Below are 57671 nucleotides of genomic sequence, written 5' to 3'. Positions count from 1 at the left end.
TCCCATCTTGAAATCCCGCTGCCGGGCGTGCATTCCAATATCGGCGGTGGCTACCCATTGCGCTATCGTGAGCGCGTACTGCTAACCCGGCCCGCCTGGGTGCCTGCTTTATCTGCACGAACCTCTGCCGTTTGGCAGCAGCTTGAGCGTCATCGGGACGAGCTAGTGCGTTCAGGGTTGCCGGGCAATGGTCGTTTTATTATTGATCAGAGCTCCCCGGATAGCTCCGGACGTCTGTGTCAGCTAGCGCTTGGTTTGGAGCGAGTGGTCAAAGGTGAGCTCTCACGAGTGGCGCTGAGGGTGATGATTGCCCAGGCTGAGCAACATGGTTTGCCATTGCAGGAAAGCAGGTTGCGAGATGAGCGTTTATTTATCCCGCATGAACTAAGGCCTATTTCGGACAGGATTATTGCGGCGGCGTCGCAGGGGCGGGAAACCAGCCTAAGCGACGATGAATGGCGTTTTCTTACTGCGCACTATATACATCAATCGGCGCATTGGAACACCTCGCCGGGCATCGTTCCTCACAAGCCAAGAGAGGGCGGGCGCGCCATCTATCCTGATTTTCCTCAATCGGGGTATCCCGAATGATAAAACATATAATCTTATTGGTTGCTCTGGTGTTGCTCAGCGGCTGCAACCGAGACCCTCTGAACCCACCGCCGCCTAAATTTCCGTTTTCCACCGCCACATGGCATATCGGTCTTGCTGCACCGAATTATATGGAGGCCTGGATTGAGTCAGTGGATGTGGTAGACCGGCGTGGTTTGGCCTATGTGCGCGTGAATGGAGGCGTGCCGTCAGTGACTAGTCCGCCCAACAATGAGGGGAACCCTCGCGGTTGGCCGGAAGAGCCAGGCTCGGGCAAAACCAAGCCGATGACCAATATCGATCTGCCCGAAATTATTTTTGTGCGCTGGCAATCGCTGGTAGAGCCGCGAACCTACGATGTGCGCATCGATATTCCCCCATGGGTACGGGATGAAATGCTCACGCCGCACCGTGCTTGGTGTCATTGGGACGGGGCTTATATCACCGATTACCGAAATGTCATCAGCGTTTGGGTGGCGCCTGGCGGCGTTGCGCGCGCCTGGCTCATGGGGCCTTGCCTTGATGCTATGGATATCGGTCGCTTTGTCGGAGAGATTCATGAAGAAGGGCCCAACGGTGGACGAACTGGTGGACAGTACGATCCACCCTCGCCCAATGCGCAAGCCTGGCTTGAAGAACATGAAATTCCCTACGACAGCTGGTAGCAATCATCGCTAATTGCCCTTCACCCCTGCGCGTTCAATCACATAGCCCAGGCTGGCAAAATCGATATTGGCACCGGAGTTGATGGCTACCAGCACCTGGTCGCGGCAGCCTTCGCGTTTTACGTACTGCTTCAGGCCGGCTACGGCAAGGGCGCCGGAGGGTTCGGTGATGGAGCGGGTGTCGTCGTAGATGTCGCGCACGGCGGCGCAGATGGCATCGTTGCTGACGGTGATCACTTCATCGACGTAGTGCCGGCAAAACTCGAAGTTGTGCAGGCCAACCTGAGCCACCGCAACGCCGTCGGCGAAGCGCCCGACCTTCGACAGTGTGACGCGTTCACCAGCAGCCAGGGCAGCCTGCAGGCAGGCGGAGTGTTCAGACTCGACGCCAATCACGCGGATGTCCGGGCGCAGGTATTTCACATAGGCGGAGATGCCGGCAATCAGACTGCCGCCGCCCACCGGTACGAAGATGGCATCCAATTGACCGCTCTGCTGCCGCAGAATCTCGACAGCGACGGTGCCCTGCCCGGCAATCACGTCGGGGTCGTCAAAGGGCGGTACAAAGGTATAGCCGTGCTCATCGGCCAGTTGCAGCGCATGAACCAGCGCCTCGGGAAAGGCCTCGCCGTGCAGCAACGCCGTGGCACCTTTGGAGCGAACGCCCTCGACCTTCAACGCGGGCGTGGTAGTAGGCATGACGATCAGCGCCTGAATGCCCAGCTGCTGCGCTGCCAGGGCGACGCCCTGCGCGTGATTGCCAGCGGACGCGGTGATCACGCCCCTGGCGCGCGCGGTCTCGCTGAGGCGAGCGATCTTGGTATAGGCCCCGCGAATCTTGAAGGAGAATACCGGCTGCAGGTCTTCACGCTTGAGTAGAACCTGATTACTCAAGCGGGCCGACAGGGCTGGGGCCCACTGTAGCGGCGTTTCGATTGCCAGATCGTATACCGGGGCCGAGAGAATGCGGGTGACCTGCTGTTTCAGCTGCGCCTGCCGCAGGGTTTCTGCGCCAGCTTCATCAAGCCGCGGCTGCGCAGTGCTGGCTGGCGCCAGGGCGGTACTGATTGGGTCGGATAATGCCAGTGCTGCGGTGTTCATTGTGTCTCCTGGTAAGCGCTTGGCCTCGGAGACGGATACAAAAAACCCGCCTCAGAGGCGGGTTGGGTGCGCACGCAAGCTAGCCCGCCGTTATCGGAATGGCGGTCATAATCATGCTGGCGTGGAAAGAGTGTGTGCGAGTCATGGCATTGAATCTAGCGCTTGGGCAGCCGCCGGTCAAGCGCGTCGAGGCAAAGAGCGGCCACTCGCCTGCTCCCTTTACTCCCGGGGCGCTTGCGGGTCCAGCAGGTCGCCGGCGCCGCGATGGGTCTTGTCCTGGGCAATCTGCGAATCCAGATCGGTTTGCGCGCGCATATCCACCACGGTATCGCTGCGCTGCAAGAGTTCGGGTTTGCTCGGCGCTGGCTGTGGCGCCGCGCTCTTGCGATCACTGAGCTGAACCCGGTAGATAGGTTCGGGCATATCCATTTCTGCGGCCTCAAGCGTCAATTTGACCTGGCGTATGGCCTCGCTTTTGACGCTGATGAAGTCGTGGCTGCGCTGGTCTACCCAGGCGTGGTAGCGCACCTGCACGTTGGAGTCGCCGAGGGAGACGATATAGGCGCGGGGCGGTGGCGTATCCATCACGCCGTCCAACTCCAGCAATTGATCGATACCCAGGCGTTGCGCCCGTACCAGATCTTCATTTACGCCGATGCCCACATCGAAGGAGAAGCGGCGGCTGGGGTTGCGGGTGAAATTGAGCATCACACTGCTGAACACCAGGGCATTGGGTATGCGCAGGTGGTTACCGTCCAGGGTCATGAGTATGGTGGCGCGGGAGGTGAGCGCAACCACTACCCCTTCGTTGCCATCGATGACCACGTGATCCTTGGGCGCAAACGGCTGTCGCAAGCTCATCAGAATGCCGGCCAGGTAGTTTTCCATCGTGCTTTTGAAGGCGAAGCCCAGAGCCACCCCCAGTACGCCTGCGGTACCCAGCACGGCGCCAACCAGCGCGGTGGCGTTCATGATCTCCAGGGCAATCAGAATACCTATCAGGGTAACGCTCCAGCGCACCGTGGTACGGGTCAGATCGCGCATGAAAGGGTTGCGCGAGGCCACCCGCGCGAGCAGAGCACGGCGTGACAACCAGCCGCCAATGGCCCAGCACAGGGCCACTGTCAGCAGCGCCAGAAGCAGCAGTGGCAAGGCCGCGAGCAGGCTGTAGGCTTCTTCCAGCAGGCGTTGAATGACCGGGTCCAGATTGAAGTGCAGTTGCTCTGCGTCCACTTTTTTCTCCTTGTGGTTCAGGGTGCGCCAGGGCCGGTGGCACGGCCGCCTCAGTCTTCGGGCGGGGTGAAAATCGCTTCGATGGGCAGGGCAAACACCCGCGCCAACTTGAATGCCAGAGGCAGGCTGGGATCATATTTTCCCTGCTCGATGGCATTGATGGTCTGCCGAGACACCCCGATGCGGCTGGCCAGTTCGGCCTGCGACCAGCCCTGGATGCTGCGCAGCTCGCGCAGGCGGCTTTTCAACGGTAGCGCCTTACGCCGAGGACGCAGCCCAGCGCCCAGAGGCTACCCATCAACGGCCAGACGTAGAACATGGACAGCCGCGGATAGCCTTGAGTTTCCAGAAACCCGTAGCTGAAGGTAATCAGCGCGCTGGCAACGAAGGCCAGGCCAAGCGCCTCAAGCTGTATGCGTTGGGCCAGTTCATCGAGACGGCGCAGTTGCCGGACTACGGCAAGCGCCATCAGGCAAAGGAATACCACCGGTATCAGCGCAATGGCGATACTGCTGGCCCGGTTATAAGAAGGATCCAGTAACACACTGCTCGCAATCACGCTGAGCACATAGCCCAGTGTGGCGAGGCCCAATTCATAACACCCACGGTGCTTACCCATGACTTCCTCCAGAATTGAATGTAAAGCAAGCTTTACATTGTAGAGGCGCGGTGTCAAGTTGTCTTTACATTCTGCGGGCGCGCTCAGTCGTCGCGCGTAAGCACTTCCAGCAAGTCAATCTCGAAGCGCAGATTGGAATGGGCCTTGATCGGCCCCATGCTCCGTTCGCCATAGGCCAGATGAGCGGGCACGTAGAGTTCGCGCTTGCCGCCGACGCGCATACCCATCAGACCCTTATCCCAGCCCTTGATCACCCGGCCGGTGCCGATCACACACTGAAAGGGTTTGCCGCGCTGGTGCGAAGAGTCGAATACGCTGCCGTCATCCAGGCTGCCAGTGTAGTGCACGGTAATGAGCGCGCCCTTGACGCACTCCTTGCCGTCACCGGTTTGAATATCGGTTATTTCCAGTTCCTGATTCATGCTTAGCATCCGCCATGGTGGGAAGAAAAGGGGTTGGGAAATTCATCCTGCGCAGAGTATAAACATCGCAGCACAACTGCAGCATTGCCCAAGGAGCCCGACCCGTGATCGTCAATGAAGCCGCCCCGCTCGCCCGTTGCCAATGGGGCTCGGGTGACCCCCTCTACCAGCAATACCATGACGAAGAATGGGGTGTGCCCTGCCGCGATGCGAATGCGCTGTTCGAAATGCTCATGCTCGAAGGTTTTCAAGCAGGTCTGTCTTGGATCACGGTATTACGCAAGCGCGAGCACTATCGCCATCTGTACCGGAATTTCGACCCGCAGTTCATGGCCAACCAGAGCGATGAGCAATTGCAGGAGCTGTTGCAGGATGCAGGTATCATTCGCAACCGCCTCAAGGTCTACGGCGCCCGGCGCAATGCCCAGGCCTGGCTGGCCTTGAGCGAGCAACAGGATCCGGTTGCCTGGTTGTGGCAGTTTGTCGAAGGCCGACCGCAGGTCAATGATTTTGCCGGTCTCGGCGACATTCCGGCACAGACACCCGCCGCGCAGCGCATGAGCAAGGCGCTGAAAAAGGCCGGTTTCACCTTCGTAGGCCCCACCATCTGCTACGCCTTCATGCAGGCCACCGGCATGGTAATGGACCACACGCGCGACTGTCATCGCTTTGCCGCCTTGGCCGCTGCAGCCTAGTGCGGCTCGCCCAATGCGCCATCGCCCCTTACAATGGGTTTTTGTTCTGATGCCGGGGTATCTGTAGTGGAGCGGTTGAAAGGCGCGTTCATCATTGGTTTTCTCAAGCTGTTTGCCCTGCTGCCGTTTTCTGCGGCGCAGGGTCTGGGCGCCATGGTTGGCTGGCTGATGTGGAAAGTGCCCAACCGCTCGCGGGATGTCACCTACATCAATTTGCGCCACTGCATGCCGGAATTGAGTGCGGCGGAGCTGGATGATCTGGTGCGGCGCACGCTGCTGGATACCGGTCGCAGCATGGCCGAAAGTGCCTGTGCCTGGATGTGGTCACCGGCCAAGACCGTGGGCCTGATCAAGGAGGTTGAAGGCGAGCATCTGCTGGTGGAAGCGCTTGCTGCCGGCAAGGGCGTCGTGGGTATCACCAGCCACCTGGGCAACTGGGAAGTGCTCAACCACTGGTATTGCTCACGGGCCAAGCCGATCATTTTCTATCGTCCGCCCAAGCAGAAGGCGGTGGATGAACTCTTGCAACGCCAGCGTACTCAACTGGGCAACAAGGTGGCGGCCTCCACCCGCGAGGGCATCATCAGCGTCATGCGCGAGGTGCGCCGCGGCGGCGCCGTGGGTATTCCGGCCGACCCCGAGCCGGCGCTCAAGAGCGGTCTGTTCGTGCCTTTTTTTGCTACCCAGGCTCTGACCAGCAAGTTTGTACCCAATCTGCTGCGCGGTAATGATGCCAAGGCATTGTTCTTTCATTGTTTGCGGCTACCCGACAACAGCGGCTTCAAGGTCATCCTGGAGGAGGCTCCAGAGGCGCTCTACAGCGAGGACGAACATACCGCCGTTGCCTGCATGAGCGCGGTGATCGAGGGCTATGTAAGCCGCTGGCCAAGCCAGTACATGTGGAGCATGAAGCGTTTCAAAAAGCGCCCCGAGGGCGAAAAAAGATGGTACTGAGGCGCTAGCCTTGCAGTGATGCAACAGGCAGTATGCTAAAAGAGTGCGACGGGCCCACCTTTAGAAGGTCCGCGCCTGAATCCCGGGGGACATGGAGTGAGTAACCAGCGACAACACCCGCGCACACCCATGCGCGCGCAGATCAAGATCTGGCACAGCAGCTTTGGCGAACTGACCGCTCACACCAAGGACCTGTCTGATGGTGGGGTCTTTGTCGAGCATCCGGATATGGCCAGACTGCAACCAGGCGATGAGGTAACTGGCCAGGTCCAGGGCATGCCCTTCGAGGCGCCGGTGTTACGCATGGTGGTACAACGCATAGTGGGGAGTGAAGGCGCTGGAATGCAGTTTCTCGACGAAAACTGAACCGGCGCCTTTCTCCGGCTTGCTCAGCGGCGCCAGAACATGGGCGTCAGCAGTACCAGCAGGGTAAATACCTCAAGGCGGCCCAGCAGCATGGCGAAGGTCAGTATCCATTTGACCGAGGCCTCCAGGTTGCCGTAGTGCACCGCCACCTCGCCCAGGCCCGGGCCCAGATTGTTGATGCAGGCGGTAAGCGCTGAGAATGCGGTGACAAAGTCCAGGCCGGTGCCCAGCAGTAGCAGAAACAGCATCGCAAAGGTAAAGACGTAAACCGCGCAGAACCCCCACACCGCTTCGACTACCCGGTCCGGCACCGGTTTGTGGCCCAGTTTGACCGGAAACACCCCGTGCGGATGCAGCAAACGCTTGGTCTCGCGGGTCCCCTGCTTATACAGCAAGAGCACCCGGATCACCTTCATACCGCCGCCGGTTGAGCCGGCGCAGGCGCCAATGAAGCTGGCGTACAGCAGCAGGTAGGGCAGCAGCGTCGGCCAGGTGGAAAAGTCGGTAATGCCGAAGCCGGTGGTGGTGGCGACAGAGACGGTCTGGAAGGCGGCGTAGCGAATCGAGGTCCAGACATCATGATGCTGGAAGTGAATCAGTACCGCGCTGCAGATCAGAAAGAGCACGCAAAGAATCAGTACGTAGGCGCGGCATTCCGGGTCCTGCCAGTAGTTCTTCAACGAGCGAAAGCGCCAGGCCAGAAAATGCAGGGCGAAATTGATGCCGGAAATCAGCATGAACACAATGCAGATGGCTTCAATCAGCGGGCTGTTGTAGTAGCCGATACTGGCATCGTGGGTCGAGAAGCCGCCGATGGCGACGGTGGAAAAACTGTGGCCGATGGCATTGAACAGGTCCATGCCGGCGGCCCAGTAGGCGAGCGCGCACGCCAGGGTCAGGCCGGCGTAAATGTACCAGAGCACCTTGGCTGTTTCGGCAATACGTGGGGTCAGCTTGTTTTCCTTCAGCGGTCCGGGCATTTCTGCGCGGTACAGCTGCATGCCACCCACGCCCAGCATCGGCAGAATCGCCACCGCCAATACGATGATCCCCATGCCGCCGAACCACTGCAACTGCTGGCGGTAGTAGAGCAAGGCGCGTGGCAGGGTATCCAGTCCGGTAATCACGGTGGCGCCTGTAGTGGTCAGCCCCGAGAAGGATTCAAACACGGCATCGGCTACACTCAGGTCGGGCATGTCCAGCATCCACAGCGGCACCGCGCCGAACAATCCCAGTACCAGCCAGAACAGTACCGTGATCAGATATCCGTCACGGGTGCGCAGTTCGTTACGTTGGCCGCGGACCGGTAGCCAGATGAGCGCGCCGGCCACCATGGTGATAGCGAAGCCGCTGAGAAAGGCATTCATGGCCGGCTCGTGGTAGAACAGACCAACGCCCGCCGCCGGCAGCATGCTGGTAGAAAACAGCATCAGAAGAATGCCGATGATGCGTTGTATCTGGGGATACTGCATGCAGCTATTTGCCTCAGAAGAAAGTCAGACCGACCTGGAACAGGCGCTCGACGTCGCGAATGTGTTTTTTGTCGATCACGAAGAGGATGACATGGTCATCCGATTCGATCACCGTGGAGTCGTGGGCGATCAATACTTCTTCGTCGCGCACTATCGCGCCTATGGTGGTACCTGGCGGCAGGTCGATCTGCCCTATCGCCTTGCCCACCACCTTGGATGAGCGCGCGTCGCCGTGGGCTACCGCCTCGATGGCTTCGGCCGCGCCGCGGCGTAGTGAGTAGACATTGACGATGTCGCCCCGGCGCACGTGGGTCAGCAGCGTGCCTATGGTGGTCTGCGAGGGGGAGATGGCAATATCGATCTCGCCGCCCTGCACCAGATCGACGTAGGCCGGGTTGTTGATCAGCGTCAGCACCTTGCGCGCGCCCAGACGCTTGGCCAGCATCGACGACATGATGTTGGCTTCGTCGTCGTTGGTCACGGCGCAGAAAATGTCGACTTCCTCGATATTCTCTTCGATCAGCAGCTCGCGGTCCGACGCGCTGCCATGCAGTACCACGGCGCGGTCGAGGTTCTGCGACAGGTAGTCGGCGCGCACCTTGCTGGCCTCGATGATCTTCACCTGATACCGGCTTTCGATGGCTTCGGCCAGGCGCTCACCGATGTTGCCGCCGCCGGCAATAATCACCCGCTTGTGGGTTTTTTCCACGCGGCGCAACTCGCTCATGACCGCGCGAATGTCGCGGGTCGCGGCGATGAAGAACACCTCGTCATCGGCCTCGATGATGGTGTCGCCCTTGGGAATAATCGGCCGGTCCTTGCGGAAGATCGCCGCCACCCGGGTATCCACGCCCGGCATGTGCTGGCGCAGAAAGCGCAGTTCCTGACCGACCAATGGGCCGCCATAGTAGGCGCGCACCGCGACCAGCTGCACCTTGCCCTCGGCAAAGTCGAGCACCTGCAGCGCGCCGGGGTGTTCGATCAGGCGCTTGATATAGTTGGTGACCACCTGCTCGGGGCTGATGAGCACATCAATTGGAACGGCTTCATTGTGGAACAGGCCGCCGCGCGTGAGATAGGCCGATTCGCGCACCCGGGCGATCTTGGTCGGTGTGCGGAACAGCGTGTAGGCCACCTGGCAGGCGATCATGTTGGTCTCATCGCTGCTGGTCACCGCGATCAGCATGTCGGCGTCGTCGGCACCGGCCTGGCGCAGCACGGTCGGAAAGGAACCCTTGCCTTGCACCGTTCGAATATCCAGGCGGTCGCCGAGTTCGCGCAGGCGCACGGTATCGGTATCGATCACGGTAATGTCGTTGGCTTCACTGGCCAGCTGCGCGGCCAGACTGCCGCCTACCTGGCCGGCGCCGAGAATGATGATCTTCATTGTGCAGACTCCTGTTCGCGCGAAACCGGCGTGGCGGACAGTTTGACCAGCTTGGCCAGATAAAATCCGTCGTGCCCGCCGTCCTGCGGCAGTAACTGCCGACCACAGGGCTGCGCGATACCGTACTCGGCGGCAAAGTCCAGCGCGCGCGCGCCGGACTGGCGTGCGAGAAAAGCCTCTATCACCTTGGTGTTCTCCTCGGGTAACACAGAGCAGGTGGCATAAACCAGAATCCCGCCCACAGCCAATGTCTGCCACAGTTGGTCTAGCATTTCGCCCTGCAGCGCGGCCAACGCGGCAATATCGGCCGCCTTGCGGGTCAGCTTGATATCCGGATGGCGCCGAATGACGCCGGTGGCGGAACAGGGCGCGTCCAGCAGGATACGCTGGAATGGTTTCCCATCCCACCAGAGGGCCAGTTCACGCGCATCCGCTGCCTTCAGCGTAGCCTGTAATTGCAGACGCTCGAGATTCTCGGCTACGCGTTTGAGGCGTTGCGGCTCCAGATCCAGAGCTATCAGCTCGGCCAGACCCGGCTGTTGTTCGAGTATCTGGCAGGTCTTGCCACCGGGTGCACAGCAGGCATCCAGCACCCGCTGACCGGGCTGCAGCTCAAGCAGCGGCGCGGCCAACTGGGCTGCCTCATCCTGCACGCTGACCAGCCCGGCAGCGAAGCCCGGCAGCTGTTGTACATCGCACGCCTGGTCGAGCTGAATACCCACCGAGCTGTACTGACAGGCACTCGCGGCTATGCCGGCGGCCTGCAACTGCTGCAGATAGTCGGCGCGGCTGAGCTGGCGCGGATTGACGCGCAGCGTCATCGGCGGGTGCAGGTTGTTGGCCTGAGTAATATTTTCGAGTTGATCGGGCCAGGCGCGTTGCAGGCGCTTGAACAGCCAGCCGGGATGCGAAACCCGCTGCGATGGAGACTGATCGACGCTGGTCAGCAGCGCATCACCCTCGCGTTGAACACGGCGCAGCACGGCATTGAGCATGCCTTTGGCCCAGGCCTTGTTCATTTCGCTGGCCACCTCCACGGTAGCCGCGATGGCGGCGTGGGTCGGTATGCGCAGATACAGCAATTGATATAGCCCCACCAGCAACAGCGCCTGCAAATCGAGATCGGCCGCTTTCATCGGCTTGTTGAGCAGGTCGCGGGTGAGTGCACCCAGGCGGGTGTGCCAGCGGGCCGTGCCAAAGGCGAGCTCCTGCACCAGGGCATGATCGCGCGGAGCGACTTCCTGCAGCTGTCTGGGCAGGCTGCTGCCCAGTGAAGCCTTGCCGGCCATGACCGCGGCCAGGGCGCGCGCGGCCGCCAGGCGTGGGCTCACAGGCCGTTACCCAGCAACAGGCCGGGCGCAAACTGCTCCCGGCGGGCATTGTACAGATCGCTAAAGGCCAGGGGCTTGCCGCCGGGCAGCTGCAGCCGGGTGAGCAACAGCGCGCCCTGACCGCAGGCCACCAGCAGCCCTTCTTTGGTGCAGTTCAGCACCTGTCCTGGATTACCGCTGCCGCTGGCCGGTTGCGCCGCCCAGACCTTCAGCGGCTGACCATCGAGGCTGGCGTGCGCCAGTGGCCAGGGATTGAATGCACGTATCAGACAGTCCAGCTCGCTGGCCGGTCGCTGCCAGTCGATGGCGGCAGCCTGCTTGTTCAGCTTGTGCGCGTAAGTCGCCAGCGCATCGTCCTGCAGCTCGCCCTGCAGGGTGCCGGCAGCCAGCCCGGCAATTGCCTGCAATACCGCCGGCGGCCCCAGGTCGGCCAGGCGGTCGTGCAGGCTGCCGCCCGTGTCTGTGTTGCTGATGGGGGTGGCAACCTTGAGCAGCATGGGGCCGGTATCCAGCCCTGCTTCCATCTGCATCACGGTTACCCCGGACTCGCTGTCTCCGGCCTCGATGGCGCGCTGGATGGGCGCTGCGCCACGCCAGCGTGGCAGCAAAGAGGCGTGACTATTGATACAGCCCAGGCGCGGTATGTCGAGCACCGCCTGCGGCAATATCAACCCGTAGGCGACCACCACCATCAGATCCGGCTGCAGCGCCGCCAATGCTGCCTGGGCTTCTGCGCTGCGCAGTTTCTCCGGCTGGTAGACCGGTAACTGGTGCTGCAACGCCAGTTTTTTTACCGCGCTCATGGCCAGCTTCTGACCGCGCCCGGCTGGGCGATCCGGCTGGGTGTAAACGCCCACGAGATTGTGTCCGGCATCAATCAGCGCCTGCAGATGAGCGGCGGCGAATTCGGGAGTGCCAGCGAAGAGAATGCGCAGATCGGTCGACTTCATGAGCTTCCGTAAAGAAAAGGCTTGCCGAAGCAAGCCTTGATGATCAGGTCCGGTTCAGGCGCTGGCCTGACTGCGGTGAATTTTTTCCAGCTTCTTGCGAATCCGGTCGCGTTTGAGGTTGGACAGGTAATCGACAAACAGCTTGCCGTTGAGATGATCGCATTCGTGCTGAATGCACACTGCCAACAAACCCTCGTAGATTTCATCGAAGGGCTTGCCATCCCGGTCCAGCGCCTTGACGCGCACGCGCTCGGGGCGGGTCACGTTCTCATAGAAGCCCGGCACCGACAAACAACCTTCCTGCATTTCTTCCAGGTCTTCGGTCAGCGGTTCCAGTTCCGGATTGATGAACACCCGCGGCTCGCTGCGATCTTCGGACAGATCAATCACCACCACGCGTTCATGCACGTTCACCTGCGTGGCGGCCAGACCTATGCCGGGCGCCTCGTACATGGTTTCGAACATGTCGTCGACCAGTTGCTGGATGCGGGCATCCACGCTGGCCACCGGTTTGGCGATGGTACGCAGCCGCGGGTCGGGAAATTCAAGGATGTTCAGTATGGCCATATCGGTTTGTGATGCTTTATGTGGAACAAATCTAATTTGTGCTGCTAAGATGATGAGCAGCTTGGAATAAAGCGGGTCTAGCGTGTGGGAGCACGTGCCAGGCCTAAGTGCTGGCCTCTATAATAAAGGGATTCGTGTCATGAGGAAAACATTACTCGGCCTCCTGTTGCTCGCAGCGAGCGTTTGGGTACAGGCTCAGGAGCCTGTTTTTAAGGAAAATCACCCAGATACATACACGGTGGTTAGGGGAGACACACTATGGGACATCTCGGGACGGTTCCTCAGTTTGCCATGGAAGTGGCCGGAAATCTGGCACGCCAATCCGCAAATCGATAACCCGCATCTGATCTATCCCGGCGACATCATTTCACTGGTTTACATCGACGGTCAGCCCAGACTGATGGTCAACCGTGGCAATGGCGGCAAGATCAAACTGTCACCGCAGGCGCGAGTGCGCCCGATCGCCGAGGCGATCCCGACCATTCCGCTGGATGCCATCAACTCCTTCCTGCGTGCCGGCCGAGTGATCAATGATCCCTCCGAGATCGAGAATGCCCCCTATGTAGTGGGCGGTGCGGCAGAAAGCGTGGTATCAGGTGCCGGTAGCAAGGTCTACGCCCGTGGCGATTTCTCCGCCAACGTGCCGGCCTATGAAATTTACCGTCGCGGCAAGGCTTACACCAATCCGGAAACCGGCGAACTGCTGGGGATCCATCTGCAGGAAGTGGGCAATGGCAACGTCGCGGCCATCAATGATGATATCGCCACGCTGAACATTACCCGCAGCCGTCAGGAGATTCTGGTCGATGACCGTCTGCTGGAGTCGGAAGAGCGCTCGGTCGCTTCTACCTTCTTCCCCAGCGAGCCGAGCCAGCAGATCAACGGCCTGATCATGGACGTGCCTAACGGCGTAACCCAGATTGGTCAGTATGATGTCGTGCTGCTCGACAAGGGCGCCCGCGAAGGTCTGATCGAAGGTAACGTGCTGGCCATCTACAAGACTGGCGAAGTGGTACGTGACCGGGTACAGAACGAGCGCATCCAGTTGCCAGCCGAACGCGCCGGTCTGCTGATGGTGTTCCGTGTGTACGACAAGATGAGCTATGGCATCGTGCTTAACGCGACCCGCCAGATGGCGATTCTCGACCAGGTACGCAACCCCTGAGTTGAACGCTGTTCAAGGCCGCCGCAAGGCGGCCTTGTTGTTTCTGTAGATCAAGGATGATGTATGTTTCCCGACCTGTCCGATTCACGGCAGGCCTGGTTGGCGCTGACGCTGCTCGACGGCGTAGGCCCCCGTTTTATCCAGCGTCTGTTGCAGGAATTTACCGCACCGCAACACTTCCTCAATGCCGATCCCGCCCATCTGCGCGCGCTGGGAGTGGCTCCGCGCATACTCGACAGTCTTGCCGCATTGCATCGGCGTGATTCCGCGCTGCTGTCGCAGTTCGAGTTGCTGCTGGACTGGCAGGCGCAGCCCGGCCAGCAGATTGTCTACCTCGACGAAAACGACTACCCCGCCCAGCTGCGGCAGATTGCCGACCCGCCGGCGCTGTTGTTCCTGCGCGGCGATCCGGCTGTGCTGTACGACCCGCAGATCGCCATGGTCGGCACCCGGCATCCCAGCCCGCTGGGCGCCGAAACCGCACACGCCTTCGCCCGCGAGTTCAGCCGCTGTGGTATGAATGTCACCAGCGGTATGGCCCTGGGGATTGATGGCGCCTGCCACCGGGGCGCGCTTGCCGCGGGCGGCCAGACCATAGCGGTGTGGGGTACCGGGCTGGATCGCTGTTACCCGGCGCGGCATCGCAAGCTGGCCGAGCAGATTGTTGAGCAGGGCGGCGCGCTGGTGTCGGAAATGCGGCCCGATATGGGGCCTCAGCCGGGGCAGTTTCCGCGCCGCAACCGCATTATCAGCGGCCTCTCGCTGGGCACTCTGGTTGTGGAGGCCAGCCTCAACAGCGGCTCGCTGATTACCGCGCGCCTGGCGTTGGAGCAGAATCGCGAGGTGTTTGCCATGCCGGGCTCCATTCACAACGTGCAGGCTCGCGGCTGCCACCGGTTGCTGCGCGAAGGTGCCTGCCTGGTGGAAAGCGTGCAGGACGTACTGGACGTGCTCAAGTTGCCGTTGCAGGCGGTCTTGCAGCAGGACGCGAGGACTGACCCCGGGCCGGATTCACCGCTGTGGCGCTGGCTTGGCTTTGATCCGGTGAGTCCGGACTGGCTGGCGCAGCGCAGTGGCTTGGCGATACCGGAGGTGATGCAGGCGCTGCTGGATCTTGAACTTGAGGGCCTGGTGTTGAACAGTACGCAGGGATTTTGCCGCGCGCGGCCTTGAGCCGCAGCTCGGGCTCCGCTACTGTCGCAGGCATCGACCTTCCGAGGAGCTTTCATGCTGGCACACTGGCGCACTACCCGTCTCAACTCGCTACTGCAGGCCGGCGGCGTGATTGCCTACCCCACCGAGGCTGTCTGGGGGCTGGGTTGCAACCCCTGGGTGGGCTCTGCGGTAGAGCGGCTGTTGCTGATCAAGCAGCGTCCAGTTGCCAAGGGCCTGATTCTGGTGGCTGGGGATATAGAGCAATTCGATTTTCTGCTCTGGGACCTGCCGGATGCGCAACTGGCCAAATTGCGTTTGTCCTGGCCGGGCGCCAATACCTGGCTGGTCCCGCATCATGGCCGCCTGCCAGCCTGGATCACCGGTCAGCATGACACTGTGGCGCTGCGGGTCAGCACTCATCCGGTGATCCGCCAACTCTGTGCGCTGGCCGGTCCGCTGGTATCCACCTCGGCCAATCCGGCCGGCCATGAGCCGGCGCGCAGTCGGTTGCGTGTGGCGCAGTATTTTCACGGCGAGCTGGACGCTGTGGTGCCCGGCGCCTTGGGTGGTCAGCGCAATCCCAGTATCATTCGTGACCTGCGTACGGAAAAAGTCATACGCGCGTCCTGAAGCGCCGCCAGCCTGCCAGCCAGAAAGAGAGAATTTGTGTGAAACACGATCTTCCCACCGCCGCCGATGTGGCCGCAGTCAAAGACTATCTGATGGACCTGCAGGATCGTATCTGCGCCGCGCTGGAAGCAGCGGATGGCCAGGCACGCTTTGCCGAGGACAGCTGGCAGCGGCCGGGTGGCGGTGGCGGGCGTTCGCGCATCATCGAGAACGGCGGGCTGCTGGAAAAGGGCGGCGTGGGTTTTTCGCACGTATTTGGCGAGGGCATGCCGCCCTCTGCCACTGCGCATCGACCTGAACTGGCCGGCCGGCATTTTCAGGCCATGGGGGTGTCGCTGGTGATGCACCCGGAGAATCCCTTTGTGCCGACCTCGCACGCCAACGTGCGCTTCTTCATTGCCGAGAAAGACGATGCTGATCCGGTCTGGTGGTTTGGCGGCGGTTTTGATCTGACCCCCTATTACGCCAATGAGGCAGATTGTGTGCATTGGCACCGGGTCGCGCGCGATGCCTGTGCGCCCTTTGGCGAGGATGTCTACCCGCGCTACAAAAAGTGGTGTGACGAGTATTTCCATATCAAGCACCGCAACGAGGCGCGGGGTATTGGCGGTCTGTTCTTCGATGACCTTAACGATTGGGGTTTCGAGCGCAGTTTCGCCTTTCAGCGCGCCATTGGTGACGCCTATCTCGAGGCGTATCTGCCGATCATCGAGCGGCGCCGTGGGCAGGCTTACAATGCCCAACAGAAGGCGTTTCAGGAGTACCGGCGCGGGCGCTACGTGGAGTTCAATCTGGTCTATGACCGCGGCACGCTGTTCGGTCTGCAGACGGGCGGCCGCACCGAGTCCATCCTCATGTCGCTGCCGCCGACGGTGCGCTGGGGTTACAACTGGCAAGCTGAACCGGGCACGCCTGAAGCCGAGCTGGCCGAACGCTTCCTCGTCCCGCGGGATTGGCTGGCAGGAGAAAGCTGATGGATCACTACGCAGTGGTCGGCAATCCGATCGAACACAGCAAATCGCCGTTGATTCACGCCATGTTTGCCGAGCAGACCGGTCAGCAGCTGGAATACGGCAAGCTGCTGGCGCCGTTGGATGGCTTTGCCGCGACCGTGCAGGACTTCCTGCGGCGCGGTCGCGGCGTCAACGTGACCCTGCCCTTCAAGGAACAGGCCTGGGCCTTGGTCGATGCGCACTCCGCTGCAGCCGAACGCGCCGGGGCGGTCAACACCATAATGCGTCGCGACGACGGCAGCCTGCTGGGCGACAACACCGACGGCAAGGGCCTGGTGCGCGATATTGAAGTAAACGCCGGACTTTCCCTGGCCGGTCTGAATGTGCTGCTGGTAGGGGCTGGCGGCGCAGCACGGGGCGTCATTCAGCCGTTGCTGGCGGCGGGCCCGGCGCATCTGTGCGTGATCAACCGCACGGTGAGCAAGGCCGAAGAGCTGGCAGCGCTGTTTGTCGATCAGGGGCCGATTGCCGCCGCCGGACTGCAATGGCTGGTAGAACCTGTGGATCTGATCATCAACGCCACCTCCGCCAGTCTGGCCGGTGACCTGCCGGCGATACCCGAGAGTCTGATCCGCCCGGGCCACACCTGGTGCTACGACATGATGTATGCCAGCGGCGAGACCGTCTTCAACCAATGGGCGTGTGAACAGGGCGCGGCCCGCTGCATCGACGGCTTGGGCATGCTGGTTGAGCAGGCGGCCGAAGCCTTTGCGCTGTGGCGCGGCGTACGGCCCGAAACCGCCCCGGTGCTGGCATGGCTACGCCAGGCTTGATTCAGACGCGCCAGGGCAGTGCTGGCGCCGGCAGGGGCTGGCCGGAATAGCCGGGCACCGTACCGAAGCGCGCATCGCCGGCCTGCCAGTCGCGCCAGGCCTGGGCAATATGCGCTTTGCTGTAGCCGACGAAATTCCAGAACATCAGAATCTCCGCATCCAGCGGTTCGCCGCCCAGCAGTATGGCGCGGCAACCGGGTGCCAGCTGTAGTTTCAGCTGGTCGTGACCACAGCCGAGATAGCCCAGCTCGTTCTCACTGAAGACTTCGGTGCCGATGCTCAGTTCGCCCTCCAGCAGCAGAATGCCGTGCTCGAACTGCGGGTTCAGATTCAGTTGCAGGGTGCCGCCTTGCTGCGTCGCCAGATCAACTGCCATCAGCGGTGAATGCACCTGCACCGGTGAGGTGTGCCCGGCGTACTCACCTACCAGCAGGCTGTGCTCTACCCCTTCGACTGTCCAGCGCGGCAGCTCCGGGTAGTGGGCAAAGGCCGGTGCGCAATCGGCCAGGGTTTGCGGCAACGCTATCCACAGCTGGGCGGCATGCAGTTGCTGGCTATCCGGCATGGAGTCTTCGGTATGCGCAATCCCACGCCCGGCAGTCATCAGGTTGACCTCGCCGGGGCGAATAACCTGCTGATTGCCCAGGCTGTCGCGGTGCATTACCTCCCCCGCAATCATCCAGGTAAAGGTCTGCAGGCAAGTGTGCGGGTGGGCTCCTACGTGCATGCCCTCGCCAGCAGCAAAGCGCGCCGGCCCGGCGTGGTCAAGAAAGCACCAGGCGCCTATGAGGCGGCGCTGGCGCGTAGGCAATACCCGATTGACCGGCAGCGTGCCGCCGATCTCGGCACTGCGCGCGGCCACGCGCTGGATGCTGGGGACGGTGTCGCTGCAGTCTGTGGATGACGAAAGCTGACTGCTCGTTTCCTGGTTGCTCATGGCGCGCATCCCTGATGGCTGAGGACAGTGACGGATAGCCAAGTATTACCCTGTGCCCTGCTCATCCGCAAAGCAATAATGTACCTGTGCCCTGCCCCCTGGCTGTCATCCCGGGCGGGCACCGCAGTCGGCTGTTCAAGCCGCGCCCTCGCGAGGCGGGTCAATGCGATACACCATGCTGTACAGCAGCGGCAGTATCACCAGTGTCAGCAGGGTAGCGAAGCCCAGGCCGAACATGATCACCACCGCCATGCTCTGGAAGAAGGCATCGGTTAGTAGTGGCGCCATACCGAGTATGGTGGTCAGCGCGGCCATGGCGACCGGACGTACGCGGCTGATGGCAGCGGTGACCAGCGCGCTGTAGGCATCCTTGCCACTGTCGCTCTGCAGCCCTATCTCGTCCACCAGGACGATGCCGTTCTTCACCAGCATGCCGCTCAGACTCAGAAAACCCAGCAGCGCCATGAAGCCGAAGGGAATGCCGGTGAGCAGAAAGCCACAGGTTACGCCAATGACCGCCAGCGGCACTGTGGCCCAGATAATGGCCGCGCGCTTGATCGAATCGAACAACAGCACCGTGATCAGGAACATCGCCAGATAGCCCAGCGGCAGGCTGCCAAATACCGCCTTCTGCGCGTCTCTGGAGCTTTCAAATTCGCCGCCCCACTCCAGGTGATAGCCGCGAGGCAGTTCAATCGCCTCGATCTTCGGGCGCAGGCGGCTGAACAGCTCGGTGGCGGTCTGCTCGCTGGTGATGCTGGGGTCGGCCTGTACCGTGAGCGTACGCTTGCGGTCCTCGCGCATGATCAGCGGATCTTCCCACTCGGTAATGAAGCCGCTGACCACCTGCTCCACTGGAATATAGGTGCTGCGGGCACTGCTCCAGACCAGCAGATCGTTTAGCGTACCTGCGTCCAGGCGCTCGTCGTCCGGCGTGCGCGCTACTATTGGCAGCATGCGCGTGCCGTCGCGGTACAGGCCCACGTTCAGGCCACTGAAGTTCATTTTCAGTAAGGTATCCAGGTCGCGTTTGTCGACCCCCAGCTCGCGCGCCTGGGCCTCGACGAACTGCGGCCGGACCAGCTTGGTGCGTTCGCGCCAGTCGTGCATTACAGCGTCGCTCACCGGGTCGGCGCGCATGATGGCGATGGCCTCTGCACCCAGGCGGCGCAGTACCGCTGGGTCTGGCCCGGTAAAGCGCGCTTCGATCTTGCTGTCGCTGCCCGGCCCCAGCATCAGTTGCTTGAGCTTGACCCGGGCGGTGGGGTGCTGGCGTTTGAAGTAGGTATCCAGTTCGGCGATCAACGGCTCTATTTGTTCGCGCTCTTCGGTACGCACCAGCAGTTGCGCGTAGTTGGCGTGCAAGCGCTGGGGGAAATAGGTGAGGATGAAGCGCAGCGCGCCCTGGCCGATGGTGGAGGTCACCGCGGTAACCCCGGGCTGCTCGAGCACGTATTGATCTGCCTCGGCCGTCACCCGTTCGGTATAGCGCACATCGCTGCCCTTGGGCAGCCAGATGTCGACAAAGAACATGGGCGTATTGGACGGCGGAAAGAAGCTCTGGCGTACCAGGCTGAAGCCATATACCGAGGCGCCCAGCAGGGCTACCAGCACCACCAGCGTCAGTCCCCGGTGGCGCAGCGCGCTGCCCAGCAGCCGGCGATACAGGGTGAAGATCAGCCCCTTGTAGGGATCTTGTTCGCTGGCCGTATCGTCGCCCTGGGGCAGGTCGCGAAAAAACAGGCTGGCAAAAAACGGCGTCAGGGTGATGGCGGTGATCCAGCTCAGCAGCAGCGAAATCAGCAACACCTGAAACAGCGAAAGGCAATACTCGCCGGTGGCATCGTCGGACAGGCCTATGGGCGCAAAGGCAATGATGGCGATGGCGGTGGCGCCCAGCAGCGGCAGTTTGGTCTGTTGCACTATGTCGCGGGCCGATTGCAGGGTGCTCTGGCCACGCTGCCGGCCCACCAGGATACCTTCGACGATGACAATGGCGTTGTCGACCAGCATCCCCAGGGCAATGACCAGGGCGCCGAGTGAAATACGCTGCAGTTCGATCCCCAGCAGCTGCATGAAGATGAAGGTACCCAGCACGGTCAGCGCCAGGACCAGGCCGATGAGCAAACCGCTGCGCAAGCCCATGAAAATCAGCAGCACACCAATCACGATAGCCACTGAGATAACGAAATTGAGCACAAAGCCGCTGACCGAGGCTTCTACCTCATGGGCCTGATTGTAGAAGGTATCGACCCGCATGCCGGCCGGGCGATCATTGTCCAGTTCCGCCAGCCGTGCGGTCACGGCGTTGCCCACGTCCACGACGTTGACGTGGTTGGCAAAGGACACCCCCAGACCCAGAGCGGGATGCCCCTGGGATCGGTACAGATTGCTTGGCTCTTCGGCAAAGCCGCGGCTGACGGTGGCAATATCGCCCAGATAAACCCGGCGTGAGCTGCCGGGCTCGCTGATGATCAGGCGCTCCAGTTCGCGCACATCCTGAAACTCGCCGGTGGGATGCAGGCGTATGGACTCGCTGCCGACCAGCATCTTGCCGGCATCGGAGACCACGTTCTGACGGCTGAGCAGGTCATACAGGCGTTGCGGGGCAATGCTCAGTGCGGTCATTTGCGCACGCGATATCTCCACATGCACCTGTTCCTGGGGTACGCCGGCCAAGGTCACCTTGCCTACGCCTTGCACCAGTACCAGCTCGCGGCGCAGGTAATCGGCGAAGTCACGCAGCTCGCGGTAGCGGTAGCCTTCGCCGCTGACCATCAGGAAGATGCCATAGACGTCGCCAAAATCGTCCCTGACCTGGGGCTCTTCCACACCCGGCGGCAAGTTGGGGCGCAGGTCGTTGATGCGCCGCCGCAGCTCGTCCCAGATCTGTGGCAGCTGATCGGGGCCGTACTGGCTCTGCACCTCGACAGTAATCTGCGATAGCCCGGCGCTGCTGATGGAGGTGATCTTGTCGATATAGGCCAGTTGCTGAATGGCATTTTCCAGCGGGTAGGTCAGCTCTTCTTCCACCTGCTCGGGCGAGGCGCCCGGATAAGGGGTGACGACCATGGCCATCTTCAGGGTAAAGGCCGGGTCTTCAAGGCGTCCCAGTTCGACAAAGGCGATGGCGCCGCCAATACCCATGATCAGGGCCACCAGCCAGCTGGTGACCTTGTGCTTGATAAAGTAGCCGGCAATATCCATTACAGGCCCCGCTCACGCACCCAGGGCCGCACGCGCTGACCGGCCTGCAGCTCGGCGCCACCGGCGGCGACGATCTGCTCGCCGGGCTTGAGGCCCGCGGTAACTTCGATGCCATCGTGCGTCAGGCGGCCTACTTCTACCTCGCGCGCCACCACCTGGAGCTCACCTTCGATCTCTTCGGTTACCCACACCTGCTGTTGGTCGCGCGCCTCGGAATCGGGGCTGAATACCGCCTCGACCGGCACCACCAGCGGCAGCTCGCCCTGTCGGCTGAGCAGCGCAAAGTCGATCACCACTGTGGCGCTCATGCCGGGCAGCAGCACCGCGCCCTCGGGCATCGGCATGCTCAGGGTGACGTCATAGGTGAGGGTTTTCGGGTCTGGCTGACTGGCGTGCTCCTTGTAAATGGCCTCGACCAGCTCGCTGTCGTTGTGGTCCAGTCTCACGCGGGGGTGAATGTCGGCGGGAACCAGGTCACGGCGTAGCCGCGACAGCAGGCTCTCCGGCACCTGAAAAACCACGTCCATCCGGTCACGGGCATAAAGCGTGGCGATCGGCTGATTGGGTTGCACTACCTGGTATTGCTCCACGTGGGTGCGCGCAATGATGCCGTCGAACGGGGCGTGTAGCTGGGTATAGGCCAGCTCCTGCCGGGCCAGATTCAGCGCCGCTTCGGCCGAATTGAACTGAGCCTTGCGCTGATCATATTCAGCGCGTGACACCATCTGTTTCTCCAGCAACTGTTGCATGCGCGCGAACTGGCTCTGGGTGAGGTCATAGTTGGCCTGGCGATCGCTGAGCTTGAGCTTGTAGTCGGTGTCGTCCAGTTGGGCAATCAACTCGCCCTTCTTCACTTCCTGGCCTTCCAGCACTGTCAGCGCTTGCAGCTCACCGCCCAGACGAAACGACAGCTCGGCCTGTTCCGGCGCCTTCAGCCGGGCGGGAAACTCGCGCACGCGCTGACTGCTGGGGTCGGCTACGGTAAACAGCTTGACGGGCCGGGCCTGGATCGCGGCGGTCTCGGGTTCATCCGAGCAGCCACCGAGCAAAGTCATGGCGAGGGCAGCGAGAAGGGTAAGAGAAGCAAGCTGAGCGGCACGAACCATATGAGACCTGTGTGTTGTTGGGCTGGGGCGGCAGCCAAGAGTATAGGGAAAATGATGACAAATGGCAGGATCGCGTTCGCGAACTGACTGCGTAATGCCGCTGTCCCCGCGTTGCCGCAACGCTTGCCAGCATTGTGTTAACAATATACATTTATATATATTATCTATTTGTGATTCATTGTTCATTGGCCCTTGGAGATCTCCCATGATTTTTCGCCAATTGTTTGATGCTGCGTCTTCTACCTATACCTACCTGTTGGCAGATGCGAACAGTATGGAGGCCCTGCTGATCGACCCGGTTTTCGAGCAGACTCAGCGGGATCTGTCGCTCATCCGCGAACTTGGCCTGCAGCTCAAGCTGGTGGTGGATACGCATGCCCACGCCGACCACATTACCGCAGCCTGGTTGCTCAAGCAGAAAACCGGTTGCCGGATTGCCAGCGCCGCGGTGCTCAATGCCGAGCATCTTGACCTGCCATTGCATCACGGTGACCTCTTCGGCGTGGCGGGAGTCAGCCTGGAGGCGCGGGCCACGCCGGGACACACTGCGGGTTGCATGAGTTATGTGTTGGCTGACCATTCCAGGGTATTCACCGGTGACGCCTTGCTTATCCGCGGTTGTGGGCGCAGTGACTTTCAGCAAGGCAGTCCGTCGACACTCTTTCATTCCATCACCGAGCAGTTGTTCAGCCTGCCGGATGAATGTGAGGTTTATCCGGCGCACGACTACCACGGTCGTACCCGTAGCAGTATCGGCGAAGAACGACGCTACAACGCACGGGTGGGCGGAAGCGCCAATGAGACCGACTTTGTCGGTTACATGCAGGCCATGAATCTGCCCCACCCGAAGAAGATGGACGAAGCCGTGCCAGCGAATCTTCGCAGCGGCTGCCCTGCCGATGGACGTCTGCCGCCGGAACCGGACTGGGCGGAGGATCTGCTGATCACTTACGCCGGCGTCCCCGAGATTGGCGCCGATTGGCTGTTGCAACATGCGAACGAGGTCACGCTGCTGGACGTGCGCCATGAGGGCGAAGTGATCCCCGGCGAATTGCCGGCGCCGCTCGGTGCAGCCTGTCGCATTCCGCTGGATCAACTGCGCCAACGCCTGGATGAAATCCCTGCGGGCGCGCCGGTGATAACTCTGTGTCGCTCCGGGCGACGCTCGGCGCTGGCCGCTACCATCCTTCGCGAACAGGGTGTTGAGCGCGTGGCCAGTCTGCGCGGCGGGCTGTTGCCGCTGGCCCATGGCTGACCGTAGCAGTGCATGTCCGCCTGGTGCGCACTAGAATGGTGCTTGGCGGCAGCGCGCTTGCTGGTTGGATGATAAGCCAGGCTGCCAGCGGCCGGCTCTTCGACAGGGCTCAGCGCGCACCGCCTCGCCGGTATCAGGGCAGGATGGACTTTTTTGTCATTTCCTGAACAAATGGCCAGCTTTTTGCTGCAAGCTTGCATCCGCCGCGCTCATCGCAAGCGTGGCGGTCGCCGATAACTAGATCCCAGGAGAAGTACCCATGAGTTTGAAACGCACTCTCGCTCTGGCCGCCGCACTGGTGCTGCCGCTGCAGGTAACGGCAGCGGAAGACCCCTTGAAGGTCGGTTTTGTCTATGTTGGTCCCATTGGGGACCATGGCTGGAGCTATCAGCACGATCAGGGCCGCAAGGAGCTGGAAGCCCACTTCGGTGACAAGGTGCAGACCACCTACGTCGAGAACGTGAATGAGGGTGCTGACGCCGAACGTACCATCCGCCGTCTGGCCCAGGCCGGCAACGACGTTATCTTCACCACCTCATTCGGCTTCATGAACGCCACCGCGCGCGTAGCTGCCGATTATCCCGACAAGACCTTCATGCACGCTACCGGTTACAAGCGGGCTGATAATCTGGGCACCTATCTGTCGGTGACCTATGAAGGCCGTTACGTTACCGGTACCGCCGCCGGCATGGTAACCAAGAGCAACACCATTGGCTATATCGCCTCCTTCCCCATTCCCGAAGTGATCCGCGACATCAACGCCACCTTCCTGGGTGCCCGCGCCGTCAACCCGGATGTGGAAATGAAAGTCGTGTGGGTCAACACCTGGTTTGATCCGGCCAAGGAAGCCGATGCCGCCAACACCCTTATGGATCAGGGCGTGGACGTGATCGTTCAGCACACCGACAGCCCGGCGCCGCTGCTGGCAGCGCAGAAGCGCGGGGTGTGGGGCGTAGGTCAGGCCTCCGACATGAGCCACTTTGCGCCGGATGCGCACCTGCTGTCGGTGGTCAACGACTGGGGCCCTTATTACATCAAGAGTGTGCAGGCCGTTATGGATGGTGACTGGGAGTCAGCCGACTACTGGGGCGGCATCAGCGATGACGTGATCAAGATCGCTGCCATCAGCGACAAGCTGAGCGCCGAGCAGCGCAGCAAGATCGACAGCGTGATTGCCTCGATCCGCAGCGGCGAATTCCATCCCTTTACCGGCCCGATCAAGGATCAGAGCGGCAAGGTTCGCGTGGCCGAGGGTGTGGAAATGACCCACGAAGAGCTGGCTGGCATGAACTGGTATGTGGAAGGCATGACGGCCACTATTCCGCAATAATTCAGCGGCAAGCCGCAAGCCAGAAGCGGAAAAACAAAACCCCGGGCATCTTGATGTCCGGGGTTTTGCTTTATGGCAGGCGAGGGTTATGGCTGCTCGGCAACGTCTACCGTGAGCACGTAATTGCCGGTGCTGGCGCCGTCGTAGTCCTTGCTGGTCAGTTGGTAGCTGCCGGTATCCAGATAACGGCCGATGCGCGCATTGGTGCCGCCAGCGCTATCGTCATCTTCCAGCTCCAGCCCGCCCCCTTCGATGCGCAACAGGGCGTCGAAGTCGGCGGAGATCAGGTCGATCTGATAGAAGCCGGGCTCGTTGATGATCAGCGTGGTCTGGCTACCCTGCTCCGAGCTCAGGCGGCCGGCAATAACCTCTCCCGGGCGGATACGGTTACCGTCGCCGCTCACCGGTTGCAGTGAGCTGTTGAGGGTGAAGAGGCCGGCGCTACCGTCTGCGGTGGAGGCGGACAGTCGGTAGCTGCCGGGCTGCACCAGGGTCGTTATCTGCGCATTCAGATCGCCGCCGCTGTCATCGTCCTGGGTGTCCACACCCGGGCCCTGCAGGCTCAGATAGCTGTCGACCTCGGTTGAACTCATGCGCACGCGCAGCAAGGCGCGCTCGCTGATGGTCAGTTGGTACTCCTTGGCCACGCTGTCAGCCAGGCCGGTGATGCTTTCCCCGATACGCAGTTCGCCTTCGTTGGCCAGTTCGACGCCCTCGGGCATGGCACGGCGACTCAGCAGCAGGTCATAGGTACCTTCGGCCGGTTGATCGAGCGCGGTGGCGCTGACCTGGTAAGTACCAGGCTGCAACTGGGCTACCAGTTGGGAGTCGGTGCTTTGGCCAAAATCATCGTTTTCCAGCTCCAGCCCGCCGCCAGTCAGCTTGAGCACGGTATCGAGCTCCTCGGAGCTCAGGGTGATTGCGTACAGGCCCGTTTCGCTGACGTCCAGCTGGTAGCTATTGGCGCTCTGGCTGCGGCTCAGCACACCATAGATCGCCTGATCCAGCGCCAGCGCACCGCTGTTTTGCGGCGTGATCTTCTCCAGCTCAAGGGCAAAGGGGCCGTAGCCGTTTTCGGCACTGCCGCTGACCGCCAGTCGGTAGGTCCCGCTGGCTTGCGGTGCCAGGTGCAGAGCGCTCTGGCGCGGACCGCCGACCAGCAGATCGCGCTCATCCAGCAGGGTCAGGGTTGCATCCTGCAGCGCACCGCTTTGGCGCACGCGGATCAGATCGCCCTGCTTGAGCTGCAGGTTGAACAGCTGGTAGTGCGAGCCGTCATTCACGTTGATCGGGCTGGCGCTGGTGATTTCGCCCTGCAGGCGGGCTGTTTCGCCGACGCTGAGGTCGGTGGCGGTTTGCAGGCCGGTGCAGCCGGCCAGGGCCAGAGTGAGCCCCAGCGCCAGGGCGGAACGGGAAAAGGGGGAAGCAATGGCAATAGAAGACTGCATGCAAAATCCTTATGGAAGTTGAAACATCCTGAGCCGTGGCCGGCTGGTTTTGGGTCGCTTGTGAGGCTGGCGGGATTATGCCCCAGCGCCAGTCAACCGCTCCAGTATTGACTATGAAGATGTGCACTACTGCGCGATTTTGCATCGCAGCAGCGGCAATGAAAAACGCGCCGGGCCATTACTGGCCGGGCGCGTCGTAATTGCTGCGGGTTTACCTCGCTGGATTATTGCTCCGCTACGGCTGGCTCGGGGAAGGCGGTTTCCAGTCCGACCTGCATTTCCGGCTCCTCGGTAATACGCAGATAGCTGTCATTCTGCGAGGTATAGGCGTCCCAGGTCACCGCTTCGATCGAAGGATTGCCGGTCCGGGCAAAATTGGCCCACATGTCGCGCATGCTATCGGTTACCTGCACATCGTTCTCGCCCCAGCCGGGATGATTGGCGATAAAACCGGCCGGGGTCAGCGGCGCGTCGATGCCGGTCAGGCCCAGCAGATAATGCGACAGGAAGCTGCCGGGATAGTCGAAGACATACACCAGCTCTGAGCCGTGATAGGCCAGCGAGCCCTTTTCGGTCCAGTTGTCAGGCAGATGATCGAACACATAGGCGTAAACCGGCGCATCGTTGTAGTCCGCCATCCAGGGCATATACCACTTGAAGCCGTCGATCAGACCGGGGGTGTCGCCCTGGTTGGCGCCGGCCATGACGGGCACGTCGTTGTGGGCGCCGGCTTCGAAGCTGCCGCGGATGCCGTCCGTCATGTAGTAGCCGTCCACGTTGGGCGAGAATACCCGCTCAGTGGCATTGGCGGCCGTGACCAGATCCACCCAGGGAATGGCCCGCAACGCCGCCGCCGCGCCGTCTCCGGACTGGATGCCCAATTCTTCGGCCACGGCCAGGCCGTCCAGCTCTTCGTCTGCCAGCGGGTTCTCCACGGGCATTAGCTGATCTGCGGGGCCGGCCATGCCACTCTGTACTATCGCCTTGTGGAACAACCCTTTGGCCAGGGGTGAGTTGATCAGCGAAAGCACCTTACCGCCGCCGCCGGACTCGCCAAAGATGGTGACATTGTCCGGATCGCCGCCAAAGGCACCGATGTTGCTTTGCACCCACTTCAGCGCGGCAATCAGGTCGAGCTGGCCGTAGTTGCCGGAACTGGCGTTGGCAGATTCAGCCGTCAGCGCCGGATGCGCCATATAGCCGAACGGCCCGAGCCGGTGATTGACCGTCACCACGATCACACCTTCCTTCGGCAACGAAGTGTTATTGAAGGCCTTGGTGTTGCCGGTCAGGATGGCGAAGCCGCCACCGTGGAACCAGACCATGACCGGTAGCGCTTCGCCTTCGTAGCCGTCGGGTACGGTCACATTCAGATAAAGGCTGTCTTCGCTCATGCCGCCTTCTCCAAAGGACTGGTACGCCGGGTTTTGCGCCGACTGGTTGGCCCAGGCGGTAGCGTAGCGCATACCTTCCCAGGCTTCCGGCTCGACCGGTGGTTTCCAGCGCAGTTCGCCCAGCGGCGGCTTGGCATACGGAATGCCGTACCAGGCCCAGGTGCCATCGGCATGCTGGAAACCGGACAGTTGGCCATACTCGGTTTCTATTACCTTGCTTGGCCCGGTGGAGCGGGTCAGATGTTCACGCGCGGCAGTGGCACTGACGGCACTGCGCGGGCGTGGATCGGTATCGGTAAACAGCGGTGGTTCTGCTGCATTCAGCTCGGTCAGCAGTGCGGCGAGCGTGGCGGGAAAGGTGGCCGAGGATTGCTCCAGGTCCAGAATGTCGGCATAGGTCGAGACAATGGCGGCAACCTCTTCGGTGATCATGATGCCGTTATTCAGATCGCCATCTTCGTCCAGCGTTTGCAGCAGTATGGCCAGATTGTTGACCTTGTTGTCAGAGGCGTTTTCCGCCCCTTCGACCAGATCGATCGGCGTTACCCTGTCGGCGCCGGGGGCAGAGCCGAGTTCGAGGTCACCGATGCTGAAAGTGATGTTCTCGCCCGGTTGGTAGCGGAACTCGCCGGCCGCGTCGGTAATACCTTCCTCGCTGGCTGAGGTGTAGCCCAGGCCGCCAACTGGACTATCCAGAAAAACGCCGGTGGAGGCACTGGCGCCGGTGTCGTCATCGTCGTCGCTATCGCTGTTGCACGCTGTGAGAGATAGCGCCAGCGCGAGCGCGGTGAGCGGAAACAGCGCCTTGGGTATCGAGGGCAAGCCCGGCAGTTTGGAGTCAGTCATGATGGTCTCTCTTTATTATCTTTGTTGAGAAAGATGCAGAGCGAGTCTGCAAGGACCAAGACTAGTGACTGGTGCAAGCGGGTCAAATCGATAAAAAAGTCTCAGAAATGAGACCTTTCAAGCAAAAGCCTAAGCTACAGATCAGCGTTGGCTCGGAAGCCCTTGATTAGCAAATCGAGTGTGGCTGTCAGCAGGGTGTGCCGCGTTGCAAGAGTGAGACAAAAGCGGCGTACCCATGGCCCAAGGCAGGATCAACCATTCATTTTGGTGATCTGATGGCATTTTGCACAGGACTGCTGCTCGGCCCTGCAAGCAAGGCCTGAGCGTGGAGTTCTTAATACGTATTGTCGTCTGCGCAGGTGCCGAGGCTGGGTGGGTTTACCCTGCCACCGGTTGCTGCTGGGTAATGCAGTGAATATTGCCACCGCCCAACAGAATCTCGCGACCCGGGACCGTGACTACCCGGCGCTCGGGGAACAGCTGCTGCAGTATCTCCAGCGCGGCAGCATCCTGCGGGTCGTCAAAGGTAGGCGCTACCACGCCATCGTTGACGATCAGGAAGTTGACGTAGGAGCCGGCCAGTTGAATGGCGGGGTCGCGCGGCTGGCTGCCGGGCATGGTCAGCACCCCGGCGCATTCGTCACGGGTGGCAAACAGCGGCCCTGGGATAGGAATGCGGTGGACCACCAGCTCGCGCCCCTGGGCATCGCGGGCGCTTTCCAGCACCTGCGCCGCCGCCTGGCAGCGCGCAAAATTGGGGCTGGCCTCATCATCGGTCCAGGCCAGCAGCACTTCTCCCGGGCGGACGAAACAGCAGAAGTTGTCGACGTGACCGTCGGTTTCATCGTTGTACAGACCGTGCGGCAACCAGATCACCTTGCTGATGCCCAGGTGATCGGCCAGCATCAGCTCGATCTCCTCGCGCTGCAGATGCGGGTTGCGATTGGCGTTGAGCAGACACTCTTCGGTGGTCAGCAGCGTGCCTTCGCCATCCACGTGAAAGGAGCCGCCCTCCAGCACAAAGCCCTCGGTGCGGTAGCGCGGGCAGTGCTCCATGGCGAGAATCTTGTCCGCGACCTGATCGTCCAGCGCCCAATCGGCGTAGAGTCCGCCGTTATGGCCGCCCCAGGCGTTGAAGGTCCAGTCGACCCCACGCAGCCCGCCCTGGCCATTGACCACAAAACTGGGGCCGGTATCGCGCACCCAGGCGTCGTTGCTGCTCATCTCCACCACACGGATGCCCGGATGATCGAGCATGGCCGCCGCGTTGGCATACTGTGCCGCGCTGGCGCAGACGGTCACCGGCTCGAAGCCGGCAATCGCCTTGGCCACCTCGGCAAAGGCCTGCTGCGCCGGGGCGGCTTGGTCACGCCAATTGTCCGGCCGCTCGGGCCAGACCATCCAGGTCTGGCGGTGTGGCGCCCATTCGGCGGGCATGAAGTAGCCATCCTGGCGCGGCGTGCTGTGCAGGGTATACATGGGTCTCAGGACTCCTGTGAACCGTCCAGTGTTTTGATCGGGCCGTACAGATTGGGCCGACGATCACGGAACACACCCCAGGCGCTGCGAATGTGCTCCAGCGCATCCAGATCGAATTCCTGCACCAGCACGCCGGTTTCAGTCTCGTTCAGTTCCTGCACCTTCTCGCCAAACTGGTTGGCGATGAACGAAGAGCCGTAAAAGGTGATGTCGTAATCGCCCTGCTCTTCCCTGCCGATGCGGTTGCTGGCAATCAGCGGCATCAGGTTGGCGCCGGCATGGCCCTGCTGCACGCGCTGCCAGTGGTCGCGCGAGCTGATGGTCGAATCGTGCGGCTCGCTGCCGATGGCGGTGGGATAGAACAGGATCTCGGCGCCCATCAAGGCCATGCTGCGTGCGCATTCGGGGAACCACTGGTCCCAGCAGATGCCCACACCAATCTTGGCGTAGCGGGTTTGCCAGACCTTGAAACCGGTATCGCCGGGGTTGAAGTAGTACTTCTCGTGATAGCCGGGGCCGTCGGGAATGTGGCTCTTGCGGTACACACCCAGATTGCGGCCATCGGCATCGATAATGGCGATGCTGTTGTAGCGCGCGCGCCCGGCCAGCTCGAAGAAGCTGATCGGCAACACCACGTTCAGCTCCTTGGCCAGAGCCTGAAAGTGCAGGATCGCTGGATTCTCGTCGACGCGGGTGGCCAGCTGCAAATAGTCGGCGTTCGGCTTCTGACAGAAGTAGGGCGTCTCGAACAGCTCCTGAATCAGAATGATCTGCGCGCCCTGCGCGGCAGCCTCGCGCACCAGTTTTTCGGCCTGCGCAATATTGGCTTCACGGTCCCAGGAAGAGCTCATCTGGGTTGCAGCTACGGTGACGGTACGGGTCATGACGCACTCCTGGCAAGTATGTGGCTTTGGACTTTATATTCGATAAATATCGGCAAATCAATAATCAATGGCTTACCGTCAGCATATAAAGCAGATTTTGTTCGAAATTAATCGGCTTGCGCCGGTTGGCTAGCCTAGGTCGGTAAAACCACCAGCTTAGCCTACCTGCAGGGTGTATTCAGCCAGCGGCGGCCAGCGGATCTTGCCGATAAAAATCGGCCAGGTGTCGGTAGACCTTCGGCCAGGTGTGTTGCAGCACCGCCGGACGTTCAAAGAAGGTTTCCGACAGTACCGCAAAGAACTCCGCCGGTGCCTCCAGCGCATAGGCATCAATCGGTAGCGGTTGCCCGGCAGTGGCGCGCTGGCCCAGGTCGTCCCAGGCGGCGGTCATGTCCGCTTTCCACGCCGCCGGGCTCATGCCGTGATGCAGCGGCGGCGCACCGTTGGCGCCGTCGTGCAGCATGTCGAGGGTGTGCGCCAATTCGTGGATGACCACGTTGTAGCCATCGCGCTGGCCGGAGAGCCGCACGTCCGCCAGCGACAGCACCACCGGGCCACGCAACCAGGCTTCGCCGCTGAGTTCACGACTGCCTTCGTGCACCACGCCGGCCTCGTCCTGCCAGCTGTGTTCGGCGTGAAAGGGGCCGTCGTAGAGAATCAGCGTGCGCCAGCATTCGTACCAATCCAGGCCCAGCTCCAGTACGGGCACCACTGCCATGCCCGCAATGCGCAGGCAGAGCTCATCGCTGGCTTCGGCATCGCCCGCGGCGTGCAAATTCTTGCGCAGCAGCAGTCGCAGCGCCATGTCCTGCAGCTTGTTGCGGCGAGCCTCGCTCAACTGCTGATACACCGGCCAGTCTCCCAGCGCCTGCTGCCATTGCGCAGGACTGATATCCAGTTCCGCCAGTTGACGATCCTCACGCCACTCGGCGAAACGCTTGAACAGACTCATGTTGGCTCCTGATCAATGGCCACCAGTACAGGCGGCAGGTACAGGCCCAGGTAGGCAGTCAGCATGCGCGTGGCTTCGCGGCACAGAGCCGGGGTCAGTTCGCCATGCTGTTGATAGTCCACCGCCAGTAGCTTGTCGGCGGCTTGCATGGCGAGGGTGAACACATCCACATCGGTGGGCATGGGTGGCAGATGGAAGCTGCGCGCGAGGCAGGCCCGAAAGTGCAGGCCCAGTTGGCGATCATGCAGTTGATCCGCCAGGCGCACGGCGCTGAGTTCGTGCGCTCCCAGCAGCAACTCGCGGGCGGCCGCGTTGTGCCGGTAATAATCCTGAAAGCGCTGCTCCAGCTCGCCGGCCAGCGCCATCCAGTTGGCGGGGGTGGTTGCTATCGGCTGTTGCAGGACCGCCTCCAGCTCGGCGAACACCTGCTGCGCCAGCGCCCCCAACACATCGCCCACCTGCGGGAAGAAGTGATAGACCGACGAAGGCGGAATGCCCGCCTGTTCGGCAATCGCGTAGATGGACAGATCCGCCAGCCCTTGCCGATCAAGCAGCTCGCGCGTCGCCTGCACAATGCGGTCGATGCGCTCCTGGCTGCTGGCGCGGTGTTTTGGGGCAGGTCGGCTCATGGCAAATCTCGTTCAGCGGCTGTCCTGCAGACGATACCACAGCAGTGCCAGCGCCCGGATGGCGGTCTGCAGCGGCGCGCCTGGCGGCACCGGCCAGTGTCGGCTACGCGCCAGCAGGTCAAAACCGGCAGCCTCGCCCAGCGCCGTCTGCGCCATCAGTTTGCCGGCCATGCCCGCCAGGGCTACACCCTGACCCGAGTAACCCTGGGCGTAGAGGGTGTGTTTGCCTACCCGGCCAAAGACCGGCGCCTTGCTCAGGGTCATGGCCACTTGGCCGCCCCAGAGATACTCGAAGTCCTCCTGCGCCAACGCCGGGAAGACCTGGCTCATGCGCTGGCGCATGGTCGCGCGCAGCGCATTGGGCTGGGCATCGCGGGCACTGGCGCGGCCGCCAAACAGCAGGCGGTTGTCGCTGCTGAGGCGGTAGTAGTCAATCAGGGTGTTCATGTCGCAGATCGCCGCGCGCGAGGGAATCAACTGCGTGGCCAGCTCGCCCAGCGGCCGGGTTGCGCCTATATAGCTGCCAATCGGCATGAAGCCCTTGCGATACCAGGGCAGCAGCTTGCCCAGATAGGCGTTGCCGGCCAGCAGCAGATGCTGCGCATGCACGCTGCCTTGCGCCGTGCTTATCCGTACGCCGTTAGCCTCGTCGCGGTAGTCGAGCACCGCCGTGTGTTCGAGTATCTGCGCGCCTGCCGCTTCGGCGGCGTGCGCCAGACCCTGGGCGTATTTCAGCGGATGCAGATCGCCACCGCCCCAGTCCATCACCCCGGCCTGGTAATCCGCTCGCAGCAGCTGCTGCAACGAATCGCGCGGATGGTATTCCAGTTGGTCGTAACCCAGCCCCTGCAATTGCTGCTGCCATTGCTGCAGCTCAGGCACGTGGCGTGACTTATTGGCCACCAGCAGGATACCGGCCTTGAGATCGCAGTCGATGGCGTGTTGCATGACGCGGCTACGCAGTAGCTCGACCCCATCCAGGGTGAGCTGCCAGACCTTGCGCGCATCTTCAGCGCCCAGCTCGGCCACTGTACGGCTGTGGTCGCACGCCAGCCCCGGATTGATCTGCCCGCCGTTGCGCCCCGAACAGCCCCAACCTACCTGCTCGGCTTCCAGCACCAGCACACGCAGCCCGGCTTCGGCCAGCTCCAGTGCGGCAGACAAACCGGTAAAACCGGCGCCCACCACGCAAACATCGGCGCGCAGCTCGCCCTGCAGGCTGGCGCGAGCCGGGGTGCTGGCAGCGCTGGCGCGGTACCAGGAATCGTTCATCGACATGTATTGCTCCTGCGCATAAACAAATCCCGCCGGGCGGCGGGATTGTCGTGGTCTGCAGCACCGCTGTTACACGGTGTGCAGATACCACATGTACTCCAGGTCGGAGATGGTCTTCTCGAACTCTTCCATTTCACTTTCCTTGCAGAGTACGAAGACGTCGAGGTACTCCTCGCCAATGTACTCCTTCATCACTTCCGAGGTTTCCAGCGCGCGCAGGGCATCGCGCAGGTTGGTCGGCAGCGAGGCTTCGTGCTGGTCGTAGGCATTACCCTCGGTCATTGGCGGCGGTTCTATCTTGTTGCTGATGCCGTAATGAATAGCCGATAGCAGCGCCGCCATCAGCAGATAGGGGTTGGCGTCTGCGCCCGCCAGGCGGTGCTCGATACGCATGGCTTCCGGCTCGCCGCCCGGTACCCGCACGGCGACGGTGCGGTTGTCGATACCCCAGGTCGGTGCGCAGGGTACGAAGAAGCTGGGGCTGAAGCGGCGATAGGAGTTCACGTTCGGGCACAGGAAAGCCATGTACTCGGGCAGGGTCTGCAACAGACCGCCCACGGCCCAGCGCAGCTCGTCGCTCAGGCTGCCATCGGCGTTGGGCGCAAAAATGTTATGGCCCTGCTCGTTGGTCAGGCTCACATGCACGTGCATGCCGTTGCCAGCCTGATCGTAATAAGGCTTGGCCATGAAAGTGGTATCCATTTCATGGTCGTAGGCAACGTTCTTGATAACGCGTTTGAGCAGTACGTTGTAATCACAGGCGACCACGGGGTCGTCGACGTGATGCAGGTTGACCTCGAATTGTCCGGGGGCGGATTCGGCCACGATGGCGTCAGCGGGGATGCCCTGCTCGTGGGCAGCTTCGATGACGTCCTCAAGAAACTCGGCATACTCATCCAGGTCATCCATCGAATAGACCTGAACCGAATTCGGACGCTTGCCGGACATGGGTGAGCGCGGTGGCTGCGGCCGGCCGGTGATGTTCTCCTGGTCGATCAGGTAGAACTCCAGCTCGAAGGCAGAGACCGGGGTCAGCTTGAGTTCCTTGAAGCGTTGGACGATGCGTTGCAGAACATAGCGGGGATCAGCGAAGAAGGGAGTCTTGCGGTCAAACTCGTACATGGTCATCAACAACTGACCGGTTGGCCGCTTCTGCCAGGGCTCTATATTAAGGGTACCCGGAATCGGCAGACAGATCCGGTCGGCATCGCCGATTTCCAGACCCAGGCCGGTTTCTTCTACTGTAGTGCCTTGAATGTTCAACGCGAAGACCGAGGCTGGCAGTGCAATGCCTTTTTCAAAGGCTTTTGGCAGGGCGGACCGATCGATTCGCTTGCCGCGCACTATGCCGTTCATATCGGCAATCAGCAGGTCAATAAAGTGTATTTCCGGATGCTCGGCCAGAAAGGCCTCCGCTTCCTGGACGCTGACGGGCTCATTGGCTGTCGCAGCATCCGCTCCGGCTTGGGCTTGCATGGGATGTCACCTGTCGTTTGTAAAATATATCAATCACGAAAGTCGCAAAGACAGAGTTAATCTGAAAGGCCGCATGGAGTCAATAGAGCGGCTGCCGCACAAAACAGGTGCGTACTGCACCATTTAAGGCCGCCAGAGGCATTTTTACCGTCCATCTCGGCGCGATTCGATCAACCATTCTGGCGTTTTGTGTTAATTATTTTTTATTGCTATTGTATGAAAAATTGAACAACAATGATCTCGCGTAAGTTATTCACCACAGACCTTGGACCCCTCCGGCTATGTCCGTCGAACGCAAACCAGTAATCGGCATTTCCTGTTGCACCGACCAGATCGGCTTGCATCCTTTCAATATTGTTGGCGAAAAATACATCATGGGCGTGGTCGACGGCGCTCAGGGTCTGCCGCTGCTGATTCCGGCCCTGGGCGAGCGTCTGGATACCGCGCAGTTGCTCGATTTGCTGGATGGCATCATGTTTACCGGCTCGCCTTCCAATGTAGAGCCGCATCACTATCAGGGCCCAGCCAGCGCTGAAGGCACCAGGCACGACGCCAAGCGCGATGCCACCACCCTGCCGTTGATCCGCGCGGCTATCGATCAGGGTGTGCCGGTACTCGGCATCTGCCGCGGCTTCCAGGAAATGAACGTGGCCTTTGGTGGCAGCCTGCACCAGCGACTGCATGAAGTGGGCGGCTATATTGAACACCGCGAGCAGAAAGACCAGCTGGTGGCCATCCAGTACGGTTTATCCCATGAGGTTCAGGTTGAACCGGGAGGATTGCTCTACGATATAGCAGGCTGCAGCTCGGCCCAGGTCAATTCCCTGCATACCCAGGGTGTTGACCGTTTGGCGCCGGGGCTGCAGCCTGAAGCCAGAGCATCCGATGGGCTGATCGAGGCATTCTCGGTCCGCCAGGCACCCAATTTCGCCCTCGGCGTACAGTGGCATCCCGAATGGCAGGTAAAGGACAACACCTTCTATCTGTCGATTTTCCAGGCGTTTGGTGACGCCTGCCGGGCCCGTGCGTCGCGGCACTCCTGAGGCAGTTATGAACAAGATTGAAGCGTGGTTGAAAGAACACAAGATTACCGAGGTGGAATGCATGGTCAGCGACCTGACCGGCATTGCCCGCGGCAAGATTGCACCGACGATGAAATTCATCTCGGAGAAGGGCATGCGCCTGCCCGAAAGCATTCTGCTGCAGTCGGTCACCGGCGACTATGTAGAAGACGACATCTATTACGACCTGCTGGACCCGGCCGATATCGACATGATCTGCAAGCCGGATGAAAACGCCATCTATCTGGTGCCCTGGGCGCTGGAGCCGACCGCGCAGATCATCCACGAGTGCTTCGACAAGCAGGGCAACCCGATCGAAATGTCGCCGCGCAACGTGCTCAAGACGGTGCTCAAGCTGTATGAAGAGAAAGGCTGGCAGCCCATTGTGGCGCCGGAGATGGAGTTCTACCTGACCAAGCGCAACGAAGACCCGGACCTGCCATTACAGGCACCGGTAGGTCGTTCGGGCCGACAGGAAACCGGCCGCCAGTCGTTCTCGATTGACGCCGCCAACGAATTCGACCCGCTTTTCGAAGACATGTACGACTGGTGCGAGGCGCAGGGCCTGGACCTGGATACGCTGATCCACGAAGAGGGCACCGCGCAGATGGAGATCAACTTCCGTCACGGCGACCCACTGCATCTGGCCGACCAGATTCTGGTGTTCAAGCGCACCATGCGCGAGGCGGCGCTCAAGCACGACATTACCGCAACCTTTATGGCCAAGCCGATCACCAACGAGCCGGGCAGTGCCATGCACCTGCACCAGAGCATCGTCGATCGCAAGACCGGCAAGAACATCTTCTCCAACGAAGACGGCAGCATGAGTGAGCTGTTCCTGCATCACATCGGCGGCCTGCAGCGCTACATCCCCGAGGTGTTGCCGCTGTTTGCCCCCAATGTGAACTCCTTCCGCCGCTTCCTGCCCGATACCTCGGCGCCGGTGAACGTGGAATGGGGTGAAGAGAACCGTACCGCCGGCCTGCGCGTGCCGGACTCCACCCCGCAGAACCGCCGGGTGGAAAATCGCCTGCCGGGCGCTGACGCCAACCCCTACATCGCCATTGCTGCGAGTCTGCTGTGCGGCTACCTGGGTATGGTCGGCAAGATGTCGCCCTCGGCCCCGGTCAAGGGCCGCGCCTACGAGCGTCGCAACCTGCGCCTGCCCTTTACCCTGGAGGCGGCGCTCGAGCGCATGGAGCAGTGCAAGGACGTGGAAGAAGTGCTGGGCAGCAAGTTCTGTCGCGGTTATGTGGCCGTCAAGCGCGCCGAGCACGAGAACTACAAACGGGTGATCAGTTCCTGGGAGCGCGAGTTCCTGCTGCTGAGCGTTTAGCGCGCTGCCTACCCCCAACCCATGGTATCGCCTTCCGGTTGGCCACTGCCGGCCGGGAGCACGGAGATCAGGAGTCCCGAATGACCAGTCAGAGCAAACTCAATACCGCCGAACTGCAAGCCATGGATGCCGCGCATTATCTGCATCCGTTCACCGATCACAAGGAGCTGGGCGCCCGCGGTACGCGCATTATCGAACGCGCCGAAGGAGTCTATCTGTGGGACAGTGAAGGCAACAAGGTGCTCGACGGCATGGCTGGCCTGTGGTGCGTGAACGTCGGTTACGGACGCAAGGAGCTGGCCGAGGCGGCTTATAAGCAGATGCTGCAGCTTCCCTACTACAACAGCTTCTTCCAGTGTGCCAACCCGCCGGCGGTACAACTGGCCAAGGCGATTGCCGACATCGCGCCAGCGCACATGAATCACGTGTTCTTCACCGGCTCCGGCTCGGAATCCAATGACACCGTGCTGCGCATGGTGCGCCGTTATTGGGACATCAAGGGCAAGAGCGGCAAGAAGACCATCATCAGCCGCATCAACGGCTATCACGGCTCCACCGTGGCCGGCGCCAGTCTGGGCGGCATGTCGGTGATGCACGAGCAGGGCGATCTGCCGATCCCGGGCATTGTGCATATACCGCAGCCTTACTGGTACGGCGAGGGCGGCGACATGAGCCCAGACGAGTTTGGAGTCTGGGCTGCGCAGCAGCTGGAAGCCAAGATCCAGGAGCTGGGCGAGGACAAGGTCGCCGCCTTTATTGCCGAGCCGATTCAGGGCGCCGGCGGCGTGATCATTCCACCGGATACCTACTGGCCGGAGATCAAGCGCATTCTGGCCAAGCACGACATTCTGCTGGTGATTGATGAAGTCATCTGTGGCTTTGGCCGCACCGGCGAATGGTTCGGCAGCCAGCACTACGATCTCACGCCCGACTTCATGCCGATTGCCAAGGGCATGACCTCAGGCTACCTGCCCATGGGCGGTGTGGTGGTCAGCGACCGGGTGGCTGACACCCTGATCGAGCACGGTGGCGAGTTCTTCCACGGTTATACCTACTCGGGTCACCCGGCGGCCGCGGCGGTCGGGCTGGAGAACCTGCGCATCATGCGCGATGAAAAGCTCATCGAGTACGTCAAGCAGGAAGCGGCACCCTATTTGCAGGAGAAGATTGCCGAGCTGGCGGAGCATCGCCTGGTCGGCGAAGTACGCGGTGTCGGATTGCTTGGCGCCATCGAGCTGGTGAAAAACAAGGCGACCCGTGAGCGCTTCCCGGACAAGGGAGCTGCGGGCACCCTGTGTCGCGATCTCTGCGTCAGCAATGGCCTGGTGATGCGCGCGGTAGGCGATACCATGATCATGTCGCCGCCGCTGGTGATCAGCAAGGCCGAGATCGATGAAATGGTCGGCAAGATCCGCAGGGTACTGGATCAGGCCGCGGAGCAGCTGGGCGTGTAACCGCCGGCTGCCATCACGGACTATGCTTGCCAGAGACGCTTGCCTGCCGGGGCACGCAACACCTCGACACCGCGTTTAAAAGAATGCATATACAAGATGCGTTTCCAAACAAGGAATGGAGCTGAGAAGATGATGAAACATCTGGGCAAGACACTGCTTGCGACCGCTACCGCTGTATCCATAAGCGCGGCTGCTCAGGCAGAAGGCGTGGTGAACGTATACAACTGGTCCGACTACATCGCCGAGGACACTCTGGACAACTTCCAGAAGGAAACCGGCATCCGCGTGGTCTATGACGTATTCGACAGCAATGAGGTGCTGGAAGCCAAATTGCTTTCCGGCAGCTCCGGATTCGACATAGTGGTGCCGTCGAACCAGTTCCTCGGCAAGCAGATCAAGGCCGGTGCCTTCGTGCCGCTGGATCGCAGCAAGCTGCCCAACTGGGACAACCTCGACCCTACCCTGCTCAAGGCATTGCAGACCAATGATCCGGGCAACCAGTACGCCTTCCCCTATCTCTGGGGCACCACCGGTATTGGCTACAACGAAGCCAAGGTAAAAGCCGTGTTGGGTGAGGATGCGCCGGTCAATTCCTGGGACCTGGTATTCAAACCGGAAAACATGGAGAAGCTCGCCTCCTGTGGCGTGGCCTTCCTCGATGCGCCGGCCGAAATCATCCCCTCTGCGCTGTTCTATCAGGGCCTGAACCCCAACAGCACCAACGCCGCCGATTACGAGAAGGCGCAGGAGCTGATGATGGCGGTACGTCCGCACATCGCCTACTTCCACTCCTCCAAGTTCATTACCGATCTGGCCAACGGTGACATCTGCGTCGCGGTGGGCTGGTCAGGCGATATTCTGCAGGCTGCTGCGCGGGCCGAGGAGGCCGGCAATGGCCAGGAAGTGAAGTACGTGATTCCCAAGGAAGGCGCCGCCATGTGGTTCGACATGATGGCCATGCCCAAGGACGCGAAAAATGTCGATAACGCCTACACCTTTTTGAATTATATTCTGCGCCCCGAAGTCATCGCGGAAATCTCCAACTATGTGGCCTACGCCAACGGCAACAAGGCCTCCAAGCCCATGGTGGATGACAGCGTGCTGAACGATCCGGGCGTATACCCGAGCGACGAGACACTGGACAAGCTGTTTACCCTGGCCGAACTGCCGCCCAATATCGAGCGCGTCCGCACCCGTGCCTGGACTCGTATCAAGTCGGGCCGCTGAGCAGCCGTTCCACTAGACCGGTCGGGGCCGCGGGCTCCGACCAAACCCAAGAAATCAGACCAGGCCAGAGGCTGGAGTCTGAATTAGGAGAGATCATGAAGCGTCCCATGCAAAAAACACTGCTGGCCATGACTACCGCTGCGCTGCTGGGTGGTGTTGGTGCAGCTCAGGCCGATGGCAAGCTGAACATCTACAACTGGTCTGATTACATCGCCGAAGACACCATTGCCAATTTCGAGAAGGAAACCGGTATTCAGGTGACCTACGACGTCTACGACTCCAACGACGTGCTCGACGCAAAGCTGCTGACCGGTCGCTCGGGCTTCGACATCGTGGTGCCTTCCAACAACTTCCTGACCAAGCAGATCAAGGCCGGCGTTTATATGGAGCTTGATCACAGCAAGTTGCCCAATATGAGCAACCTGAACCCTGAACTGATGAAGCAGATGGAAAGCATCGATCCGGGTAGCAAGCACTCCATCCCTTACCTCTGGGGTACCAATGGCATTGGTTACAACGTCGAGAAGGTGCAGGCAGTATTGGGTGACGACATGCCCCGCGATACCTGGGCAATGATCTTCGATCCCAAGTACACCAGCAAGCTGGCCAGCTGCGGCGTGACCATGCTCGACTCGGCCGACGAAATGTTGCCCAATGCCCTCGCCTATCTCGGCCTGGACCCCAACAGCAACGACGCCGACGACATCAAGAAGGCCGAAGAGCTGCTGCTGGGCGTACGCAAGGACATTACCTACTTCCATTCCTCGCGCTACATCTCTGACCTGGCCAACGGCGACATCTGCGTTGCGGCTGGCTTCTCCGGCGATATCTTCCAGGCCGCTGCACGTGCCGAAGAGGCCGAGAACGGCATCGAGATCAAGTACGTGATTCCGCAGGAAGGCGCGACCCTGTGGTTCGACATGCTGGCGATCCCCAAGGATTCGTCCAACCCCGACAACGCCCACGCTTTCATCAACTACATTCTGCGTCCTGACGTGATTGCGCCGATCACCGATTACGTGGCCTACGCCAACCCGAACAAGGCATCCAATGAACTGGTGGATGAAGAGGTCTTCAATGACCCGGCCATCTACCCGTCCGACGCTGTCATGAGCCGGTTGTATGTCAACGTACCACGTTCGATGGCGGCGCAACGTCTGATGACGCGCGCCTGGAGCCGCATCAAGTCCGGCCGCTAAGGGCCAACGAAAACAAGGGCTGCCCATGGGCAGCCCTTGTTGGATATACCCCAGATCAAAAGCTCGATGCGGCGCAACAGCGGCATCGGTAACAACAAGTGCATTCTGCGCTGCAACGCGCGCAGAAGCAGGTGGGAAGATACGCGGAGAAATCTATGGTTGGTGCAGCAGGGGCCATGAAACAGGCCATGGCCAAGGCCGAACCCGATGAGTACGTAAAGATCGAGCGCATCAGCAAGCGCTTTGACGAGGCGCTGGCGGTCGATGACGTCAGCCTGACCATCAACCGTGGCGAGATCTTTGCGCTGCTGGGTGGGTCCGGCTCGGGCAAGTCGACTCTGCTGCGTATCCTGGCCGGCTTCGAGCGACCGACCGAAGGCCGTGTGCTGCTGGATGGTCAGGACATCACCGACCTGCCGCCCTATGAGCGCCCCATCAACATGATGTTTCAGTCCTACGCGCTGTTTCCGCACATGACGGTGGAGCAGAACATCGCCTTTGGCCTCAAGCAGGACAGGATGAGCAAGACCGAAATCGCCGACCGCGTGCAGGAGATGCTCAAGCTGGTACACATGAGTGAGTACGCCCGGCGCAAACCGGATCAGTTGTCCGGCGGCCAGCGTCAGCGCGTGGCGCTGGCCCGTTCACTGGCCAAGCGGCCCAAGGTGCTGCTGCTGGACGAGCCCATGGGCGCACTGGACAAGAAGCTGCGCTCGCAGATGCAGCTCGAGCTGGTGGAGATCATCGAGCGCGTGGGCGTAACCTGCATCATGGTGACCCATGATCAGGAGGAGGCCATGACCATGGCCCAGCGCATTGCCATCATGCATCAGGGCTGGATTGCCCAGGTCGGCACGCCGATGGATATCTACGAAAGCCCGCTGAGCCGTCATGTGGCCGAGTTCATTGGCAGCGTGAACATCTTCGAGGGTGAAATTACCGCCGATATGGAAGATCACGCCATCATCCAGTGCGAGCATCTGGATCATCCGATCTACGTTGGCCACGGCATCTCGACCCGCGCCCAGGACAAGAACATCATCTACGCCCTGCGCCCGGAAAAGGTCTGGGTCTCGACCGAAAAGCCGGAGGAGCAGTACAACTGGTCACACGGTGAGGTGCACGATATCGCCTATCTGGGCGGCCATTCGGTGTACTACATCAAGCTCGACAGCGGCAAGATCGTCCAGGCCTTCATGGCCAACTCCGAGCGCCGGCTGCCGCGCCCAACCTGGGAAGACGAGGTCTACATCAGCTGGGAAGACGACAGCGGGGTGATTCTGCACTCATGAAAACGCCATCGCTCTCACGACTCTTGCCGAGCGGGCGCCTGTGGGTCATCAGTGTGCCCTATCTGTGGCTGCTGCTGTTCTTCCTGCTGCCCTTTGCCATAGTGCTGAAGATCAGCTTCTCACAGGCGGCGATTGCCATCCCGCCCTACGATCCGATCTTCCAGTATGTCGAGCAGACGCTCAACGTGGTGCTCAACTTCGGCAACTACATCTTTCTCTCGCAGGATGGGCTCTATCTGGCGGCCTACCTGGGTTCGCTGAAAATCGCGTTTTTCTCCACCCTTATCTGTCTGTTGCTGGGCTATCCCATGGCCTATGCCATTGCCCGCGCACCCAAGGACAAGCAACTGGTCTACCTGTTACTAGTGATGATGCCGACCTGGACCGCCATCCTGATCCGCGTGTACGCCTGGATGGGCATTCTCAGTACCAACGGCCTGCTCAATACCGCGCTGCTGTACATCGGGGTAATCAACGAGCCGCTGCAGATCCTCAACACCAACATCGCAGTCTATATTGGCGTGGTCTACGCCTACCTGCCGTTCATGGTGCTGCCGTTGTACGCCAATCTGGTCAAGCACGATCACACCCTGCTGGAAGCGGCCATGGATCTGGGTGCCGGCAAGGTCAAATCCTTCTGGACCATTACCGTGCCGCTGTCCAAGACCGGTATTATCGCCGGCTCCATGCTGGTGTTCATTCCGGTAGTCGGTGAGTTCGTCATTCCCGAGCTGCTGGGTGGCCCGGAAACGCTGATGATCGGCAAGGTGTTGTGGCAGGAGTTCTTCAATAACCGTGACTGGCCGGTGGCCTCGGCGCTGGCGATCGTGATGCTGCTGATCCTGATCGTGCCGCTGATCCTGTTCCACTACAACCAGGCCAAGGAAATGGAGAAAAAGGCATGAGCAAACGTCCCGGATTCTCCACCGTCATGCTCTGGGTCGGGCTGGCGTTCATCTACATCCCGATGATCATTCTGGTGATCTACTCGTTCAACGCTTCGCGCCTGGTCACCGTCTGGGGTGGCTGGTCGGTGCACTGGTATGTAGGGCTGCTGGACAACACCCAACTGATGAACGCGGTCAAACGCAGCCTGCAGATTGCCTTTTGCACCGCCTGTGCGGCGGTCTGCCTGGGAACCCTCGCGGCCTTCGTGATGACGCGTATCAAGCGCTTCCGAGGCCGCACCATGTTCTCCGGGCTGGTTACCGCCCCGCTGGTCATGCCCGAGGTGATCACCGGTCTGTCGTTGTTGCTGCTGTTTGTAGCCATGGCGCAGATGATCGGCTGGCCGGCCGAGCGCGGCATGGTCACCATCTGGATCGCGCATGTCACCTTCTGCACCTCCTATGTGGCGGTGGTGGTCAGCGGACGTTTGAGCGAGCTGGATCAGTCCATCGAAGAAGCGGCCATGGATCTGGGCGCGCGTCCATGGAAGACCTTTTTGCTGATTACGGTGCCGATGATTGCGCCCTCGATCGCGGCCGGCTGGCTGTTGTCCTTCACCCTGTCGCTGGATGATCTGGTTCTGGCCAGCTTCGTATCCGGCCCTGGGTCCACAACCCTGCCGATGGAAGTCTTCTCCTCGGTGCGCCTGGGCGTGAAGCCTGAGATCAACGCCATTGCCAGCGTGATTCTCCTGGCGGTTTCGCTATTCACTCTGCTGGGCTGGTTCATTGCCCGCAGCGCCGAAAAGCGACGCGCGCAAACGCCGGAAGAAGAAGCCAGCCCCAGCTGGCAGGATGTGATCGAAAGCCGTCGCAACTAAGCGATGAGCCAGCAACCGGGAGGGCGGCATGCCCTGCCGGTTGATGCATCCCCAATGCCGCCTGACGGCGAATCTGGTTCGGTCTCTTTCCTTCTCACTGGTTACACAAAATACTTGGTTTCTGCGCCGGCAGCCTATAGTCTAGCATTATGAATGAATATTCATTCATAGTGGATGGGCGGTGGTTGAGGGCGGTTCTTCCGTGCTCGCAGCCGCTCTGTACAAACTGGCGATAGGGGTTAGAATGCGCGAATGAATACTCATTCAAGCCCTACCAAAACGCCCCGCCCGCGCATCAAGGACAAACGTCAGGCGATTCTCGACGCCGCCCTGAAAGTCTTTGCCGCCGGTGGTGTGAACGGTGTGCCCATGCCCGCTCTGGCTCAACAGGCCCAGGTGGGGACCGGCACCATCTATCGCTATTTCAGCAGCAAGGAGGCTCTGGTCAACGAGCTGTTTCGTGAGCAGAAGCGGGCAAGCAGTGCGCGGCTGTACAGCGATCTGGATCAGACGCTGCCGCCGCGCGAGCTGTTTGCCATCGTCTGGCAGCGCATGGCGGACTTCAGCCGCAGCGATCCCGACGCGTACATGTTCATGGAGCTGCAGGATCACCGGCCCTATCTCGACGAGGCCAGCCGAGCACTGGAAAAGAAGGTGCTCAAGCCTATCGTCGAGCGTTATCGGCAACTGCAACACGAGGGGCTGTTTCGCAGCGACATACGCCCCGAAGTGCTGATGAGCCTGGTATGGGGCGCCTTTGTGAATCTGATTCGGGCAGAGCGCGACGGGCATTTGAAGCTGCAGCAGAACGATATCGATGCCGCTTTCAATGCCTGCTGGAGCCTGTGCACCGGCTGACCCTCCTTGCTGCTCAACCCATTAGTAAAGGTATGCACATGAGCAAGGCAGCAAAATCCATCAGCGCGCTGGGCCTGGCCGCAGCGCTCACCGGAGGTGTTATGGCGGGGGAAGCAGAAGAGCAATTCATGCAGATGATCGACAGTGGCGAAGCCTACTCGGCAGAAGCACTGATGCCACTGTTCAAGCAACTGGAGCCGGTAAGCCTCGACTTCATGCTGGGCACCTGGCACGGCGGCAAGTTCGACGGTGGCGCCGAGCCTGATCCGCTCAACTGGTACGGCAAGCGCTTCAACGCCATCAATGATGTCGAGCCGATCCTCTACCCCGGCCCAGACGGCACCCTGCAGAACTACGACAAACTCGGCCGTGCACAGATTCGTGAAATGGTCTTCGACGGCCAGGTCTCGGCGGCGCTGATCTACGACCAGCAACCGATCATCGATTACTTCCGCAAGGTCAATGACGATGTGGTCATCGGCCTGGGTGACATCAAGGGCAAGCCCCTGGATTTCTTCTTCCATCTGACACGCGACAAATAGCCCTGAGTCAGCGCTTGGGCGCTGCGCCCAGGGACAAATCGGGTTAGGATGTGGCATCGCCAACGCCGGTTTATGCCGGCGTTTTTCTGTCACCCGTCTGGAGAAAGTCCCTGTGTCCAAACTGGTCCCTGCCATCGATCCCGAAGGCCTGCTCGAATATTCCGTGGTCTTCACCGACCGCTCGCTAAACCACATGTCGCAGACCTTTCAACAGGTCATGCGCGACATCTCCAGCACCCTGAAAGATGTGTACAACGCCAACGCGGTGGCCGTAGTCCCGGGCGGCGGTACCTTCGGCATGGAAGCGGTCGCGCGGCAGTTCGCTCAGGACAAGAAGTGTCTGGTCATCCGCAATGGCTGGTTCAGCTACCGCTGGAGCCAGATTCTCGAAATGGGCCGCATTCCGGCCAGCGAAACCGTACTCAAGGCAAGCAAATCCGACGCCAGCAGCCAGCCTGAGTTTGCCCCGGCGGCCATTGAGGACGTGGTAGCGGAAATTCGCGCCAGCAAGCCCGATGTGGTCTTTGCTCCGCATGTGGAAACCGCCGCTGGTATCATCCTGCCCGACGATTACCTGCGCGCCGTGGCCGACGCCGTGCACGACGTCGGCGGTCTCTTTGTGCTCGACTGCATCGCCTCCGGTACCGTCTGGGTGGACATGCAAGCCTGTGGCATCGACGTACTCATCAGCGCCCCGCAGAAAGGCTGGAGCGCCTCACCCTGCAGCGCACTGGTTATGTTCAGCGAACGCGCCGAAGCAGCCCTGGAAACCACCACCAGCAGCAGCTTCGCCGCTGACCTGAAAAAATGGCGGCAGATCATGCAGGCCTACGAGAACGGTGGCCACGCCTATCACGCAACCATGCCGACCGATGCGCTCAAGGCGTTCCGTGACACCATGCTGGAAACCCGCGAGTACGGCTTCGACAAGGTCAAGCAGGAGCAGCTGGAACTGGGCCGCACCGTGCGTGAGCTGATGCGCGAGAAGGGCTTCAAGAGCGTAGCTGCAGAGGGTTTTGGTGCACCCGGCGTGGTGGTCAGCTACACCACCGACGATGGCCTGCAAAGCGGCAAGGCCTTTGGCGCGCTTGGTCTGCAGACCGCCGCCGGCGTACCCCTGATGTGCGACGAGCCCGAGGGCTTCAAGACTTTCCGCATCGGTCTCTTTGGTCTCGACAAGTTGCACAACATCGACCGCACGGTTCTCACCCTCAAGCACGCCCTCGACGCGCTCTAGCGCGCCCAAAGCTGAAAGCGTCAAGCCTCAAGCAAACCCGGCCTCGGTGCCGGGTTCTGTTTTTGGGGTTGGAGTTCGGGCTAAGGCGGGAAGCTGGACGCCTACGAACAGCGCGGCCAGCTTGTCGCTTGCGGCCTGAGGCTTGCCGCTGGCTAAGCCCAGCCGGCGGCTGCGCTTAGCCCTTGGGCTGCTGCGCCATGATTTCTTCCATCTTCAACCCGGTCAGGCCGTGAATGGTGCGCCAGAGGTAGAAGAGGATGGCCATCATCATGATCATCGAGGGAATGGCGATCATCGGGTAACTGACCAGGGTCATCTGGCCCAGCTCCTCGTTGAAGGCTTCAGTGCCGGCGGGGCTGACCACTATCCATTTGGCGACGATGAAATTCATCACCGAGGAAAAAAAGAAGGTGCCGGCCAGAAGATAGGTGGCGCGTGAAAGGCGCTGGTTGAACACCTCCACCTGGCCGCGCTCCTGCAGGCGTTCCTGCACACGGGCCACGTTGATAACCTTCTCGTTGTACAGCAGGGTGCGAATCAACGGGTAGCGGGTGCGGGTAGATACCAGCACCGCAATGCCGATCACGCCGGGCACCGCCGCTTCCTTGATCGCCAGCCACTGTGGGTCGAGCTTGAGCAGGCCGATGCCGCCGGTCAGCAGCACACTGACCACACCCAGCAAGGCGATAAAGTTGAATTTGCGGTACTGCAGCAGCTCGAACAGACCCCAGCACACCGGAAAGGCCAGCGCGACAATCAAGGCAGTGCTGGCGCCCAGATTGGCTTCGCCGCTGAACTTCATCAGGATGATGGATGGCAACACAATGCTGACCAGCAGGTCGACCATCGGACGGGGTTTGTGCTGCGGTGTTGCGGGGTTCGCTTCAGTCATGGGGAAAGCGGCAATCTCGGCGGCGAATGAAGAGCCATCATACACCTGCGATCCGGTCGCTCACAGGGAGTGAAGACCGGATCGGCGCGGTAATCAGGCCACAATGGTATAAACCAGATAGCTGGTATAGCCCACATAGGTGAGCAGCAGCAGCACCCCTTCCGGCCTGCTTACCTTGCCCTCGCGTCCTTTGCGGCCGATGCCCATGGCGAGAAGGGCCAGGGTCAGGGCGAACATCACCACCCAGTCGCGCTGCAGCACCACCGGGTCTACCGCCAGCGGGGCGATACCGGCAGCAATACCGACAACCGCCAGGGTGTTGAACAGCCCGGAGCCAATCACGTTGCCCAGCGCCAGGTCGTGCTCATTACGCCGGATGGCCGCCAGCGAAGAGGCGAGTTCCGGCAGCGAGGTCCCCACCGCGACCACGGTCAGGCCGATGATCAGGTCGCTCACGCCCATACTCTCGGCGATGTAAACAGCGCCCCAGACCAGCACCCGCGAGCTGACGATCAACAGTACCAGGCCCAGCACCAGCCAGAAGATCGCCTTGTTCAATGGCATGGCGTGGTTGGCCACCTCACCTTCGTAATCGGCGGCCAGGCTGTCGCCGCGCCCACGCATGCCCTGCACGATGGACCAGCCCATGAGCACGAAGAACACCCCCAGCAATACCCAGGCATCCATGCGCGAAAGCTGGCCATCAATCAACTGATAGCCAGCCAGCAGGGTGATGCCCAGCAGGATCGGCAGCTCCTTGCGAATCACCTGGGAGTGCACCTTGATCGGACTGATCACCGCCACCAGGCCGATGATCAGCGCAATATTGGTGATGTTGGAGCCAAAGGCGTTGCCCAGCGCCAGTCCCGGGTTTCCCTGCCCGGCAGCGAGTGCCGAGACCACCATTTCCGGGGCCGAAGTGCCAAAGCCGATGATCAGCATGCCGATCAGCAGCGGGGGCATGCCGGCATGCGTGGCAGTAGCCGAGGCGCCATCCACAAAGCGATCTGCGCTCCAGACCAGAAGCGCCAAACCTGCTATGACCGCTGCTATCGCTAATAACATTACCCATCACCTGCCGTAGAAAAAGTAGCGGCTATTATCAAGTAAAGCCTGCCGGGGTGACAGCGCTGCGGGTGCACAGTTTTTACAAAAGGCTTCAGCGCTGAATCTGGCTGCCGATAATCTGTACAATCGCCGCCGCTTGCTGGAGGCCCGTTCAGTGGTGGCTGGCACCAACACCATTTATCCCTGTTCAGTGATCGGCAATCACCTCTCCAAGGAGTGACCATGTCTCTCAATAGTTCCCTGCGTCAGCAGACGCTGCTGCTGATGGGCGGCAGTCTCGCCCTTATGCTGCTGGTGGCGTTGATCACCGTCAGCTCGTTGGCCGGTGATGTACGCAGCTACCGCCAGCTGCTGGAACATCCGGTCAACGCGGCCAATCTGATCAACCGCGCCAATCTCGAGTTCAAGAGTCAGGTGCAGGAGTGGAAGAACGTGCTGCTGCGCGGCGCCGACCCGGAAGACCAGCGTAAATACTGGGCGCAGTTCGAGGCAGCCGAACAGGCGGTTCAGACTACCTTGCAGGAGATCGACCAGCTGCAAGTCGATGCTGGCACCAAAGCCGAGATTGCCCAGCTGCGCGCAGCGCATCAACGCCTGGCGGGCAGTTACCGCACCAGCCTGGATGCCTATATCGCTGCGGGTATGGAGCCGACCGCCGGCGATCGCAGCGCACGCGGCATCGACCGCGAGGTGAGCGAGCAGATGCAGGCGCTGTCGGACAAGATCAATAACGCGGCATTGGCCAGCAGCGGCGAGATCAATCGAATCGCCAGCCTCACCCTCTTATATGGTCTGATCGGCTTGTGCCTGGCCGCGCTGATCATTGGAGGCTTCAGCCTGCTGCTGGTCAATCGCCGTCTGGTCAGTCCCATTACCCGACTGATAGATCAGATCGATCAACTCAGCCAGGGCCGCATGGGCGCGCCCATCACTACCCAACGCCAGGATGAACTGGGCACCCTGGCGCGCGCGGCGAATCAATTGCGCAGTTTTCTAAGCGACACCTTCAGCCAGCTGCAGCGCAGCACCGCCGAACTGGATCGTGCCAGCGGTGAGCTGAACACCATCGCCACGCGTATGGCGCAGGGCAGCCGTGACCAGTTTTCACGCACCGATCAGGTGGCCACGGCGATGCAGGAAATGTCCGCCTCTGCGGCCGAGGCAGCGCGCGCTGCAGATGCCGCCGATACCAACGCCCAGCAAGGTGGCCAGGTGATGCAGCAAACCATTGCCGGCATGCAGGACATGCTGCGGCAGATCACCCTCACCACCGAGGTTATCCGCCGCCTGGAAGGCGACAGCAGCCGTGTTGGCAAGGTACTGGAGGTGATTCAGGGCATCGCCGAACAGACCAATCTGCTGGCGCTCAACGCGGCGATTGAAGCGGCGCGGGCGGGTGAAGCCGGCCGTGGTTTCGCCGTGGTGGCCGATGAGGTACGCACCCTGGCGCAGCGCACCGCGCAGTCAACCGCCGAGATTCAGCAGATCATCAGCAATGTGCAAAATGGCGCGTTGGAAGCGGTCAAGGCCATCGAGAACGGCCAGTCGCGCAGCGAGACCAGCATGGAGCACGTGACGCTGGCGGGTGATCGACTGGGCCAGATCACCCTGGCCATCGAGTCGATTCGTGACATGAATCGGCAGATTTCCACTGCGGCGGATGAGCAGACCAGCGTGGCCGAGGATATCTCGCGCAATATCACTGAGATCACCGACATTGCCAGCGCCAATCAGGCCGAGGTCGACAACACCGCGCGCGCCAGCCAGACCCTGCATGGGCTCTCCGGCGAACTCAGCACCCTCACCCAGCGCCTCTCGGCGTGAGGCAGAGATAGGCTCCGGCGCGGGTGGCCGCACCCACCCGCGCTGACGTCAGGCGCTGACTGCCGCCTGTTTCTGCTTTTCTTCTTCGTAGAGTTCTTTTTTCGACAGCTTGCCGACCGGGGTTTTTGGCAGCTCCGGGCGAATTTCCATGCTCTGCAAGCGCTCGTGCTTGCCCAGGCGGCTGGCGAGAAACTCCTGCAGCGTCTCGAAGCTGAAGGGCTCAACGCCAGTCTTCAGTTTGATGAAGGCCTTGGGCGCCTGGCCGCGGTAAGCGTCGGCCACGCCAATCACCGAGACTTCCTCCACGCCGGGAAACTCGTAGATGGCCTCTTCAATGGTGCGTGGGTACACGTTGTAGCCGCTGCACAGGATCATGTCCTTGGTGCGATCGACGATGTACACAAAGCCGTCGGCATCCATGTAACCAATGTCGCCGGTGCGCAGAAAGCCTTCGCTGGTCATGGCTTCGGCGGTGGCGTCGGGGCGGCGCCAGTAGCCAGCGGTGATGTTCGGGCCCTTGATGCACACCTCACCCTTCTCGCCCACCGGCAATTCGGTCTCGCCGCCATCGAGCGGCAGGATGCGAATATGCGAGCCCGGTACCGGCACGCCGCAGGAGCCGGGGCGCGGCGTCGCGTCCTTGGGCGTGAAGGTGCCGGTGGTGGTGGTCTCGGTCATGCCCCAGCCCTCGCGCAGGGTGCAGCCGGAGCGATTGAAATACTGCTGCTGCACCTCGACCGGCAGCGGCGCGCCGCCGGAGTTGGACATTTTCAGTGACGACAGGTCGTAGTCCGCAGTAGCGGGGTGGCTGAGCAGGCCGATGAACATGGTTGGCACCCCGGGAAAGGTGGTGATCCGGTTCTCGCTGATCTCCTTGAGCACCGTGATCACGTCGAAACGCGGATGCAGGTACAGCTCGGCGGCGGCGCGCAGGCCGAAGATCATGTTTACCATCAAGGCATAGATATGGAACGGCGGCAGCACCGCCAGCACCCTTTCCTGGCCCGGTTCCACCGCGGCACTCAGTACCTCGCGCAGCTGCGCGCAGGAAGCGGTCACGTTGCCGTGGGTAAGCATGGCGCCCTTGGGCACGCCGGTGGTGCCACCGGTGTATTGCAGCACGGCCAGGCAGTTGTTCGGATCCTCGATGGGATAGGGCTGATAATCGCCCTGGTTGTCCAGCAGTTGCGCAAAGCTGCTGCAGTCGGCGCCCAGCTGCGGTGTCGCCTGCGGCCCGAGCAGGTCGCGTTGTTCCTGCGTGGCGCTGGTGCAGAACTCGGTCAGCTCGCCGACTAACAGATGGCGCAGGCGGGTGCGTTCCAGCAGGGTTGCCATGCGCGGATAGAAGGCCTGCAGCCCCAGCGTGACCATGATGTCGGTCTCGCTGTCTTCGATCTTGTGCTCCAGAGTGCGTTCGGCGTCCAGTGGTGAATAATTGACCACGGTGCCGCCGGCGCGCAGGACGCCCAGAAAGCTGATGAAGTAGTGTGGGCAGTTGGGCAGATAAAGACCGACGTGCACGCCGGGTTTGACGCCCAGCTGCTGGAAACCGCGTGCCGCCTGGTCTACCTTGTGGTTGAGCTCGCGGTAGCTCATCTTGCTACCGAAGAAGTCGATCGCCGAGTTGTCGGGAAACTCCGCTACCGCCGCATCCAGCAGCGCCGGTATGGGTTGCGGTTCGAAGGGCAGATCCCAGCGGACATTCTCGGGATAGGACGAGATCCAGCGCGGTGCGGTAGTCACAGTCATTGTCTCCATGGAGCGAGTCGGCCCTGACGTCGTCGCTTGGCAGCGTAGTGGCGACGTAGAGCGGTTTTATTTTGTCTCACGGTAGCGCCGGCAGCGCTTTTCGAGAACCCCTATCCATTGCAGATATGTTGACCCATAGGCGGCACATCTGCCTGTCGCCAGCACGACAATGCCGCTGCCTGGCGATGGGCACGCTTGGCCCTTGCTCAAGGGCCGGGCAACACGCTATATAGGGCAGTCAAAATAATATCGCCCCATTCGGAACTTTCATGCGCAAACGTCTCGTCCCCTTCCTGATACTGGCCCTCGGGATAGTCATCTTTGTTCTGTTGCGCCTAACGGCTGACGAACCGGCCCCGGTGGGCTCCCTGGAGCGTAGCTGGCGGGTGGCGACCGAAGTGATTCAGCCCGACACCTTTGCGCCAAGGCTGACGCTATACGGCACCCTGGAATCGCCCCTGCTGTTCACGGTAGTCGCACCCATGGCCGGGCGCATTGCCGCCTTGCCGGCGCAGGACGGCGAGCAGGTGAAGCAGGGCGAGCTGCTGATGGCGCTGGACGAAGCCGACATTGCGCCGCGCGTGGCCGAAGCCCAGGCCGACCTGGAAGATGCCAAGGCGCAGTTGCAGAGCGAGCAGACCGCGCATCAGAACGACCTGCGCGCGCTCAAGCTGGAGCAGCGCATCCAGGCCAACGCCGAGACCAATGTCGGCCGGGTCGAGCAACTGATCGCCCGTGGCGCTCTGCCTGCCGCCGAGCTTGAAAACAGCAAGGACGTGCTGGATCGCGCCGCGCTCACCGTGGCCAACCGCCAGCGCAGCATCAACAATCATCCCTCGCGCCTCAAGGCAGCGCAGGCGCGGGTGGCGCGTGCCCAGGCCACCTTTGACAGCATGCAGCGCGACGCCGAACGCAGCCGCTTCACCGCACCCTTCGACGGCGTGGTGGGTAACGTCCAGGCGGCCGTTGGCGATCAGGTCAACGCCAACGCGGCGCTGCTGGATTTCTATCCGCTGCAGGGCATGGAGCTGCGCGCCGTGGTGCCTCAGGTACACAGTCAGGCCTTTGTGCAGGCGTTGCAGGAAGGCAACCAATTGCAGGCGCACAGCCTGGATATCGAGCCGCCAATCAGCCTGACGCTCAAGCGCATTGCCGGCCAGGCCGACGCGCGCGGGGTGGAGGCGCTGTTCAGCGTCGATAACCCGCAGCCGGGCATGCGCCTGGGCAACCTCTTGGCGATCAGCGTCGCGCGACCGGTCCGTGATGACAGCGTGGCCCTGCCCTACAGTGCGCTCTACGGCAACGATACCCTTTACGAAGTACGCGACGGACGCCTGCAGCGCATTGAAGTGCAGCGCGTGGGCGAAACCCTGGCCGAGAACGGCGAGCGCCGCGTGCTGGTGCGCTCGGACGAGCTGCGCGGCGGCATGCAGATAGTCACCACGCACCTGCCCAACGCAGTGCAGGGCCTCAAGGTGGAAACCGGCGCGGCCACGCCGGCGGCCGAGACTGACGACAGCACAGGGCCGCGGCCATGAGCGAGACCAGCCCGCTGGCGTTTTTTGTCCGCCACAAGGTGGCGGCCAACCTGCTGATGCTGGTCATGCTGATGGGCGGCGTGCTGGCGCTGGGCCGCATGAACATTCAGTTTTTCCCCACCTTCGCGCTCGATTTTGTCACCGTGCGCGTGGTCTGGAACGGCGCGGCTGCCGAAGATATCGAGCAGGCCATCACCATTCCACTGGAACAGCGCCTGCGCAGCATCCAGAACCTGAAGAACATGACCTCCACCTCGGCCCAGGGCGTCTCCAGCATTACCCTGGAGTTTCGCGAAGGTACCGATCCGGTGGTGGCGCTGGATGATGCGCGCCAGCAGGTCGATGAATTCCGTAACCTCCCGGCCGACGCAGAAAAGCCGGAAGTGGTGCGGGTGGCGCGCTACGACCCCATAGCCACTCTGCTGCTCTACGGCCCCTACGCGCCGCACGAACTGCGCATCATCGCCAACCGGCTGGAAGACGACCTGCTGACCAGCGGTATCGACCGTATCGAGATCGCCGGCCTGCCGGAGCAGCAAATCAGCATTGAGATACCCAACACCACCTTGCAACGCCTGGGACTGTCGCTGGATCAGGTCGCCGAGCGGGTGGACGCCGAATCCCAGGATCTGCCCGCCGGCCAGGCTGGCGAACAGGACTCGGCGCGCGAGCTGCGCGCCATCGAACAACGCCGCGATGCCGAGCAGTTTGCCAACATCCCCTTGCTGCAGGACGGTGCCAGCCATCTGCGCCTGGGCGATATCGCCGAGATCCGGCAGGAGCCCAGACGCAATCAGGTGCTGCTGCGCTATGCTGGTCAGCCGGCGGTGGAGCTGGCCTTGCAGCGCGCCGAAGACGGCGACTCGCTGGAGGCCGCCCAGGCGCTGAATGCCTGGCTGGAGCGCGTGGAACCGACCTTGCCGCCCGAGTTGAAGATCCATGTCTATGATCAGGCCTGGCAACTGATCAACGACCGCATCAGTCTGCTGGTCAACAATGGTCTGAGCGGGCTGGTGCTGGTGATGGTGCTGCTCTACCTGTTCCTGCCCGCACGGGTCGCGCTCTGGGTGGCTGTGGGTATTCCCACCGCCTTCCTCGCCGCCATGGCGGTGTTCTGGCTGATTGGCGGTTCGATCAACATGATTTCCCTGTTCGCGCTCATCATGGCGCTGGGGGTCATCGTCGACGACGCCATTGTGGTCGGCGAAGATGCCGACGCGCACTTTCGCAGCGGCGAGCAACCGCAGCGCGCCTCGGAAGGTGCCGCCAAGCGCATGCTCTGGCCGGTGGTGGCCTCCTCGCTGACCACCATCGCGGCCTTCATGCCGCTGCTGATGGTGGGTGGCATCTTCGGCAATATTCTTGGCGACATTCCCACGGTGATGATCTGCGTGCTCATCGCCTCGCTGCTGGAATGCTTTGTGGTACTGCCGCACCACCTGCGTTCGGCCTTCAAGCCCGCCAGCCAGAAGGCGCCCGGCACTTCGCGCGGCGCGCGTGTGCTGGCGCGGGTGGATGCGTTGCGGCAGCGCTTTGACCGGGGCTTCAATCATTTTCGTGATGGGCGCTTTCGAACCTTCTCGCAGTTGGCCCTGCGCTACCGTGGTGCCACCCTGGCCAGTGCGCTGGTGGCGGTAATTGTGACTGTTGGCCTGATGAGCAGCGGCCGTATCGGCTTCAGCTTCTTTCCCACGCCCGAGCCGCAGATGCTGCAGGCCAACGTCAGCTTTGTGGCCGGTACCCCGCGTGACACCATGATCCGCTTCATGCGCCACCTGGAACAGACGTTGGCCGATACCGAGGCCGATCTGGGTGGCGATCTGGTGCTCACTGCCGTGACCCGCGAAGGTCAGGTAATTGTCGAGAATGCCGGCGCACGGCAGGGCGACAACCTGGGTTCCATGCTGATCGAAATGGTCTCGCCGGATCATCGGGATGTGCGTAACAAGGCCTTTATCCGCGCCTGGCGCGAGCGTATTCAGCCGGTGCCCGGTATCGATCAGCTGAACATCACCGAGCAGGCGGGCGGCCCGCCCGGCAAAGACGTGGATGTGCGCCTGACCGGCAGCGACCCGGAGCAACTGAAGAACGCGGCAGAAGCGCTGTCGGTCATGATCGGCTCGATCGAAGGTGTACTGAGTACCGAAGACGACATGGCCTGGGGCCGCGAACAACTGGTCTACAGCCTGACGCCCTACGGGCAGTCGCTGGGTTTGAGTATCCAGAGTGTCGGCCGGCAGTTGCGCGCCGCCTACGATGGCCGGCTGGCGCAGATCTACCAGGAAGACCAGGACGAGATTGAAGTGCGGGTCCAGCTGCCGCGCAGCGAGCGCGAAAGCCTGGCCAGCCTGAGTGAGCTGAGCATTCGCCTCGACGACGGCCGCTTCGTGCCCCTCAGGCAGGTAGTGGAATTCGGCAACAATCAGGGTTTTGAGGCGCTGCGCCACGCCGACGGCATGCTGGCTACCGATGTGACTGCCGACATCGACCTGAGCCAGACCACCGCCGGCGAAGTGCTCAAGAGCATCGCCAAGGAGCTGCCGGCGCTGGCCAATCAGTACAACGTGCGCTACAGCTTTGAGGGCCGCTCGGTAGATCAGCAGGAGACCATGGCCGATATGGGAACAGGCCTGATTATCGGCCTGATGCTGATGTACGCGGTGCTGGTGTGGGTGTTCAGTTCCTGGAGCACACCGCTGATCGTCATGTCGGTGATTCCGCTGGCGCTGGTCGGCGCCGTGCTGGGGCATTGGGTGATGGGGCTGAATCTGACCATTCTGTCGCTGTTCGGGCTCTTCGGCCTGTCGGGCATCGTGGTCAACAACTCGATCATCCTGGTCAGCTTCTATCAGGAGCAGCGCAAGCGTGGGCTGGCGGTCAACGAGGCGCTGAACGAGGCCGTGGTGCAGCGCCTGCGCGCCGTTCTGCTGACTTCGCTGACCACCATTGGCGGTCTGCTGCCACTGCTGTTCGAGACCTCGCTGCAGGCGCAGTTCCTGATCCCCATGGCCACCTCCATCGCCTTCGGCCTGGGCTTCTCCACACTGCTGGTGCTCATGGTGGTGCCCGCGCTCTTGTCGCTACTCGAAGGCTGGAAAGAAGGCCGCGCGCAGCGCCACGTAGAGGCGTCTGCAGGCTGACGCCTGTGGTCGAGATGGAACTCGACCGTCCCAGGCTACAAGCACACCACCGGGTTTACCCCTGGGACGGCCGTATATGGTCTCCTCCCTCATTGCAAGGCTTCCAGTTTTTGATAACAAGAGCAGGTTGTCTGTCGTATATCCGGCCTCAATCTGCAGCACAGTGCTGCGGGCCTTGA

General features: G+C 61.3%; 49 protein-coding genes and 1 pseudogene (1 of these 50 running past the window's edge). 26 read left to right on the top strand and 24 right to left on the bottom strand.

From position 1 onward, the window contains the following. On the top strand, positions 1–591 hold the end of the coding sequence (locus V7756_RS14055) for a PAAR domain-containing protein (protein ID WP_335610816.1). Its footprint begins 1254 nt before the window's first position; the window shows 591 of its 1845 coding nt (coding positions 1255–1845); the start codon falls outside the window, past its left edge; it ends in the stop codon at positions 589–591. Further along, entirely contained in the window at positions 588–1256 is a 669-nt protein-coding gene (locus tag V7756_RS14050) for a DUF2931 family protein (protein WP_335610815.1), read from the top strand. Before V7756_RS14055 ends, V7756_RS14050 begins: the two co-directional genes overlap by 4 nt. A gap of 27 nt (positions 1257–1283) precedes the next feature. On the opposite strand, the pseudogene ilvA reads toward V7756_RS14050, so the two are convergent. The 5 genes and pseudogenes from ilvA to V7756_RS14025 form a co-directional block, all read right to left on the bottom strand. Next, positions 1284–2258, bottom strand: a pseudogene (ilvA, locus tag V7756_RS14045) (threonine ammonia-lyase, biosynthetic); the annotation flags it as partial. A gap of 318 nt (positions 2259–2576) precedes the next feature. After that, the gene (locus V7756_RS14040; protein ID WP_335610814.1) at positions 2577–3590 is read right to left on the bottom strand and encodes a mechanosensitive ion channel family protein; all 1014 of its coding nucleotides are present in this window, start codon (positions 3588–3590) and stop codon (positions 2577–2579) included. Positions 3591–3640: 50 nt separating this feature from the next. Further along, the gene (locus V7756_RS14035) at positions 3641–3838 is read right to left on the bottom strand and encodes a helix-turn-helix transcriptional regulator (RefSeq protein WP_335610813.1); all 198 of its coding nucleotides are present in this window, start codon (positions 3836–3838) and stop codon (positions 3641–3643) included. Then, complete coding sequence (locus V7756_RS14030; RefSeq protein ID WP_335610812.1) at positions 3835–4209, bottom strand: hypothetical protein; 375 nt, start codon at positions 4207–4209, stop codon at positions 3835–3837. Before V7756_RS14030 ends, V7756_RS14035 begins: the two co-directional genes overlap by 4 nt. A gap of 83 nt (positions 4210–4292) precedes the next feature. Then, on the bottom strand, positions 4293–4631 hold the full coding sequence (locus tag V7756_RS14025; protein ID WP_335610811.1) for an FKBP-type peptidyl-prolyl cis-trans isomerase: 339 nt from the start codon (positions 4629–4631) through the stop codon (positions 4293–4295). A gap of 107 nt (positions 4632–4738) precedes the next feature. Here V7756_RS14025 and V7756_RS14020 point away from each other — a divergent pair, with 107 nt between their 5' ends. The 3 genes from V7756_RS14020 (at position 4739) to V7756_RS14010 (ending at position 6646) form a co-directional block, all read left to right on the top strand. Beyond that, the gene (locus tag V7756_RS14020) at positions 4739–5326 is read left to right on the top strand and encodes a DNA-3-methyladenine glycosylase I (RefSeq protein ID WP_335610841.1); all 588 of its coding nucleotides are present in this window, start codon (positions 4739–4741) and stop codon (positions 5324–5326) included. 66 nt (positions 5327–5392) lie between these two features. After that, positions 5393–6280, top strand: coding sequence for a lysophospholipid acyltransferase (locus V7756_RS14015; RefSeq protein WP_335610810.1), 888 nt, complete (start codon positions 5393–5395; stop codon positions 6278–6280). A gap of 96 nt (positions 6281–6376) precedes the next feature. Then, positions 6377–6646, top strand: a complete 270-nt coding sequence (locus V7756_RS14010) for a PilZ domain-containing protein (RefSeq protein ID WP_335610809.1) — start codon at positions 6377–6379, stop codon at positions 6644–6646. Between the two features lie 23 nt (positions 6647–6669). Here the strand turns inward: V7756_RS14010 and V7756_RS14005 are convergent, their stop codons facing one another. The 5 genes from V7756_RS14005 to def are packed head-to-tail and all read right to left on the bottom strand — an operon-like array spanning position 6670 to position 12353. Beyond that, complete coding sequence (locus tag V7756_RS14005; RefSeq protein WP_335610808.1) at positions 6670–8118, bottom strand: TrkH family potassium uptake protein; 1449 nt, start codon at positions 8116–8118, stop codon at positions 6670–6672. A gap of 13 nt (positions 8119–8131) precedes the next feature. Then, positions 8132–9505 (bottom strand): Trk system potassium transporter TrkA, encoded by a 1374-nt coding sequence (trkA, locus tag V7756_RS14000; protein WP_335610807.1) that lies wholly within the window; start codon positions 9503–9505, stop codon positions 8132–8134. Then, on the bottom strand, positions 9502–10836 hold the full coding sequence (rsmB, locus tag V7756_RS13995; RefSeq protein ID WP_335610806.1) for a 16S rRNA (cytosine(967)-C(5))-methyltransferase RsmB: 1335 nt from the start codon (positions 10834–10836) through the stop codon (positions 9502–9504). The genes trkA and rsmB overlap by 4 nt, the downstream gene beginning before the upstream one ends. Beyond that, on the bottom strand, positions 10833–11786 hold the full coding sequence (fmt, locus tag V7756_RS13990) for a methionyl-tRNA formyltransferase (RefSeq protein ID WP_335610805.1): 954 nt from the start codon (positions 11784–11786) through the stop codon (positions 10833–10835). The genes rsmB and fmt overlap by 4 nt, the downstream gene beginning before the upstream one ends. Positions 11787–11840: 54 nt before the next feature. Beyond that, the gene (def, locus tag V7756_RS13985; RefSeq protein ID WP_335610804.1) at positions 11841–12353 is read right to left on the bottom strand and encodes a peptide deformylase; all 513 of its coding nucleotides are present in this window, start codon (positions 12351–12353) and stop codon (positions 11841–11843) included. Positions 12354–12492: 139 nt separating this feature from the next. On the opposite strand from def, the gene V7756_RS13980 reads away from it, so the two are divergent. From V7756_RS13980 to aroE, 5 genes are all read left to right on the top strand, one after another. Continuing rightward, a complete protein-coding gene (locus tag V7756_RS13980; protein ID WP_335610803.1) occupies positions 12493–13518 on the top strand; it encodes a LysM peptidoglycan-binding domain-containing protein in 1026 nt (341 codons plus the stop codon). Positions 13519–13581: 63 nt separating this feature from the next. Then, a complete protein-coding gene (gene dprA / locus V7756_RS13975; RefSeq protein ID WP_335610802.1) occupies positions 13582–14691 on the top strand; it encodes a DNA-processing protein DprA in 1110 nt (369 codons plus the stop codon). 54 nt (positions 14692–14745) lie between these two features. Continuing rightward, a complete protein-coding gene (locus V7756_RS13970) occupies positions 14746–15303 on the top strand; it encodes an L-threonylcarbamoyladenylate synthase (RefSeq protein WP_335610801.1) in 558 nt (185 codons plus the stop codon). 68 nt (positions 15304–15371) lie between these two features. Then, positions 15372–16277 (top strand): oxygen-dependent coproporphyrinogen oxidase, encoded by a 906-nt coding sequence (hemF, locus tag V7756_RS13965; RefSeq protein WP_335610840.1) that lies wholly within the window; start codon positions 15372–15374, stop codon positions 16275–16277. Beyond that, positions 16277–17089, top strand: a complete 813-nt coding sequence (aroE, locus tag V7756_RS13960; protein ID WP_335610800.1) for a shikimate dehydrogenase — start codon at positions 16277–16279, stop codon at positions 17087–17089. The genes hemF and aroE overlap by 1 nt, the downstream gene beginning before the upstream one ends. 1 nt (position 17090) lies before the next feature. Here aroE and V7756_RS13955 read toward each other — a convergent pair whose 3' ends face one another. The 3 genes from V7756_RS13955 to V7756_RS13945 all read right to left on the bottom strand — a co-directional run bounded on the left by V7756_RS13955 (position 17091) and on the right by V7756_RS13945 (position 22288). After that, positions 17091–18026 carry a pirin family protein gene (locus V7756_RS13955; RefSeq protein ID WP_335610799.1) on the bottom strand — a complete coding sequence of 312 codons (936 nt, stop codon included), beginning with the start codon at positions 18024–18026 and terminating at the stop codon, positions 17091–17093. 135 nt (positions 18027–18161) lie between these two features. Further along, complete coding sequence (locus tag V7756_RS13950; RefSeq protein ID WP_335610798.1) at positions 18162–21233, bottom strand: efflux RND transporter permease subunit; 3072 nt, start codon at positions 21231–21233, stop codon at positions 18162–18164. Continuing rightward, positions 21233–22288 carry an efflux RND transporter periplasmic adaptor subunit gene (locus V7756_RS13945; protein WP_335610797.1) on the bottom strand — a complete coding sequence of 352 codons (1056 nt, stop codon included), beginning with the start codon at positions 22286–22288 and terminating at the stop codon, positions 21233–21235. Before V7756_RS13945 ends, V7756_RS13950 begins: the two co-directional genes overlap by 1 nt. 256 nt (positions 22289–22544) lie before the next feature. Between V7756_RS13945 and V7756_RS13940 the strand changes: the two genes are divergently transcribed. Both V7756_RS13940 and V7756_RS13935 read left to right on the top strand, forming a co-directional pair. Further along, positions 22545–23594 (top strand): MBL fold metallo-hydrolase, encoded by a 1050-nt coding sequence (locus tag V7756_RS13940; protein ID WP_335610796.1) that lies wholly within the window; start codon positions 22545–22547, stop codon positions 23592–23594. Positions 23595–23853: 259 nt separating this feature from the next. Continuing rightward, the gene (locus V7756_RS13935) at positions 23854–24924 is read left to right on the top strand and encodes a BMP family ABC transporter substrate-binding protein (RefSeq protein ID WP_335610795.1); all 1071 of its coding nucleotides are present in this window, start codon (positions 23854–23856) and stop codon (positions 24922–24924) included. Between the two features lie 86 nt (positions 24925–25010). On the opposite strand, the gene V7756_RS13930 is transcribed toward V7756_RS13935, so the two are convergent. The 8 genes from V7756_RS13930 to V7756_RS13895 all read right to left on the bottom strand — a co-directional run bounded on the left by V7756_RS13930 (position 25011) and on the right by V7756_RS13895 (position 35307). Next, on the bottom strand, positions 25011–26372 hold the full coding sequence (locus V7756_RS13930) for a hypothetical protein (protein WP_335610794.1): 1362 nt from the start codon (positions 26370–26372) through the stop codon (positions 25011–25013). A gap of 224 nt (positions 26373–26596) precedes the next feature. Then, the gene (locus V7756_RS13925; protein WP_335610793.1) at positions 26597–28612 is read right to left on the bottom strand and encodes a carboxylesterase/lipase family protein; all 2016 of its coding nucleotides are present in this window, start codon (positions 28610–28612) and stop codon (positions 26597–26599) included. Between the two features lie 378 nt (positions 28613–28990). Next, positions 28991–30091 (bottom strand): agmatine deiminase, encoded by a 1101-nt coding sequence (gene aguA / locus V7756_RS13920; RefSeq protein ID WP_335610792.1) that lies wholly within the window; start codon positions 30089–30091, stop codon positions 28991–28993. A 5-nt stretch (positions 30092–30096) separates the two neighbouring features. After that, a complete protein-coding gene (aguB, locus tag V7756_RS13915) occupies positions 30097–30975 on the bottom strand; it encodes an N-carbamoylputrescine amidase (protein ID WP_335610791.1) in 879 nt (292 codons plus the stop codon). A gap of 178 nt (positions 30976–31153) precedes the next feature. Continuing rightward, a complete protein-coding gene (locus V7756_RS13910) occupies positions 31154–31927 on the bottom strand; it encodes a zinc-dependent peptidase (protein ID WP_335610790.1) in 774 nt (257 codons plus the stop codon). Next, on the bottom strand, positions 31924–32556 hold the full coding sequence (locus tag V7756_RS13905; RefSeq protein WP_335610789.1) for a TetR/AcrR family transcriptional regulator: 633 nt from the start codon (positions 32554–32556) through the stop codon (positions 31924–31926). The genes V7756_RS13910 and V7756_RS13905 overlap by 4 nt, the downstream gene beginning before the upstream one ends. Positions 32557–32568: 12 nt before the next feature. Further along, complete coding sequence (locus V7756_RS13900; RefSeq protein WP_335610788.1) at positions 32569–33834, bottom strand: NAD(P)/FAD-dependent oxidoreductase; 1266 nt, start codon at positions 33832–33834, stop codon at positions 32569–32571. A gap of 66 nt (positions 33835–33900) precedes the next feature. Then, positions 33901–35307, bottom strand: coding sequence for a glutamine synthetase family protein (locus V7756_RS13895; protein ID WP_335610787.1), 1407 nt, complete (start codon positions 35305–35307; stop codon positions 33901–33903). 281 nt (positions 35308–35588) lie between these two features. On the opposite strand from V7756_RS13895, the gene V7756_RS13890 reads away from it, so the two are divergent. From V7756_RS13890 to V7756_RS13840, 11 genes are all read left to right on the top strand, one after another. Beyond that, a complete protein-coding gene (locus V7756_RS13890) occupies positions 35589–36350 on the top strand; it encodes a gamma-glutamyl-gamma-aminobutyrate hydrolase family protein (RefSeq protein ID WP_335610786.1) in 762 nt (253 codons plus the stop codon). A 7-nt stretch (positions 36351–36357) separates the two neighbouring features. Further along, positions 36358–37704, top strand: a complete 1347-nt coding sequence (locus V7756_RS13885; protein ID WP_335610785.1) for a glutamine synthetase family protein — start codon at positions 36358–36360, stop codon at positions 37702–37704. An 80-nt stretch (positions 37705–37784) separates the two neighbouring features. Then, positions 37785–39158, top strand: a complete 1374-nt coding sequence (locus tag V7756_RS13880) for an aspartate aminotransferase family protein (protein ID WP_335610784.1) — start codon at positions 37785–37787, stop codon at positions 39156–39158. A gap of 132 nt (positions 39159–39290) precedes the next feature. Beyond that, entirely contained in the window at positions 39291–40385 is a 1095-nt protein-coding gene (locus V7756_RS13875; protein WP_335610839.1) for an extracellular solute-binding protein, read from the top strand. A gap of 95 nt (positions 40386–40480) precedes the next feature. Beyond that, positions 40481–41584, top strand: coding sequence for a polyamine ABC transporter substrate-binding protein (locus V7756_RS13870; RefSeq protein ID WP_442909007.1), 1104 nt, complete (start codon positions 40481–40483; stop codon positions 41582–41584). Between the two features lie 155 nt (positions 41585–41739). Next, complete coding sequence (gene potA, locus V7756_RS13865) at positions 41740–42876, top strand: polyamine ABC transporter ATP-binding protein (protein ID WP_335610783.1); 1137 nt, start codon at positions 41740–41742, stop codon at positions 42874–42876. Then, positions 42873–43781: an ABC transporter permease subunit gene (locus V7756_RS13860; RefSeq protein ID WP_335610782.1), complete on the top strand. Its 909-nt coding sequence runs from the start codon at positions 42873–42875 to the stop codon at positions 43779–43781. The genes potA and V7756_RS13860 overlap by 4 nt, the downstream gene beginning before the upstream one ends. After that, positions 43778–44644 carry an ABC transporter permease subunit gene (locus V7756_RS13855; RefSeq protein WP_335610781.1) on the top strand — a complete coding sequence of 289 codons (867 nt, stop codon included), beginning with the start codon at positions 43778–43780 and terminating at the stop codon, positions 44642–44644. Before V7756_RS13860 ends, V7756_RS13855 begins: the two co-directional genes overlap by 4 nt. A 252-nt stretch (positions 44645–44896) precedes the next feature. Beyond that, on the top strand, positions 44897–45502 hold the full coding sequence (locus V7756_RS13850) for a TetR/AcrR family transcriptional regulator (RefSeq protein ID WP_335610780.1): 606 nt from the start codon (positions 44897–44899) through the stop codon (positions 45500–45502). Between the two features lie 38 nt (positions 45503–45540). Further along, positions 45541–46044, top strand: coding sequence for a DUF4334 domain-containing protein (locus V7756_RS13845; protein ID WP_335610779.1), 504 nt, complete (start codon positions 45541–45543; stop codon positions 46042–46044). Between the two features lie 112 nt (positions 46045–46156). Next, positions 46157–47281, top strand: coding sequence for an aminotransferase class V-fold PLP-dependent enzyme (locus tag V7756_RS13840; protein WP_335610778.1), 1125 nt, complete (start codon positions 46157–46159; stop codon positions 47279–47281). A gap of 175 nt (positions 47282–47456) precedes the next feature. Here the strand turns inward: V7756_RS13840 and V7756_RS13835 are convergent, their stop codons facing one another. Both V7756_RS13835 and V7756_RS13830 read right to left on the bottom strand, forming a co-directional pair. Continuing rightward, positions 47457–48173, bottom strand: coding sequence for a VC0807 family protein (locus tag V7756_RS13835; RefSeq protein ID WP_335610777.1), 717 nt, complete (start codon positions 48171–48173; stop codon positions 47457–47459). Between the two features lie 93 nt (positions 48174–48266). Then, positions 48267–49238, bottom strand: a complete 972-nt coding sequence (locus tag V7756_RS13830) for a calcium/sodium antiporter (RefSeq protein ID WP_335610776.1) — start codon at positions 49236–49238, stop codon at positions 48267–48269. A 225-nt stretch (positions 49239–49463) separates the two neighbouring features. On the opposite strand from V7756_RS13830, the gene V7756_RS13825 reads away from it, so the two are divergent. Beyond that, on the top strand, positions 49464–51065 hold the full coding sequence (locus V7756_RS13825) for a methyl-accepting chemotaxis protein (protein ID WP_335610775.1): 1602 nt from the start codon (positions 49464–49466) through the stop codon (positions 51063–51065). Between the two features lie 48 nt (positions 51066–51113). On the opposite strand, the gene V7756_RS13820 is transcribed toward V7756_RS13825, so the two are convergent. Then, positions 51114–52814, bottom strand: a complete 1701-nt coding sequence (locus V7756_RS13820) for a long-chain-fatty-acid--CoA ligase (protein ID WP_335610774.1) — start codon at positions 52812–52814, stop codon at positions 51114–51116. 269 nt (positions 52815–53083) lie between these two features. Between V7756_RS13820 and V7756_RS13815 the strand changes: the two genes are divergently transcribed. Together V7756_RS13815 and V7756_RS13810 are read left to right on the top strand one after the other, a co-directional pair. Then, on the top strand, positions 53084–54352 hold the full coding sequence (locus tag V7756_RS13815) for an efflux RND transporter periplasmic adaptor subunit (protein WP_335610773.1): 1269 nt from the start codon (positions 53084–53086) through the stop codon (positions 54350–54352). After that, positions 54349–57492, top strand: a complete 3144-nt coding sequence (locus tag V7756_RS13810) for an efflux RND transporter permease subunit (RefSeq protein WP_335610772.1) — start codon at positions 54349–54351, stop codon at positions 57490–57492. Before V7756_RS13815 ends, V7756_RS13810 begins: the two co-directional genes overlap by 4 nt. Positions 57493–57671: the final 179 nt, after the last annotated feature.

The sequence above is a fragment of the Halopseudomonas sp. genome, assembly GCF_036961105.1.
Classification (GTDB): domain Bacteria; phylum Pseudomonadota; class Gammaproteobacteria; order Pseudomonadales; family Pseudomonadaceae; genus Halopseudomonas.
This window is presented reverse-complemented; position numbering and strand designations above follow the sequence as displayed.

What these genes read in the sequence shown, in the direction of transcription:
- V7756_RS14050 (WP_335610815.1), top strand. Translation starts at nt 588, where the DNA reads ATGATAAAACATATAATCTTATTGGTTGCTCTGGTGTTGCTCAGCGGC.
- V7756_RS14030 (WP_335610812.1), bottom strand. Translation starts at nt 4,209, where the DNA reads ATGGGTAAGCACCGTGGGTGTTATGAATTGGGCCTCGCCACACTGGGC.
- V7756_RS14025 (WP_335610811.1), bottom strand. Translation starts at nt 4,631, where the DNA reads ATGAATCAGGAACTGGAAATAACCGATATTCAAACCGGTGACGGCAAG.
- V7756_RS14005 (WP_335610808.1), bottom strand. Translation starts at nt 8,118, where the DNA reads ATGCAGTATCCCCAGATACAACGCATCATCGGCATTCTTCTGATGCTG.
- trkA (WP_335610807.1), bottom strand. Translation starts at nt 9,505, where the DNA reads ATGAAGATCATCATTCTCGGCGCCGGCCAGGTAGGCGGCAGTCTGGCC.
- fmt (WP_335610805.1), bottom strand. Translation starts at nt 11,786, where the DNA reads ATGAAGTCGACCGATCTGCGCATTCTCTTCGCTGGCACTCCCGAATTC.
- def (WP_335610804.1), bottom strand. Translation starts at nt 12,353, where the DNA reads ATGGCCATACTGAACATCCTTGAATTTCCCGACCCGCGGCTGCGTACC.
- V7756_RS13980 (WP_335610803.1), top strand. Translation starts at nt 12,493, where the DNA reads ATGAGGAAAACATTACTCGGCCTCCTGTTGCTCGCAGCGAGCGTTTGG.
- dprA (WP_335610802.1), top strand. Translation starts at nt 13,582, where the DNA reads ATGTTTCCCGACCTGTCCGATTCACGGCAGGCCTGGTTGGCGCTGACG.
- V7756_RS13970 (WP_335610801.1), top strand. Translation starts at nt 14,746, where the DNA reads ATGCTGGCACACTGGCGCACTACCCGTCTCAACTCGCTACTGCAGGCC.
- aroE (WP_335610800.1), top strand. Translation starts at nt 16,277, where the DNA reads ATGGATCACTACGCAGTGGTCGGCAATCCGATCGAACACAGCAAATCG.
- V7756_RS13955 (WP_335610799.1), bottom strand. Translation starts at nt 18,026, where the DNA reads ATGAGCAACCAGGAAACGAGCAGTCAGCTTTCGTCATCCACAGACTGC.
- V7756_RS13950 (WP_335610798.1), bottom strand. Translation starts at nt 21,233, where the DNA reads ATGGATATTGCCGGCTACTTTATCAAGCACAAGGTCACCAGCTGGCTG.
- V7756_RS13945 (WP_335610797.1), bottom strand. Translation starts at nt 22,288, where the DNA reads ATGACTTTGCTCGGTGGCTGCTCGGATGAACCCGAGACCGCCGCGATC.
- V7756_RS13940 (WP_335610796.1), top strand. Translation starts at nt 22,545, where the DNA reads ATGATTTTTCGCCAATTGTTTGATGCTGCGTCTTCTACCTATACCTAC.
- V7756_RS13935 (WP_335610795.1), top strand. Translation starts at nt 23,854, where the DNA reads ATGAGTTTGAAACGCACTCTCGCTCTGGCCGCCGCACTGGTGCTGCCG.
- V7756_RS13930 (WP_335610794.1), bottom strand. Translation starts at nt 26,372, where the DNA reads ATGCAGTCTTCTATTGCCATTGCTTCCCCCTTTTCCCGTTCCGCCCTG.
- V7756_RS13925 (WP_335610793.1), bottom strand. Translation starts at nt 28,612, where the DNA reads ATGACTGACTCCAAACTGCCGGGCTTGCCCTCGATACCCAAGGCGCTG.
- aguA (WP_335610792.1), bottom strand. Translation starts at nt 30,091, where the DNA reads ATGTATACCCTGCACAGCACGCCGCGCCAGGATGGCTACTTCATGCCC.
- aguB (WP_335610791.1), bottom strand. Translation starts at nt 30,975, where the DNA reads ATGACCCGTACCGTCACCGTAGCTGCAACCCAGATGAGCTCTTCCTGG.
- V7756_RS13910 (WP_335610790.1), bottom strand. Translation starts at nt 31,927, where the DNA reads ATGAGTCTGTTCAAGCGTTTCGCCGAGTGGCGTGAGGATCGTCAACTG.
- V7756_RS13905 (WP_335610789.1), bottom strand. Translation starts at nt 32,556, where the DNA reads ATGAGCCGACCTGCCCCAAAACACCGCGCCAGCAGCCAGGAGCGCATC.
- V7756_RS13900 (WP_335610788.1), bottom strand. Translation starts at nt 33,834, where the DNA reads ATGTCGATGAACGATTCCTGGTACCGCGCCAGCGCTGCCAGCACCCCG.
- V7756_RS13895 (WP_335610787.1), bottom strand. Translation starts at nt 35,307, where the DNA reads ATGCAAGCCCAAGCCGGAGCGGATGCTGCGACAGCCAATGAGCCCGTC.
- V7756_RS13890 (WP_335610786.1), top strand. Translation starts at nt 35,589, where the DNA reads ATGTCCGTCGAACGCAAACCAGTAATCGGCATTTCCTGTTGCACCGAC.
- V7756_RS13885 (WP_335610785.1), top strand. Translation starts at nt 36,358, where the DNA reads ATGAACAAGATTGAAGCGTGGTTGAAAGAACACAAGATTACCGAGGTG.
- V7756_RS13880 (WP_335610784.1), top strand. Translation starts at nt 37,785, where the DNA reads ATGACCAGTCAGAGCAAACTCAATACCGCCGAACTGCAAGCCATGGAT.
- V7756_RS13875 (WP_335610839.1), top strand. Translation starts at nt 39,291, where the DNA reads ATGAAACATCTGGGCAAGACACTGCTTGCGACCGCTACCGCTGTATCC.
- V7756_RS13870 (WP_442909007.1), top strand. Translation starts at nt 40,481, where the DNA reads ATGAAGCGTCCCATGCAAAAAACACTGCTGGCCATGACTACCGCTGCG.
- potA (WP_335610783.1), top strand. Translation starts at nt 41,740, where the DNA reads ATGGTTGGTGCAGCAGGGGCCATGAAACAGGCCATGGCCAAGGCCGAA.
- V7756_RS13860 (WP_335610782.1), top strand. Translation starts at nt 42,873, where the DNA reads ATGAAAACGCCATCGCTCTCACGACTCTTGCCGAGCGGGCGCCTGTGG.
- V7756_RS13855 (WP_335610781.1), top strand. Translation starts at nt 43,778, where the DNA reads ATGAGCAAACGTCCCGGATTCTCCACCGTCATGCTCTGGGTCGGGCTG.
- V7756_RS13850 (WP_335610780.1), top strand. Translation starts at nt 44,897, where the DNA reads ATGAATACTCATTCAAGCCCTACCAAAACGCCCCGCCCGCGCATCAAG.
- V7756_RS13845 (WP_335610779.1), top strand. Translation starts at nt 45,541, where the DNA reads ATGAGCAAGGCAGCAAAATCCATCAGCGCGCTGGGCCTGGCCGCAGCG.
- V7756_RS13835 (WP_335610777.1), bottom strand. Translation starts at nt 48,173, where the DNA reads ATGACTGAAGCGAACCCCGCAACACCGCAGCACAAACCCCGTCCGATG.
- V7756_RS13830 (WP_335610776.1), bottom strand. Translation starts at nt 49,238, where the DNA reads ATGTTATTAGCGATAGCAGCGGTCATAGCAGGTTTGGCGCTTCTGGTC.
- V7756_RS13825 (WP_335610775.1), top strand. Translation starts at nt 49,464, where the DNA reads ATGTCTCTCAATAGTTCCCTGCGTCAGCAGACGCTGCTGCTGATGGGC.
- V7756_RS13820 (WP_335610774.1), bottom strand. Translation starts at nt 52,814, where the DNA reads ATGACTGTGACTACCGCACCGCGCTGGATCTCGTCCTATCCCGAGAAT.
- V7756_RS13815 (WP_335610773.1), top strand. Translation starts at nt 53,084, where the DNA reads ATGCGCAAACGTCTCGTCCCCTTCCTGATACTGGCCCTCGGGATAGTC.
- V7756_RS13810 (WP_335610772.1), top strand. Translation starts at nt 54,349, where the DNA reads ATGAGCGAGACCAGCCCGCTGGCGTTTTTTGTCCGCCACAAGGTGGCG.